Source organism: Mycobacterium sp. GA-0227b (assembly GCF_001499855.1).
Taxonomy (GTDB): Bacteria; Actinomycetota; Actinomycetes; order Mycobacteriales; family Mycobacteriaceae; genus Mycobacterium.
The window spans coordinates 170,812-228,482 of sequence record NZ_LQIK01000002.1 but is presented as its reverse complement, the minus strand read 5'-3'; the positions used below and the strand labels follow the sequence as shown (position 1 = coordinate 228,482).

50 protein-coding genes and 1 pseudogene (2 of these 51 only partly in view) are annotated in these 57,671 nt (G+C 68.0%); 22 read left to right on the top strand and 29 right to left on the bottom strand.

What is annotated here, in order from left to right:
- On the bottom strand, positions 1–1,416 hold the 5' end (the start) of the coding sequence (locus tag AU185_RS03750; RefSeq protein ID WP_059099338.1) for an acyl-CoA synthetase. It extends 1,548 nt beyond the left edge of the window; 1,416 of the gene's 2,964 nt are visible here — the first part of the coding sequence; it begins with the start codon at positions 1,414–1,416; the stop codon falls past the left edge of the window.
- Positions 1,417–1,516: 100 nt separating this feature from the next.
- Between AU185_RS03750 and AU185_RS03745 the strand changes: the two genes are divergently transcribed.
- On the top strand, positions 1,517–3,274 hold the full coding sequence (locus tag AU185_RS03745) for an ABC-F family ATP-binding cassette domain-containing protein (RefSeq protein WP_059099339.1): 1,758 nt from the start codon (positions 1,517–1,519) through the stop codon (positions 3,272–3,274).
- Between the two features lie 29 nt (positions 3,275–3,303).
- Positions 3,304–3,753, top strand: coding sequence for a TIGR03618 family F420-dependent PPOX class oxidoreductase (locus AU185_RS03740; protein WP_059099391.1), 450 nt, complete (start codon positions 3,304–3,306; stop codon positions 3,751–3,753).
- Position 3,754: 1 nt separating this feature from the next.
- On the opposite strand, the gene argH is transcribed toward AU185_RS03740, so the two are convergent.
- The 11 genes from argH to AU185_RS03685 all read right to left on the bottom strand — a co-directional run bounded on the left by argH (position 3,755) and on the right by AU185_RS03685 (position 16,826).
- Positions 3,755–5,167 (bottom strand): argininosuccinate lyase, encoded by a 1,413-nt coding sequence (gene argH, locus AU185_RS03735; RefSeq protein WP_059099340.1) that lies wholly within the window; start codon positions 5,165–5,167, stop codon positions 3,755–3,757.
- A gap of 91 nt (positions 5,168–5,258) precedes the next feature.
- Positions 5,259–6,458, bottom strand: a complete 1,200-nt coding sequence (locus AU185_RS03730) for an argininosuccinate synthase (protein WP_059099341.1) — start codon at positions 6,456–6,458, stop codon at positions 5,259–5,261.
- Positions 6,458–6,952, bottom strand: coding sequence for an arginine repressor (locus AU185_RS03725; RefSeq protein WP_059099342.1), 495 nt, complete (start codon positions 6,950–6,952; stop codon positions 6,458–6,460). The genes AU185_RS03730 and AU185_RS03725 overlap by 1 nt, the downstream gene beginning before the upstream one ends.
- Entirely contained in the window at positions 6,949–7,887 is a 939-nt protein-coding gene (gene argF, locus AU185_RS03720) for an ornithine carbamoyltransferase (protein ID WP_059099343.1), read from the bottom strand. Before argF ends, AU185_RS03725 begins: the two co-directional genes overlap by 4 nt.
- The gene (locus AU185_RS03715; protein ID WP_059099392.1) at positions 7,884–9,026 is read right to left on the bottom strand and encodes an acetylornithine transaminase; all 1,143 of its coding nucleotides are present in this window, start codon (positions 9,024–9,026) and stop codon (positions 7,884–7,886) included. Before AU185_RS03715 ends, argF begins: the two co-directional genes overlap by 4 nt.
- 26 nt (positions 9,027–9,052) lie before the next feature.
- A complete protein-coding gene (gene argB, locus AU185_RS03710) occupies positions 9,053–9,955 on the bottom strand; it encodes an acetylglutamate kinase (protein WP_059099344.1) in 903 nt (300 codons plus the stop codon).
- Positions 9,952–11,187, bottom strand: coding sequence for a bifunctional glutamate N-acetyltransferase/amino-acid acetyltransferase ArgJ (argJ, locus tag AU185_RS03705; protein WP_059099345.1), 1,236 nt, complete (start codon positions 11,185–11,187; stop codon positions 9,952–9,954). The genes argB and argJ overlap by 4 nt, the downstream gene beginning before the upstream one ends.
- Positions 11,184–12,218, bottom strand: a complete 1,035-nt coding sequence (gene argC / locus AU185_RS03700) for an N-acetyl-gamma-glutamyl-phosphate reductase (protein WP_059099346.1) — start codon at positions 12,216–12,218, stop codon at positions 11,184–11,186. The genes argJ and argC overlap by 4 nt, the downstream gene beginning before the upstream one ends.
- Positions 12,219–12,342: 124 nt before the next feature.
- Positions 12,343–14,841: a phenylalanine--tRNA ligase subunit beta gene (pheT, locus tag AU185_RS03695; protein ID WP_059099347.1), complete on the bottom strand. Its 2,499-nt coding sequence runs from the start codon at positions 14,839–14,841 to the stop codon at positions 12,343–12,345.
- Entirely contained in the window at positions 14,841–15,884 is a 1,044-nt protein-coding gene (gene pheS / locus AU185_RS03690; RefSeq protein ID WP_059099348.1) for a phenylalanine--tRNA ligase subunit alpha, read from the bottom strand. The genes pheT and pheS overlap by 1 nt, the downstream gene beginning before the upstream one ends.
- A 27-nt stretch (positions 15,885–15,911) precedes the next feature.
- Positions 15,912–16,826, bottom strand: a complete 915-nt coding sequence (locus tag AU185_RS03685) for an adenylate/guanylate cyclase domain-containing protein (protein ID WP_059099349.1) — start codon at positions 16,824–16,826, stop codon at positions 15,912–15,914.
- Between the two features lie 248 nt (positions 16,827–17,074).
- Between AU185_RS03685 and AU185_RS03680 the strand changes: the two genes are divergently transcribed.
- Positions 17,075–18,121: an oxygenase MpaB family protein gene (locus tag AU185_RS03680; protein WP_059099350.1), complete on the top strand. Its 1,047-nt coding sequence runs from the start codon at positions 17,075–17,077 to the stop codon at positions 18,119–18,121.
- A 5-nt stretch (positions 18,122–18,126) separates the two neighbouring features.
- Entirely contained in the window at positions 18,127–19,353 is a 1,227-nt protein-coding gene (locus AU185_RS03675; RefSeq protein WP_059099351.1) for an acyl-CoA dehydrogenase family protein, read from the top strand.
- Here the strand turns inward: AU185_RS03675 and AU185_RS03670 are convergent.
- From AU185_RS03670 to infC, 4 genes are all read right to left on the bottom strand, one after another.
- Entirely contained in the window at positions 19,350–20,126 is a 777-nt protein-coding gene (locus AU185_RS03670; protein WP_172800200.1) for a TrmH family RNA methyltransferase, read from the bottom strand. The genes AU185_RS03675 and AU185_RS03670 overlap by 4 nt on opposite strands.
- Positions 20,123–20,512: a 50S ribosomal protein L20 gene (gene rplT, locus AU185_RS03665; protein ID WP_059099353.1), complete on the bottom strand. Its 390-nt coding sequence runs from the start codon at positions 20,510–20,512 to the stop codon at positions 20,123–20,125. The genes AU185_RS03670 and rplT overlap by 4 nt, the downstream gene beginning before the upstream one ends.
- A 63-nt stretch (positions 20,513–20,575) precedes the next feature.
- Positions 20,576–20,770: a 50S ribosomal protein L35 gene (rpmI, locus tag AU185_RS03660; RefSeq protein WP_059099354.1), complete on the bottom strand. Its 195-nt coding sequence runs from the start codon at positions 20,768–20,770 to the stop codon at positions 20,576–20,578.
- A 20-nt stretch (positions 20,771–20,790) separates the two neighbouring features.
- The gene (infC, locus tag AU185_RS03655) at positions 20,791–21,378 is read right to left on the bottom strand and encodes a translation initiation factor IF-3 (RefSeq protein WP_082683722.1); all 588 of its coding nucleotides are present in this window, start codon (positions 21,376–21,378) and stop codon (positions 20,791–20,793) included.
- A gap of 228 nt (positions 21,379–21,606) precedes the next feature.
- Here infC and AU185_RS03650 point away from each other — a divergent pair, with 228 nt between their 5' ends.
- Genes AU185_RS03650 through AU185_RS03640 form a run of 3 tightly spaced genes read left to right on the top strand, consistent with a single transcriptional unit; the run spans position 21,607 to position 25,650 of the window.
- The gene (locus AU185_RS03650; protein WP_059099356.1) at positions 21,607–21,969 is read left to right on the top strand and encodes a DUF1844 domain-containing protein; all 363 of its coding nucleotides are present in this window, start codon (positions 21,607–21,609) and stop codon (positions 21,967–21,969) included.
- Positions 21,970–22,012: 43 nt separating this feature from the next.
- On the top strand, positions 22,013–25,321 hold the full coding sequence (lysX, locus tag AU185_RS03645; protein ID WP_059099357.1) for a bifunctional lysylphosphatidylglycerol synthetase/lysine--tRNA ligase LysX: 3,309 nt from the start codon (positions 22,013–22,015) through the stop codon (positions 25,319–25,321).
- A gap of 17 nt (positions 25,322–25,338) precedes the next feature.
- Entirely contained in the window at positions 25,339–25,650 is a 312-nt protein-coding gene (locus tag AU185_RS03640; RefSeq protein WP_059099358.1) for a hypothetical protein, read from the top strand.
- On the opposite strand, the gene AU185_RS03635 is transcribed toward AU185_RS03640, so the two are convergent.
- Both AU185_RS03635 and AU185_RS03630 read right to left on the bottom strand, forming a co-directional pair.
- Positions 25,644–26,723 (bottom strand): hypothetical protein, encoded by a 1,080-nt coding sequence (locus AU185_RS03635; protein WP_059099359.1) that lies wholly within the window; start codon positions 26,721–26,723, stop codon positions 25,644–25,646. The two genes, AU185_RS03640 and AU185_RS03635, sit on opposite strands and share 7 nt — an antisense overlap.
- On the bottom strand, positions 26,720–28,018 hold the full coding sequence (locus tag AU185_RS03630) for a hypothetical protein (RefSeq protein ID WP_059099393.1): 1,299 nt from the start codon (positions 28,016–28,018) through the stop codon (positions 26,720–26,722). The genes AU185_RS03635 and AU185_RS03630 overlap by 4 nt, the downstream gene beginning before the upstream one ends.
- An 83-nt stretch (positions 28,019–28,101) precedes the next feature.
- On the opposite strand from AU185_RS03630, the gene AU185_RS03625 reads away from it, so the two are divergent.
- Positions 28,102–28,512 carry a hypothetical protein gene (locus AU185_RS03625; protein ID WP_197413437.1) on the top strand — a complete coding sequence of 137 codons (411 nt, stop codon included), beginning with the start codon at positions 28,102–28,104 and terminating at the stop codon, positions 28,510–28,512.
- Here the strand turns inward: AU185_RS03625 and AU185_RS03620 are convergent, their stop codons facing one another.
- The 3 genes from AU185_RS03620 to AU185_RS03610 form a co-directional block, all read right to left on the bottom strand.
- Positions 28,513–29,721, bottom strand: a complete 1,209-nt coding sequence (locus AU185_RS03620) for a CHAT domain-containing protein (RefSeq protein WP_059099360.1) — start codon at positions 29,719–29,721, stop codon at positions 28,513–28,515. It lies immediately after the preceding gene.
- Positions 29,703–31,277, bottom strand: a complete 1,575-nt coding sequence (locus AU185_RS03615) for an NACHT domain-containing protein (RefSeq protein ID WP_059099394.1) — start codon at positions 31,275–31,277, stop codon at positions 29,703–29,705. Before AU185_RS03615 ends, AU185_RS03620 begins: the two co-directional genes overlap by 19 nt.
- Before the next feature lie 62 nt (positions 31,278–31,339).
- A complete protein-coding gene (locus AU185_RS03610) occupies positions 31,340–31,822 on the bottom strand; it encodes a lipoprotein LpqH (protein WP_059099361.1) in 483 nt (160 codons plus the stop codon).
- Positions 31,823–31,940: 118 nt separating this feature from the next.
- On the opposite strand from AU185_RS03610, the gene AU185_RS03605 reads away from it, so the two are divergent.
- Both AU185_RS03605 and AU185_RS03600 read left to right on the top strand, forming a co-directional pair.
- Positions 31,941–33,122: a winged helix DNA-binding domain-containing protein gene (locus AU185_RS03605; RefSeq protein WP_059099362.1), complete on the top strand. Its 1,182-nt coding sequence runs from the start codon at positions 31,941–31,943 to the stop codon at positions 33,120–33,122.
- Between the two features lie 58 nt (positions 33,123–33,180).
- The gene (locus AU185_RS03600) at positions 33,181–34,041 is read left to right on the top strand and encodes a GNAT family N-acetyltransferase (RefSeq protein WP_059099395.1); all 861 of its coding nucleotides are present in this window, start codon (positions 33,181–33,183) and stop codon (positions 34,039–34,041) included.
- A 9-nt stretch (positions 34,042–34,050) separates the two neighbouring features.
- Here AU185_RS03600 and uvrA read toward each other — a convergent pair whose 3' ends face one another.
- Positions 34,051–36,954: an excinuclease ABC subunit UvrA gene (gene uvrA, locus AU185_RS03595; RefSeq protein WP_059099363.1), complete on the bottom strand. Its 2,904-nt coding sequence runs from the start codon at positions 36,952–36,954 to the stop codon at positions 34,051–34,053.
- A gap of 86 nt (positions 36,955–37,040) precedes the next feature.
- Between uvrA and AU185_RS03590 the strand changes: the two genes are divergently transcribed.
- The 4 genes and pseudogenes from AU185_RS03590 to lnt all read left to right on the top strand — a co-directional run.
- Positions 37,041–37,712 (top strand): MBL fold metallo-hydrolase, encoded by a 672-nt coding sequence (locus AU185_RS03590; RefSeq protein WP_059099396.1) that lies wholly within the window; start codon positions 37,041–37,043, stop codon positions 37,710–37,712.
- Positions 37,713–37,748: 36 nt separating this feature from the next.
- Complete coding sequence (locus tag AU185_RS03585; protein WP_059099364.1) at positions 37,749–38,102, top strand: DoxX family protein; 354 nt, start codon at positions 37,749–37,751, stop codon at positions 38,100–38,102.
- Positions 38,103–38,164: 62 nt separating this feature from the next.
- A complete protein-coding gene (locus AU185_RS03580; RefSeq protein WP_059099365.1) occupies positions 38,165–39,046 on the top strand; it encodes a fructose bisphosphate aldolase in 882 nt (293 codons plus the stop codon).
- 14 nt (positions 39,047–39,060) lie between these two features.
- Positions 39,061–40,503 (top strand): annotated as a pseudogene (gene lnt / locus AU185_RS03575) (apolipoprotein N-acyltransferase); the annotation flags it as partial.
- Here the strand turns inward: lnt and AU185_RS25500 are convergent.
- Positions 40,469–40,909, bottom strand: coding sequence for a universal stress protein (locus AU185_RS25500; RefSeq protein WP_059156942.1), 441 nt, complete (start codon positions 40,907–40,909; stop codon positions 40,469–40,471). The pseudogene lnt and the gene AU185_RS25500 overlap by 35 nt on opposite strands.
- Before the next feature lie 351 nt (positions 40,910–41,260).
- On the opposite strand from AU185_RS25500, the gene AU185_RS03565 reads away from it, so the two are divergent.
- Positions 41,261–42,805, top strand: coding sequence for a glycosyltransferase family 39 protein (locus AU185_RS03565; protein WP_231740307.1), 1,545 nt, complete (start codon positions 41,261–41,263; stop codon positions 42,803–42,805).
- Positions 42,806–42,840: 35 nt separating this feature from the next.
- Complete coding sequence (locus tag AU185_RS03560) at positions 42,841–43,512, top strand: UdgX family uracil-DNA binding protein (protein WP_059099366.1); 672 nt, start codon at positions 42,841–42,843, stop codon at positions 43,510–43,512.
- Positions 43,513–43,522: 10 nt separating this feature from the next.
- Here AU185_RS03560 and AU185_RS03555 read toward each other — a convergent pair whose 3' ends face one another.
- The 3 genes from AU185_RS03555 to uvrB all read right to left on the bottom strand — a co-directional run bounded on the left by AU185_RS03555 (position 43,523) and on the right by uvrB (position 47,501).
- The gene (locus AU185_RS03555; RefSeq protein ID WP_059099367.1) at positions 43,523–43,798 is read right to left on the bottom strand and encodes a hypothetical protein; all 276 of its coding nucleotides are present in this window, start codon (positions 43,796–43,798) and stop codon (positions 43,523–43,525) included.
- A 76-nt stretch (positions 43,799–43,874) separates the two neighbouring features.
- Positions 43,875–45,302, bottom strand: coding sequence for an MFS transporter (locus tag AU185_RS03550; protein ID WP_059099368.1), 1,428 nt, complete (start codon positions 45,300–45,302; stop codon positions 43,875–43,877).
- Positions 45,303–45,350: 48 nt separating this feature from the next.
- Complete coding sequence (uvrB, locus tag AU185_RS03545) at positions 45,351–47,501, bottom strand: excinuclease ABC subunit UvrB (protein ID WP_059099369.1); 2,151 nt, start codon at positions 47,499–47,501, stop codon at positions 45,351–45,353.
- Positions 47,502–47,657: 156 nt separating this feature from the next.
- On the opposite strand from uvrB, the gene AU185_RS03540 reads away from it, so the two are divergent.
- Together AU185_RS03540 and AU185_RS03535 are read left to right on the top strand one after the other, a co-directional pair.
- Positions 47,658–48,092 carry a ribonuclease FAU-1 family protein gene (locus tag AU185_RS03540; RefSeq protein ID WP_059099370.1) on the top strand — a complete coding sequence of 145 codons (435 nt, stop codon included), beginning with the start codon at positions 47,658–47,660 and terminating at the stop codon, positions 48,090–48,092.
- A gap of 2 nt (positions 48,093–48,094) precedes the next feature.
- Entirely contained in the window at positions 48,095–48,658 is a 564-nt protein-coding gene (locus AU185_RS03535; protein ID WP_502687745.1) for a hypothetical protein, read from the top strand.
- A 13-nt stretch (positions 48,659–48,671) separates the two neighbouring features.
- On the opposite strand, the gene coaE is transcribed toward AU185_RS03535, so the two are convergent.
- Together coaE and rpsA are read right to left on the bottom strand one after the other, a co-directional pair.
- On the bottom strand, positions 48,672–49,895 hold the full coding sequence (gene coaE, locus AU185_RS03530; RefSeq protein ID WP_059099371.1) for a dephospho-CoA kinase: 1,224 nt from the start codon (positions 49,893–49,895) through the stop codon (positions 48,672–48,674).
- 29 nt (positions 49,896–49,924) lie between these two features.
- Positions 49,925–51,370 (bottom strand): 30S ribosomal protein S1, encoded by a 1,446-nt coding sequence (gene rpsA / locus AU185_RS03525; protein ID WP_059099372.1) that lies wholly within the window; start codon positions 51,368–51,370, stop codon positions 49,925–49,927.
- Between the two features lie 171 nt (positions 51,371–51,541).
- On the opposite strand from rpsA, the gene AU185_RS03520 reads away from it, so the two are divergent.
- Positions 51,542–52,705 carry a PrsW family intramembrane metalloprotease gene (locus AU185_RS03520; RefSeq protein WP_059099373.1) on the top strand — a complete coding sequence of 388 codons (1,164 nt, stop codon included), beginning with the start codon at positions 51,542–51,544 and terminating at the stop codon, positions 52,703–52,705.
- Position 52,706: 1 nt separating this feature from the next.
- Here the strand turns inward: AU185_RS03520 and polA are convergent, their stop codons facing one another.
- A complete protein-coding gene (gene polA, locus AU185_RS03515) occupies positions 52,707–55,367 on the bottom strand; it encodes a DNA polymerase I (protein WP_082683731.1) in 2,661 nt (886 codons plus the stop codon).
- A 189-nt stretch (positions 55,368–55,556) separates the two neighbouring features.
- Between polA and AU185_RS03510 the strand changes: the two genes are divergently transcribed.
- The 3 genes in view from AU185_RS03510 to AU185_RS03500 are tightly spaced (each overlapping or abutting the next) and all read left to right on the top strand, a layout consistent with a single transcriptional unit that may run on beyond the window.
- Positions 55,557–55,994, top strand: coding sequence for a Zn-ribbon domain-containing OB-fold protein (locus tag AU185_RS03510; protein ID WP_059099375.1), 438 nt, complete (start codon positions 55,557–55,559; stop codon positions 55,992–55,994).
- Positions 55,991–57,199: a lipid-transfer protein gene (locus AU185_RS03505; protein ID WP_059099399.1), complete on the top strand. Its 1,209-nt coding sequence runs from the start codon at positions 55,991–55,993 to the stop codon at positions 57,197–57,199. The genes AU185_RS03510 and AU185_RS03505 overlap by 4 nt, the downstream gene beginning before the upstream one ends.
- On the top strand, positions 57,189–57,671 hold the 5' portion of the coding sequence (locus AU185_RS03500; RefSeq protein ID WP_059099400.1) for a YwaF family protein. 204 nt of this gene lie beyond the right edge of the window; the window shows 483 of its 687 coding nt (coding positions 1–483); the start codon lies at positions 57,189–57,191; the stop codon falls past the right edge of the window. The genes AU185_RS03505 and AU185_RS03500 overlap by 11 nt, the downstream gene beginning before the upstream one ends.

Here is a 57,671-nt window from a genome sequence, read left to right as displayed (position 1 = left end):
GGTGTGGACTCGGCCGTCGAACAGCAGGCAGTCGCCGCCAGGAAGGTCACGGGCCTGCTCTGACAGGATCCGGCCGAACGAGATGCGGGTGTGCTCGTTGATCTGGCCGAGCCGGGCCAGACGCGGCAGTGTCCGGGCCGTCTCGACGGCCAACGCCCGGGCGGACTTGTTGGCGGTCACGACCGCATCGGCCGCCGAACGGGCGAGGCTCCATGCCATCTCGGTGGCAGCAGCGGTGCTGTGCGCGACCCGCGAGCTGAACGACACACCCGTCTCGTTGGGTTCGGCCTGCTGCAGGGCCATCGGGTTGACGCCCTCGGGCTGGTCGCCGGCGCCGTCGAGCCACTTGACCCACTGCGCGACGGTCGGCCATGTCTGGCTGGCCGCCTTCGACCCGACGACGAGCCCGAAATGTCCTGAGCGGATGAGGTATTCGTAAACATCGGCCCTGGGGGCGGCGCGTTTGATGCCGCGCACCGAGGCGGGCTGGCCGATGTCGTCGACCTCGCCGATCACCGCCAGCACGGGGCAGTCGATGTCGGAGAGCGTGACCAGGTCACCGTGAATGGAGAAGCCGCCGCTCATCATCCGGTTGTGCGCGATGAATTGTTTGAGCAGTTCTGCGATTGCGGGACCGGACCACGCGATCCAGCCTTCGGAGGCCAGGAAGCGACGCTGCTGCTCCCGCGGCAGCAACGCCTCGCGGTCGTGCAGCTGGCGCAGGAAGTCGATGCGCGACTGCGCGGTCTTGATCGGGTCGAGCATCTGAAAGCCGGTGCGCGCGAGCCACCCCGGGATGTCGATCCGGCTGAACACGTGATCGGCCATGAAGTCCGCGGCCGCGGGCGCGATGCTGGCCGGCATGTTCATCGGCAGCGCGGCCAGGGTGTCGACCGGCGAGCCGAACGCGATGATGCTCGCGAGGTCCTTCGACCTGCGGTAGGCCGCGACCTGGTAGGCGAACATGCCGCCCTGCGAGTAGCCGGCGAGGTGGACGTCGCGGCCCGCCACCTCTTTGACGGTGTCGATGGCCTCGCTGAGCGCGACCACGTGGTCGGCGAGCGTGCGCTCCATGCCGCCCTCGACCTTGTCGGGTGCGCCGAAGTCGATGACCCACGGGTCGATGCCCCCCTTGTGCAGGATGCCCACCGCGCCGTCCTCGCGGGTGACGTCCCACATGTCGGCCGACATCATCATCGGATGGACCATCAGCACGGGTGGTCCGGGCGGTTTGGCGCCCGGCCTGCTGTCGGGCGGGAAGTAGCGCCGCAGCCGGTACATCGGGACGCTCTGGATGATCTGGAACGGCGAGGGCACGGCACCGGTTTCCAGGCCGCCGTAGCGCAGCACTTCCAGCCCGTTCTGGGCGGTGGCCACCAACCGCCCGACCGGCCTGGTTATCGCCGACAGATCCACACCGCACGCTCCCCTTCAAGCCGACGCCGCTACCCCCGATTGCCGACGTCATCATGGCACAGCGCCCGGTCTCGGAGGGCCGACCTATCATCGGCGGCTGATGGCGAATCTGATCAACGTCGAGCGCGCGACGGTGAGCTACGGCACGCGGACGCTTCTCGATGCGGTCAGCCTGGGAATCGACGACGGCGACGCGATCGGCGTCGTCGGGCGCAACGGCGACGGTAAGACCACGCTGCTGCAGATCTTGACGCTCGCCCGCGCGCCGGATTCCGGCCGGGTCACTCACACGTCCGGGTTGTCGGTGGGCTACCTGCGGCAGAGCGACGACTTCGCCGCCGACGCCACCGTGCGCGACGTGATCGTCGGCGGCAGGGCCGACCACGTCTGGGCCGCCGAACCCGACACCCGCGACGTCGTTTCCCACCTGTTGGCCGACGTTGCGCTCGACACAGTGGTCGGTCGGCTGTCCGGCGGTGAGCGGCGCCGGGTGGCATTGTCGGCGGTGCTGATCGCCGGGCACGACGTGCTCGTACTCGACGAGCCGACCAACCACCTCGACGTCGAGGTGATCGGCTGGCTGGCCGAGCACCTGAATCGACGCGGAGCCAAGGCGCTCGTCGTGGTGAGTCACGACCGCTGGTTCCTCGACGCGGTGTGCACCCGGACGTGGGAGGTGCACGACGGCACCCTCGACGGGTACGACGGCGGTTATGCGGCCTACGTGCTGGCCCGCGCCGAGCGGATGCGGCTGGCGGCCGGCGCCGAGGCGCGCCGGCAGAATCTGATGCGTAAGGAACTGGCGTGGCTGCGCCGCGGTCCGCCCGCGCGGACATCGAAACCGAAGTTTCGGATCCAGGCCGCCAACGATCTGATCGCCAACGAACCGCCTCCGCGTGATTCCCTTGTGTTGCAACGCTTTGCGACAACACGTCTGGGAAAGGACGTTTTCGACCTCCACCGCGTCCGCCTCCAGGCGGGCGACAAGGTGATCCTCGACAAGGTCGACTGGTCGATCGGGCCCGGCGCACGCATCGGTCTGGTCGGGGTCAACGGCACGGGCAAGACGACGGTGTTGCGGTTGTTGGCCGGTGAGGTAGCGCCGACCGCGGGAACCCTGAAGCGGGGCGCCACGCTCAAGATCGGCTATCTCAGCCAGGCGCTGGCCGAAGTCGACGGCTCCGACCGTGTACTCGACGCCGTGGAGAACCGCAGGCGCATCACGGAATTGGCGGGCGGCGCGGAGGTGAGCGCCGACACGCTGTTACGCGATTTCGGATTCACCGGTGACAAGCTGACCGCACGGGTGGCGGAGCTGTCCGGTGGCGAACGGCGCCGGCTGCAGTTCCTGCGGCTGCTGCTCGACGAGCCGAACGTGTTGCTGCTCGACGAGCCGACCAACGATCTGGACATCGACACGTTGACCGTCATCGAGGACTACCTGGACGGCTGGCCGGGCACGCTGATCGTCGTCACCCACGACCGCTACTTCCTCGAACGGGTCTCCGATGTGACGTATGCACTGACCGGCGACGGCCGCTGCGACCTGTTGCCCGGCGGGATCGAGCAGTACCTGGCAGACCGTGCCGCCGCGGCATCTCCGTCGTCGGCCTCCGGACGTGCCGAAGCGCCGCAAGGCGAGACCGCGTCGGCGCGGGAGCGGCGCACCGGCAAGGAGATGGCCCGCATCGAGGGTCAGTTGGAGAAGCTGGAGTCGCGGATCGCAGCGTTGCACGAGGCGATGGCCGAGGCGGCCGCCGACCACGTCCGCGTCGGCGAGCTCAATGCCGAACTGCAGGAGTTGCAGGCACGCAAGGATTCTCTCGAAGAAGCCTGGCTGGCCGCGGCGGAAGGGTGATTGACTGGCTCGGTGGGAAGGAGCCCGTCATGGCCGATGTCTCCGCCTTTTCCGACCTGGTTGCCGCCGATCACGGACTGTGTGTGCTGAGCACGCTGCGTCGCGACGGCAGTATCCAGTCGTCGGTTGTCAACGCCGGAGTCCTGCCGCACCCGGTCACCGGCGATCCGGTGGTGGGGGCGGTCGCCGTCGGCGGCTCCCGCAAATTGGACAATCTGCGCGCCGACCCGCGCGCCACGATCGTGGCCCGCGCCGGTTGGCAGTGGGCGACCGTCGAGGGTGAGGCCGAGCTCATCGGTCCTGACGACCCGCATCCGAACGTCGACGAGGCGGGGCTGAAAACCTTGTTGCGCAATGTCTTCAAGGCGGCCGGTGGAACACACGACGATTGGGACACCTACGACAGGGTGATGGCCGAGGAACGTCGCGCCGCGGTGCTCATCAGGCCCGGGCGGATCTACACCAACCCTGCCGGCTAGGTCATCGGCTCAAACGTAGCCGCAGCCGGTCTGCCGTCTCGCGGACGACGCCGAGTTGCTTGGCTACCTGGATCGGCGCCGTGCCGCCGCGGGCGTCGCGTGAGTTCACCGAGCCTTCGATGGTGAGCACCTCACGCACCTGCGGTGTCAGTTCAGGGTGGATCGAGGCGAGTTCGGCGTCCTCGAGGTCTTCCAGGCCGATACCGCGGGCCTCCGCCGCGCGGACCGCTGCGCCTGCGGCTTCATGCGCGACGCGAAACGGCACTCCCCTGCGAACCAGCCACTCGGCGACGTCTGTCGCCAATGTGTAGCCCAGCGGGGCGAGTTCGGTCATCCGGTCGACGTCGAAGCGCAACGTCGCCACCAAGCCGGCCATTGCCGGCAGCAGCAGCTCCAGCTGGGCGGCGGAGTCGAACACTGGCTCCTTGTCCTCCTGCAGGTCCCGGTTGTAAGCCAGCGGCTGCGCCTTCAGCGTGGCCAGCAGCCCGGTGAGGTTGCCGATCAGGCGACCGGACTTGCCGCGAGCCAGCTCGGCGATGTCGGGATTCTTCTTCTGCGGCATGATCGAGCTGCCGGTCGACCAGGAGTCATCCAGCGTGACGTAGCCGAATTCCGTTGTACTCCAGAGGACGATGTCCTCCGCGAGACGGGACAGGTCGACCGCGATCATCGAGAAGACGAATGCGGCCTCGGCCGCGAAGTCGCGGGATGCCGTCGCATCGACCGAATTGTCGGCAGCGGTGTCGAAGCCCAGGTCCGCGGCGATCGCATCGGGGTCCAGGCCCAGCGAGGAGCCCGCCAGTGCGCCGGAACCGTAGGGCGACACCGCCGCTCGCTTGTCGAAGTCGGCCAGCCGGTCGACGTCGCGCAACAGCGGGTGCGCGTGCGCGAGCAAGTGGTGCGCGAGCAATATCGGCTGCGCGGATTGCAGGTGCGTCTTGCCGGGCATCATCGCGGTCGGGTGGGCTGCAGCCTGTGTCGCCAGCGCATCGACGACTTCGAGCGCACCGGCCGCGACGCGCCTGATCGCGTCGCGCAACCACATCCGAAACAGCGTGGCCACCTGGTCGTTCCGCGACCGGCCGGCCCTGAGGCGGCCGCCGAGTTCCGGGCCGACCCGGTCGATCAGCCCCCGTTCCAGCGCGCCGTGCACATCTTCGTCGGTCGGCAGCGGTGCGAAGCTGCCGTCGGCGACATCGGAGGCCAGACTGTCGAGGCCGGCGATCAGGCCGTCGCGCTGCTCATCGGTCAGCAGGCCGGCGTTGAACAGCACCTGGGCGTGCGCTTTCGACGCCCGGATGTCGTAGGGCGCGAGCACCCAGTCGAAGTGTGTCGACTTGGACAGCGCTGCGAGCGCGTCCGACGGGCCGCCGGAAAACCGTCCGCCCCACAGCGACCCTTCGTTGGTGCTCATATCAGGTCGCTCACTTCGGCGCGAATGACCACGTTTGTACGTCCGAATCCGGCGTGTCGAGGGGCAAACACGGTCACTCGCGGTGGGGCTTTCATGTGGAGAGGTCCCGTCGCGCGGAGATGCTCGACGACAGGCCGTGGATCTGCACGAAACCCCGCGCGGCGGTCTGGTCGAACGTGTCGCCTTCGTCATAGGTGGCGAGATTGAAGTCGTACAGCGACTCGGGGCTGCGCCGGCCGTTGACCGAGATGTGCCCGCCGTGCAACAGCATCCGGATCTCGCCGGTCACGTGTTCCTGGGTCGTGGCGACGAACGACTCCAGCGCGGTTTTCAGCGGCGAGTACCACAGCCCGTCATAGACCAACTCGCCCCACTTCTGGTCGGTGTGGCGCTTGAACCGGCCGAGTTCACGCTCGAGCGTGACGTGCTCGAGTTCGGTGTGCGCGGTGATCAACACCATCGCGCCCGGCGCCTCGTAGATCTCGCGACTCTTGATCCCGACCAACCGGTCCTCGACGACGTCGAGCCTGCCGACGCCCTGCTCGCCGGCGCGGCGGTTGAGCTCCTCGATAGCCTGTAGCACGCTCACCGGCCGGCCGTCGATCGAAACCGGAACGCCGCGTTCGAAACCGACGATCACCTCGTCGGGGGTGCTCCAGTTGAGCGTCGGGTCCTCGGTGTAGTCGTAGACGTCCTTGGTGGGCGCGTTCCACAGGTGTTCGAGGAAGCCGGTCTCCACGGCACGGCCCCAGACGTTCTGGTCGATCGAGAACGGTGAACGCTTGGTGACGTTGATCGGGATCGCGTTCTCCTCGGCGAACGCGATCGCCTTCTCCCGCGTCCACGCGTAGTCGCGCACCGGTGCCAGCACCTCGAGATCTGGTGCCAGCGAAGCGAATCCGACCTCGAAGCGGACCTGGTCGTTACCCTTGCCGGTGCACCCGTGCGCGACGATACCGCCGCCGTACTTACGTGCCGCGGTCACCAGGTGCTTGACGATCAGCGGTCGGCTCAGCGCCGAGACCAGCGGATAGCGGTCCATGTACAGGGCGTTGGACTGGATTGCGGGCAGGCAGTATTCGTCGGCGAACTCGTCCTTGGCGTCGACGACCACGGCCTCCACGGCGCCGCAGTCGAGCGCCCGCTGCCGGATGACCTCCATGTCTTCGCCGCCCTGCCCGAGGTCGATCGCAACGGCGACCACCTCGCGCCCGGTCTCCTTGCCGATCCAGCTGATCGCCACCGAGGTGTCCAGGCCGCCGGAATACGCCAGGATGACGCGTTCGGACATCAGCAAGTCTCCTTCGTTCGAATGCTCTCGAGTTTGGTTGCCAGCTCGGCGCCGGTCATCGGCTCACGTGCGATCACCAGGATGGTGTCATCGCCGGCGACGGTGCCGACGACGAACGGCAGTGCCGCGCGGTCCATCGCGCTGGCCAGATAGTGCGCCGCGCCCGGCGGGGTGCGCAGGATCGCCAGGTTGCCGCTGGCGTCGGTCGACACCAGCAGTTCGGCCAGTAGCCGCGACATCCGTTCCGTTCCACCGGAAACAGCGCGTACCGGGCTGCCGTCCTCGGGGACGACGTACACGCCGACGCCGCCGTCGGCACCGCGAAGTTTCACCGCGCCGAGTTCCTCGAGGTCCCGCGACAGCGTGGCCTGGGTGACCTCGATGCCCTCCTCGGCCAGCAAGGTGGCCAGCTCGGTCTGGCTGTGTACCGACTGCGACGACAGGATCGCCACGATGCGAGCCTGCCTGCCGGCTCTGGTGGCCGCGGAAGTCATTGCTCGACTCCCGTTCGCTCCAAGAGCCACACCAGCAACGCCTTCTGCGCATGCAGCCGGTTCTCGGCCTCGTCCCACACCGCGCTGTGCGGGCCGTCGATCACGTCATCGGTGATCTCTTCACCACGGTGCGCCGGAAGGCAGTGCAGCACAACGGCGTTGGCCTCGGCGCGGGCCAGCAGCTCGTCGTTCACCTGGAACGGCCGGAACGGCCCCACCCGGTCCAGGCCGTCGTTTTCCTGACCCATCGACGTCCAGGTGTCGGTGACGAGCACGTCGGCGCCCTCGGCCGCCCCGTTCGGGTCCGCCGTGATTGTGACCGTCGCACCGGTTTCCGAAGCGCGTTTCTGCGCGGCGTCGACGAAGTCTGGATGCGGTTGGAAGCCGGGCGGTGCCGCGACCGTGACGTGCACACCCGCCGTCACGCCGCCCAGCATCAGCGAGTGCGCCATGTTGTTGGCGCCGTCGCCGAAGTAGGACATCCGCAGGCCGGCCAGCGTGCCCTTGCGCTCGGCGAGCGTCTGCAGGTCCGCGAGCACCTGGCACGGATGGAACTCGTCGGACAGGGCGTTGATGATCGGCACGCTCGCTCCTGCCGCCATCGCGGTAAGGCGGTCCTGGGCGAACGTGCGCCACACGACCGCCTTGACGTAACGCGAGAGCACCCGCCCGGTGTCCTCCAACGTCTCATCCCTGCCGAGTTGAGTGCTGCGACCGTCGACGACGACGGCGTGGCCGCCGAGTTGGGCGATGCCGATCTCGAAGGAGAACCGGGTGCGGGTGGAGTTCTTGTCGAAGATGACGGCCACCCCGCTCGGGCCGTCCAGCGGGCGGCGGCTGAACGGCTGCGCCTTGAGTTCGGCCGCGAGCGCGAGCACCTCGGCCTGCTCGTCTGGGCTCAGGTCGTCGTCACGCAGGAAATGCCTCACGGTCATGATGCGGCGCCCTTGTCGAGCACGGCGGGCAGCGCGGTGAGGAAGCTGTCGATCTGAGCCTCGGTGATGATCAGCGGCGGAGCCAGCCGGATCACGTTCGGCGCTGCGGCGTTGACCAGGAACCCGGAGTCGCGGGCCGCCGCCTCCACGGCCTTGGCGGCTTCCGCGGTCAGCACGACACCGAGCAGCAGCCCGCGGCCGCGGACATGGTCGATCAGCGGATGGCCGAGCGCGTCGATGCCTGCCGACAGAGTCTTGCCGAGCACCTCGGCGCGGCCGATCAGGTCCTCGTCGGCGAGCACCCGCAGGACCGCCAGCGCGGCAGCGGTGCAGACGGGGTTGCCACCGAAGGTGCTGCCGTGCAGCCCCGGAGTCAGCAGGCCGGCGGTGGTGCCGGTCGCGATGCACGCGCCGATCGGGAGTCCGCCGCCCAGCCCCTTGGCCAGGGTCACGACGTCGGGGGTGATGCCGTCGTGCTGATGGGCGAAAAACGCACCGGTGCGGCCCATTCCGGTTTGCACCTCGTCAAGCACCAGCAGCGCGCCGTGCTGCGCGGTGATCTCCCGCGCAGCCACGAGGTAGCCGGCGGGCGGGACCACGACACCGCCCTCGCCCATGATCGGTTCGAGGAACACCGCGGCGGTGCCCTGATCGACGGCGCGCCCAAGTTCGTCGATGTCGCCGTATGGCACGTGGGTGACCTCGCCGGGCAGCGGCGCGAACGGCTCCTGTTTCGACGGCTGTCCGGTCAAGGCGAGCGAACCCATCGTGCGGCCGTGGAAAGCTCCCTGCGCCGCAACGAGTTTCGTGCGGCCGGTGAGCCGGGTGATCTTGAAGGCGATTTCGTTCGCCTCGGTGCCCGAATTGCAGAAGAACACTCTGGCGCCCTCGGCGCCGAGCAGCCCGACCAGGGCTTCGGCCAGCGCGATGCCGGGTTCGGTGGCATACAGGTTGGACGTGTGTCCGAGCGTGTTGAGCTGCCGGGTGACCGCCTCGATCACCGCCGGGTGCCGGTGACCGAGGATGTTGACCGCGATGCCGCCGAGCAGGTCCAGATAGGACTTGCCGTCGGCGTCGGTCACCACCGCGCCCTCACCGCTGGCCAACGCCAGCGGCGGGGTGCCGTAGTTGTTCATCATCACGGCCTGCCATCTCTCCAGGAGAGTCACGCTTGTCCTTTCCTGTCCGAGTTCGTCGCCGGACGCACCACTTTCGTGCCCGTCCCCTCGTCGGTGAACAGTTCGACCAGCACACAGTGTTCGACCCGGCCGTCGATCACGTGTGCGCTCGGCACCCCGCCCGTGACGGCCCGCAGGCAGGCTTCCATCTTGGGCACCATGCCGGTTTCCAACGTGGGCAACAGTTGAGTCAGTGCCGCGGAGTCGATTTCGCTGACCAGCGAGTCGCGGTCCGGCCAATTGGTGTACAGGCCCTCGACGTCGGTCAGCATGATCAGCTTTTCCGCGCCGAGCCCCTCGGCCAGCGCGGCGGCAGCCGTGTCGGCGTTGATGTTGTGCACGACGCCGTCGTTGTCGGGGGCGATCGTCGAGACGACCGGGATGCGGCCCGCCCCGATCAGGTCGATCAATGCAGTCGGATCGACGCGTTCGACGTCGCCGACCAGGCCGATATCGGTGGCCACGCCGTCGACCATGACGTCGCGCCGCACGGCGGTGAACAACTGAGCGTCCTCACCTGTGACGCCGACGGCGTAGGGCCCGTGCGCGTTGATCAGGTTCACCAGTTCGCGGCCGACCTGACCGAACAGCACCATCCTCGCGACATCGAGCACTTCCGGCGTCGTCACGCGGAACCCGCCCTTGAAGTCGCCCTGGATACCGAGCCTTGTGAGCATCGCGCTGATCTGCGGTCCCCCACCGTGCACGACGACGGGGTGGATGCCGCAATTGCGCAGGAACACCATGTCGGCGGCGAACGCGGTCTTGAGCACGTCGTCGGTCATCGCGTTGCCGCCGTACTTGATCACGACGATCTTGTTGTGCATCTGCTTGAGCCACGGCAGCGCTGCTGCCAGAACCTGTGCCTTGAGCGGGGTTTCGACGCTCATGAGCTGTAGGCCGAGTTCTCTTCGACGTATCCGTGCGACAGGTCGGTGGTGCGGATCGAGGCTTGTCCGGAACCGTCCCCGAGGGCGATGGTGACGGTGATGTCCTCTCCGGACAGGTCGACTTCACGCGCGCCCGCTCGCGGGGCGCCGTCCTGCCATACCGGAATCGCGTTGAACGCCACGGTCATCCGCTCCGGATCCACCGTGAACGGAGCCATGCCGATGGCTGCGAGCACCCGGCCCCAGTTGGGGTCGGAACCGAACAGCGCGGTCTTCACCAGACTGTCGCGCGCGACGAGCCGGGCACCGAGCAGCGCGTCGTCATCAGACGCTGCGCCCGTCACCGTGACGACGATGCGCTTGGTCACGCCCTCGGCGTCGGCCTGCAGTTGCTGGCAGAGGTCATCGCACACGCGCAGCACCGCATCGTCGAGTTCGCTCTGGCTGGGCTTGATCGCGCTCGCGCCGGAGGCCAGCAGGAGCACCGAGTCGTTGGTCGAGCAACTGCCGTCGACGTCGAGGCGGTCGAAGGTGCGCGCGGCCGCCTTGCGCAACGCCTGGTCCAGCGCGACGGAGTCGGCTACCGCGTCGGTGGTGATGACACACAGCATCGTGGCCAGCGACGGAGCGATCATGCCCGCGCCCTTGGCCATTCCGCCGACGGTCCAGTTGCCGGCGTGGTGCAGCGCAACCTGTTTGGGCACGGTGTCGGTGGTCATGATGGCCCGCGCGGCTTCCTCACCGCCGGTGAGCCTGCCGGCCAGTTCGTGGACGACTTCCTCCACGCCCGACAGCACCTTGTCCATCGGTAGCCGGTCGCCGATCAACCCCGTCGAGCAGACCGCGACCTCGATCGCGCCCGTCTCGGTGCCCCAGTCGCTCAGCGCTTCGGCGACGGCCTCGGCGGTGGCATGGGTGTCCCGGAAGCCCTGGGGGCCGGTGCAGGCATTGGCGCCGCCGGAGTTCAGGATCACCGCGCGGAGACGGCCGGTGGTGAGCACCTGCTGACTCCACAGCACTGGCGCCGCCTTGACCTGGTTGCGGGTGAACGCGCCCGCGGCGGCATAGTCCGGCCCCTCGTTGAAGACCAGCGCCAGGTCCAACGCCCCGGACGCCTTGATGCCTGCGGCGATACCGGTCGCGCGGAAGCCCTCGGGCGCGGTCACCCCTTGGCTGCGGATGAGCCTGCTCTCCGTCGCCGCAGCATGGCCGGCGACATCGGAGCCCGTCACGGCGCCACTCCCACGATCGAAAGCCCTTCGGTCTCCTGCCAGCCGAGCGCCAGGTTCATCGACTGCACCGCGGCGCCGCCTGTGCCCTTGACCAGGTTGTCGATTGCGGCGATGCCGATGAACGTCTGCGCGTCTTCGTCCACGGCGACGGCCAGCTGAGCGGCGTTGCTTCCGAGCACCGAACCGGTCTTCGGCAGCTGTCCCTCCGGCAGCAGATGAACGAAAGGCTCGGCGTCGTAAGCCTTTTCGTAGGCGGCACGAATCTCTGACAGCGGCGCGGCGGTGCGGGCGGTGCAGGTGGCCAGGATGCCGCGCGAGGTCGGGATCAGCACAGGGGTGAACGACACCGTCACGTCCTTGTCCGTCACCGCACGCAGCCCCTGCGCGATCTCCGGCGTGTGCCTGTGCCTGCCGCCGACGTTGTAGGGCCGCGCCGAGCCGATCACCTCGGCGCCGAGCAGATCGGCTTTGACGGCTCGGCCGGCGCCCGAGGCGCCGCTGACCGAGACCACCGTCACGGCGGGCTCGATGAGGTCCTCGGCGATCGCCGGCCACAGCGCCAACAGCGCCGCGGTCGGATAGCAGCCGGGCACCGCGACCCGCTTCGCGCCGCGCAACCGGTCGCGGGCGCCCGGCAGCTCCGGCAGACCGTACGGCCAGCTGCCTGCGTGCGCCGACCCGTAGAACCGCTCCCACGCCGCGGCGTCGGCGAGTCGGAAGTCGGCGCCGCAGTCGACGATCAGCGTGTCGGCGCCGAGTTGATCGGCCAGCTCCGCCGAATGCCCGTGCGGGAGTCCCAGGAAGACCACGTCATGGCCGCTCAACACGTCCTTGTCGGTGGCCTCCAACACCCGGCCGGCCAGCGGCAACAGATGCGGATGGTGCTCGGCCAGCGGCGTGCCCGCGCTCGCCGCGGCGGTCAGCGCCCCGATCGTCAGCCGCCCGTCGGCGTACGCGGGATGGCCGAGCAGGAGTCGAAGAATCTCGCCGCCGGCATACCCGCTGGCGCCGGCCACCGCCACTGAAACCATACAGGCGATTCTGCATGGTTATGCAACCTATTGCAAGTTCATTAGAATAGGCCCGCCGAGCAGACGTAAACTGCGCCCGCACGGCCGTGAAGAGGGGCACTTTGCGCCTGCTCGCGGGAAGAGGTTATCGGCGCTGCTCGGCGCCGACCCGGTCCGCCGCGGCCTCCACGGCCGCTTCGCGGGCGGCGCTGGCCTCATCTTCGGTGAGCGTGCGATCCGTGGCACGGAACCGCAGCGCGAACGTGAGCGACTTGCGGCCCTCGCCGATTTGCGGGCCGGTATAGACGTCGAACAACCGCACGTCCTCGAGCAGCGGTCCCGCGCCCGCGCGGACGGCGTCGACCACGCTGGCCGCCGCGACGTCCTCCTCGACGACGAGGCTGATGTCCTGGAACACGGCGGGAAACGGCGACACCGACGGGGCGGGCAGCCTCTCGACGATCGGAACGGCGTCCAGATCCAGTTCGACGGCGCAGGTCCGCTTCGGCAGCCCCGAGCGCTCGACGACCGCGGGGTGCATTTCACCGGCGTGCCCGACGATGATCCCGGTCTCCGGCTCGCCCAGCACCACCTCGGCGCAGCGACCCGGGTGCCACGGCAGGTGCTGCGCCGGCCGCAGGCGCAGATCGACACCGGCGGCGCGGGCGATGATCTGAACCGCCTCGAAGGCATCACTGGCGTCCACCTGACGGCCGGGCCCCCAGGGTCCGGCGGGCTCACGCTGCCCCGCCAGCACGACCCCGACGTGCTGAGGCTGTCTGGGCAGCGACGCGTCGAGCATCGCGATCTCGTCGTCGCTGGGCCGCCGGTCGGTCGGGATCCGGTCGACGGCGCGGTTCTCCGGCGTGGGCTCGACGACCTGCTGGATCGCGTACAGCGCCACGTCATGAGTACCGCGAGACACGTTGCGGTTCAGGGCTTCCAACAGCCCGGGTAGAAGCGTGGTGGCCAGTTGCGGCCGGTCGGACTCCAGCGGGTTGAGCACATCGGTCGTCGCCCTACGCGGATCGTCGGCCGGCAGGTTCCAGTCGTCGAAAACGCCCACGGGCAGGAACGGCGTGGGCAGGATCTCCACATAGCCGTTGAGTCCCAACGATTTCCCGATCGCGCGGCGGCGCTTCTGCAGCGGAGTCAGGCCGCGTCCGGCCGGCGCCTTCGGCAATACCGAGGGGATGACCTCCAGGTCTTCCAGGCGCAGCACCTCTTCGACGAGGTCGGCGGGCTGACGCAGGTCGGGCCGCCAACTCGGTGGGGTCGCGGCCAGTTGTCCATTGGTGACAGTGACGTGTGCGCCGATCTGGGTGAGCCGCCGTTCGGCGGTGCCCGCGGGGTAACCGACGCCGGCGGTACGGTCGGGCAGGTCGATCGCCATGCTCACCGACGGGAGTGACCAGTCTTCCCGCGGCGGCTCGCCGCGCCAGTCCGTCAATGTGGGCTCGACTGTGCCACCGGCGATTTCGGCCAGCAGCGCCGCGCAGCGGTCCAGCGCGGGGACCGAGATCGCCGGGTCGACGGCGCGTTCGTATCGCCGACCCGCCTCGCTGTAGAGGTGCAGCCGCCGTTGGGTGCGCGACACCGCGGCCGGGTCCCAGACCGCGGCCTCGAGCAACACATCGGTGGTGCTGTCCCGCACCTCGGTGGTGCCTGCACCCATCACGCCGCCGATCGCGGCGGTGGCGAAGTCGTCGACGATCAGCACATCGGCGGGGTCGAGACGGCGTTCGACGTCGTCGAGGGTGACCACCGTCTCCCCCGCTTCGGCGAACCGCACCCGGAAGCCGCCCGAGACAAGCGCGCGGTCGTGGGCGTGCATCGGGTGGCCGAGTTCGAGCATCACGTAGTTGGTGACGTCCACCGCGGGCGAAATGGCCCGGATGCCGGACAGCAGCAGCCGTCGTTGCAGCCACCACGGCGACACCGCGGCCGGATCGACACCGGTCACGGGTCGCAGCCCGAAGCGCAGCACGCCGGTGCCCGGTTCGACGGCGAGCGGCAGCGCCTCCCCCTCGGCCGGCAGGGGCGCGACGTCGGCGGGGTCGACGAAGTCGAGATCGTAGGCGGCGGCGATCTCGCGGGCCATGCCGCGCACCGACAGGCAGTAGCCGCGGTCCGGTGTGATCGCCAGGTGGAACACGACGTCGTCGAGACCGAGCAGGTCGGCGGCCGGTGTGCCCGGTTCGGCGGTACCCGGCGGCAGCACCAGGATGCCGGAATGGTCGGTGCCCAAATTCATCTCGGCCGTCGAGCAGATCATGCCGTCCGAGGTCCGGCCGTAGGTCTTGCGGCTGGCGATCCTGAAGTCGCCCGGGAGCACCGCGCCGGGCAGCGCCACCACGACCAGATCGCCGACGACGAAATTGGTTGCGCCGCAGACAATGTCGCGCAGTTCCGCCTCACCGACATCCACCTTGACCGCGCGGATCGGCTTCTTGAACTCGGTCAGCTCCTCGATCTCGGCGACCCGGCCGACGGTCAGCGGACCGGTGATCGGCCCGACCGGGATGACCTCCTCGACCTCGTGGCCGATGCGGATCAACGTCTGCTCGAGTTCGTCGGGCGCCACGTCCCAATCCGGAGCACCGGCCCGAACGACCTCACGCAGCCAGCTGTACGGCAGCCGCATCAGGCGCCGACCCCGAACGGCAACGAGAACCGGACGTCGCCTTCGACCATGTCCCGCATGTCCGGAATGCCGTTGCGGAACTGAAGCGTGCGCTCCAAGCCCATGCCGAACGCGAAACCGGAGTACACGTCCGGATCGATTCCGCAGGCGCGCAACACGTTCGGATGGACCATGCCGCAGCCGCCCCATTCCACCCAGCCGGGACCGCCCTTCTTGTTCTCGAACCAGATGTCGACCTCGGCCGACGGCTCGGTGAACGGGAAGAAGTGCGGCCGGAACCGGGTGCGGCCCTGCGGGCCGAACTCCGAGCGGGCGAACGCGTCCAGCGTGCCGCGCAGGTGCGCCATCGTCAGACCTTTGTCCACCGCCAAGCCCTCGACCTGGTGGAACACCGGCGTGTGCGTGGCGTCGAGTTCGTCGGTCCGGAACGTGCGTCCGATCGAGATGATGTACACCGGCGGTTCGCGCTCCAGCAGCGTGCGGATCTGCACCGGTGAGGTATGCGTGCGCAGCACCTGCCGCGAGCCCTCAGGGGCGATGTGGAACGTGTCCTGCTCGCTGCGCGCGGGGTGGTCGGGCGCGAAGTTCAGCGCATCGAAGTTGAACTGTTCGGTCTCGACCTCCGGACCTTCGGCCAGTTCCCACCCCATCGCGATGAACGTGTCGGCGATGCGCTCGGCGAGGATCGTGATCGGGTGGCGGGCGCCGATCGGTTGGCGCGTCGACGGCAGGGTCACGTCGATGCGCTCGGCCACCAGCACCGCGGCGTCTCGCTCTGCCCGCAGCGTCGCCAACCGCTCGTCGTAGGCGCGCTGCGCCTCCGCGCGGGCGACGTTCACCCGCTTGCCCGCATCGGCCCGGTCCGCCTTGGCCAGCGCGCCGAGCGACTGGCGCGCCAAGGCGATCGGCGACCGGTCACCGAGATGCTCGGTCTTCGCCCGTGCGAGCGCATCCAGATCGTTCGCCAACTCGAACGCATGCCGAGCCGCGCTGACGGCCTTGGTCAGCGCTTCTTCGGACAGGTCTACGGGCTGGTCAGCCACCCGGCGATCATAGCGATGCTTCGAACGCTATTCCCCTGCGGTGTCTTCGGACTCGTCGCCGCCCGCTGGCGTCTGACGGCGGGTTTTCAGTCGGTACATGACGAAGTCGGCGGGCACACCGTCCTGCTTGGGTCCGAACACCTGCTTGCGGAGGCGTTTGGCGACCACGCCGAGTGAGTCGAACTCCTCGGCGGGAATGCGCTTGAGGGTGTCCTGCGAGACCACCAGCTCACCTCGGGTGGCGCGTTCCATGACCCGTGCCGCGATGTTGACGTCGACGCCCAGCCAGTCCGATCCGATCCGTTGCGGATGACCGGTGTGCACGCCGACCCGCATCCGCGGGGTGTAGCCGTCGACGTCGACGGCCTTCACCGCCTCGCGCGCGGCGAGCACGGCGCGCACCGCCGTCGCCGGGTCGGAGAAGACCGCCATCAGCCCGTCGCCCATGCGCTTGACGATGTGTCCACCGGCTTCGAGCAGCGGGGGCTCCACGGCCTGAGAGACTCGGCGCAGTAGCCGCAGCGTGGCCTCGTCGCCGGCGTTCAGCGACCACGTCGAGAACCCGACGAGATCGGTGAAGACCAACGTCGCCTCGCGGTTGGCGGGCTTACCGGACACGCGCTCGGTGAGGGCCTGCCACACCTGCAGCGCGCCGAGGCTCACCTCACGCGACGCGGCATCCCGCTCCAAGATCCGGTCGGCGGCCCTGGCCGCCGCGCTGGGACCGCCGACGCCGGACACCGACAAGGGGTCGCCGAACTCGGGATCACCGGGAAGGGCTCGTCGCGCGCGGCGCAAAAGCGCGATGACAGACGGGCTGTGGTTGGTGTCCTTCAGCCACGCCATCGGTGCCAGCGACCGTCCCGACCGCTGGGCGCGATCCGGTCCCTGTTCGATTTCGCCGACGCCGCCGGATCGTTCATCGAACGACTCGACTTCCACAGGGCGAGCCTACGCGGACGCCGAGTCGCGAAGTCACATCCGGGCCGGCCACGCCGGCCGACTCCTCGTGCGCTGTGCACCTATGCGCGGGTTCCGAACGGAAGTTGCTGGTTACGACGCTGTGGCTGGTCGATGGAGCGTCGATAACACTGCGGCGCCACACCCTCCCAGATCGTAGACAACATACGTTGTCAACATTATCGTGGTCATCGTCCGGTGGACACCAAAAGCCAGACAGCGAGGATCCGATGACGGTCGAATCGACATCCAGTGAGGCAGGCGATCCGGGTTCCGATTGCCCCTATCCCCTCGGTCCGGACTCGCTGACGTGGAAGTACTTCGGGGATCTACGCACCGGCCTGCTCGGCGTCTGGATCGGCGCGGTCCAGAACATGTACCCGCAGTTGGGCGCGGGTGTGGAGGACCACTCGATCCTGCTGCGCGAGCCGCTGCAGCGCGTCGCCCGCTCGGTGTACCCGATCATGGGCGTGGTCTACGACGGCGAGCGTGCCATGACGACCGGCGAGCAGATCAGGAGCTACCACACCACGATCACGGGCGTCGACTCCGAAGGCCGGCGCTACCACGCGCTCAACCCCGAGACGTTCTACTGGGCGCACGCCACCTTCTTCATGCTGATCATCAAGACCGCCGAATACTTCTGCGGCGGGCTGACCGAAGCCGAGAAGCGCCAACTGTTCGACGAGCACGTGCAGTGGTACCGGATGTACGGCATGAGCATGCGGCCGGTCCCCGACAGCTGGGAGGAGTTCTGCGAGTACTGGGATCGCAAGTGCCGCGAGGAACTCGAGATCAATCGCGCCACGCTCGACATCTTCTCCATTCGCATCCCCAAGCCCTGGTTCGTGTTGATGCCCACCGGTGTGTGGGACCAGATCTTCAAGCCGATGGTCGGCGCGCAACGCTGGATTGCCGCGGGGTTGTTCGACGAAGCCTTGCGCGAGAAGGCGAACATGCGGTGGACGCCCGGCGACGAGGTCCTGCTGCGCCTGTTCGGGAAGCTGGTCGAGTTCGCGTTCGTCGCGGTTCCGGACGAAATCCGTTTGCACCCAAGGGCTTTGACTGCCTACCGCCGTGCAGAGGGTCGGCTCCCCGCCGACGCTCCGCTGGTCGAGGCGCCCGCGTTCATGGCGCCGCCGAGCGACCGCCGCGACCTGCCGATGCACTACGTCCCGCCTCGACGGTCGCTGCTCGACCGGGCCGGCTCTCTGGTGCACACCACGTTCTCTTTGGCGGGCCTGCGTCCGGCCCGCGGACGTCATAAGGCAGCCTGAGGGGCATGCTCGAATGGTCTGATGTCGATCTCGCCGTGCGCGACGCCGTACGCGAGTTCGTCGACAAGGAAATCCGCCCGCACGTCGACGCGCTGGAAAGCGGCGAGATGGAGCCCTACCCCATCGTCCGCAAGCTGTTCGCGACGTTCGGCATCACCGAGATGGCCCGCGAGTCGCTGAACAAGCGGCTGGCCCGGTTGCGCGACGGCGGCGAGTCGTCGAACAAACCGTCGAGCGGCGGCATGTTCGGAGACGGAGCCGGTGGCATGGGCTTCGTCGTCGTCAGCGAATTGTGCCGGGTAGCGATGGGCGTCGTCACCGGGATGGGTGTCAGCCTCGGCCTGACGGTGCCGACGATCATGAGCCGTGGCACGCTGGCTCAGCAGGAGCGCTGGCTGCCCGACCTGGTCACCTACGACAAGGTGGGCGCATGGGCGATCACCGAACCGGATTCGGGCTCGGACGCGTTCGGCGGGATGAAGTCCTACGTCGTGCGCGACGGTGAGGACTACATCCTCAACGGCCAGAAGACGTTCATCACCAACGGGCCCGACGCCGACGTCGTGGTCGTGTACGCCAAGCTCGACGAACCCGGTGTCGAGAAGCGCGATCGCAAAGTGCTGACCTTCGTGCTGGACCGCGGCATGGAGGGCTTCGTGCAGTCGAAGCCGTTCCGCAAGATGGGGATTCACAGTTCGCGCACCGGGGAGTTGTTCTTCAACAACGTCCGGCTGGGTCGCGATCGGCTGCTCGGCGAAACGGAGGACGCCGCCGGCGACGGACGCGCCAGCGCACGGTCGAACTTCTCCGCCGAGCGCATCGGGGTCGCCGCGATGTCGCTGGGCGTCATCGAGGAGTGCCTGCGCTTGTCGGTCGACTATGCGAAGAGCCGAACGCTGTGGGGCCAGGAGATCGCCCAGTTCCAGTTGATCCAGCTCAAGCTGGCCAACATGGAAGTTGCTCGAATGAACGTGCGCAACATCCTGTTCCGGGTCATCGAGGCGGCACAGACGGGCACCGCGATCTCGCTGCCGGAGGCTTCGGCGATCAAGTGGTACTGCTCGCAGGCCGCCACGGACGTCGCGATGGAGGCCGTGCAGTTGTTCGGCGGCAACGGTTACATGACCGAGTACCGCGTCGAGCAGTTAGCCCGCGACGCCAAGTCGCTGATGATCTACGCCGGCAGCAACGAGGTGCAGATCACCCACGTGGCACGGGGATTGCTGAGTTAGGGCCGGGCCTGCGCGCTCTGGTACAGGCAGATCGCCGCGGCCGAGGCCACGTTGAGGCTCTCGGCGCGACCCGGCATCGGGATGTGCACCCGGTGGTCGGCCGTGATGGCCAATTCGGTTGACAGGCCGTGCGCTTCGGGCCCGAACAACCACGCCGTCGGCGCGGTGAGGTCCACGTCTTCCAACGACACCTCGCCGTCGACGGTGGTGGCCAGCACCTGCAGCCCGGCCTCGCCCAACGCGGCGACGACCCCGCCGGCATCGGCGGCCTCACCCCCGTCGACCACCGGGATCGAGAAGATGCTGCCCGCCGACGCTCTCAGGCACTTGCCGTTGTACGGGTCGACACTGTGGCCGGCGAGCACGACGGCGTCGGCGCCCATCGCGTCGGCGATGCGGATCAGCGTGCCGGCGTTGCCCGGTTCGGAAATGTCCACCGCGACCGCCACCAGCCGCGGAGAACCGGCCAGCACGTCAGGCAGCGATGTCTCCGGTGTCGAACACACCGCGACCAGACCGACTGGAGTCACGGTTTCCGACAACGCTTTTGCCGCCCGTTCGGTGACCAGGTGCACGGGCGCGTCGGCCAGCATCGGACCGAACCGGTCCAGCGCGGCTTCGGTGACGAACACCTCGGATACGAGTCCGCGCCGCAGCGCCGCCTCGACGAGGTTGGGCCCCTCGGCGAGGAAGCGGGCGGCGCGGCGTCGTCCGACGTGGCGGTGCAGCTTGACCGCTGCGACCACCCGGGCGGAGCGTTCAGTGAGCGTCAGGCAGCCTCGCCCGAGGGCGCGTTCACATCACTGGGCAGCGCACCCTTGGCGACCTCCACCAACGCGGTGAACGCGCCCGGATCACTGACGGCGATCTCGGCGAGGTTCTTGCGGTCCACCTCGACCCCGGCGGCCTTCAGGCCCTGGATCAGCCGGTTGTAGGTGATGTCGTTGGCCCGGGCCGCGGCGTTGATGCGAGAGATCCACAGTTTGCGGAACTCACCCTTGCGGGCGCGGCGGTCGCGGTAGGCGTAGTTGAGCGAATGCAGCTGCTGCTCTTTGGCCTTGCGGTACAGCCGCGACCGCTGGCCCCGATAGCCCTTGGATGCCTTGAGTATGGTGCGCCGCTTCTTTTGGGCGTTGACTGCGCGCTTGACGCGTGCCATGGGAGTGTTCCTTCGTTCAGGTCGTACGAGACGTCATACGAGATGACTACGAGACAAATACGGTCAGCCGTTGAGCATCTTCTTGACGCGGGCGGTGTCGTTGGCCGACACGCCGGTGCGGCCTTCGAGACGCCGGGTCCTGGTGCTCGGCTTGTGCTCGAGCAAGTGGCGACGGTTGGCCTTCTGGCGCACGATCTTGCCGGTCCCGGTGCGCCGGAACCGCTTGGAAGCGCCGCTGTGGGTCTTCGCCTTGGGCATATGTCCTCTGCTCTGTCGTTCTAACTGGTTCTGTCGGGTGCTGGGGCCGGCTCTGCGGAGCCTTCGGCCTGCTGGGCCGCCTTGGCGCGAGTCTTCGCGCCGCGGTGCGGTGCCAGCACCATCGTCATGTTGCGGCCGTCCTGCTTGGCGGACGTCTCGACGAAGCCGTAGTCGGCGACGTCGGCGCCCAGTCGCTGCAGGAGGCGGAAGCCCAACTCGGGCCGCGACTGCTCGCGCCCGCGGAACATGATCGTCACCTTGACCTTCGACCCCGCCTCGAGGAAGCGGATCACGTGACCCTTTTTGGTCTCGTAGTCGTGCGGGTCGATCTTGGGACGGAGCTTCTGTTCCTTGACGACGGTCTGCTGCTGGTTCTTGCGAGACTCGCGTGCCTTCTGAGCCGTCTCGTATTTGAACTTTCCGTAGTCCATGATCTTGCAGACCGGCGGTTTCGCATCCGGTGCTACTTCGACGAGATCGAGATCGGCATCCGCGGCGACGCGGAGTGCATCTTCGATGCGCACAATGCCTACCTGCTCACCGCCCGGTCCGATCAGACGGACTTCAGGTACGCGGATGCGCTCGTTGACGCGGGTCTCAGTGCTGATGGGGCCTCCTACTGTTGTCCTCTAGGAGTCCACTTCCGTCAGCACTCTGCTCAACCGAACAGAAAAGCCCTGCTCACAGCAGGGCCCACAGCCGACCAGGACAGGCATAAATGCCTGTGACCGGACCGCTGAGCCTTCGGAAGGTTCCTGTGGCCAGCGGTGGGAGAGGGACTCCACTTGCTGTCCCTGGCGTTTGCCGGGACGGTCGCGCATGCCAGTCTAACAGGCGTGACCGATGACTCGAACCCACGCGACCTGGACGGCTCGGCCGTGCGCGACCTGGCCGACATCCCCGCCGTCGAGGTGATCACCCGGTCAGCGGTCATGCTGATGAGCGCCGCCGCGGAGAAGCTGGGCTTGTCGGCCGAGAACCCCGACGACAGTCCGCACCGCGATCTCGACGAGGCGCGCCGGCTGATCACCGCGCTGGCCGGATTGGTCACCGCGTCCGCCGAGTATCTCGGACCGCACGCCGGACCGGTCCGCGACGGGCTGAAGACGCTGCAGTTGGCGTTCCGCGAAGCCAGCGCTTCGCCGGATGAGCCCGGGCACGGTCCCGGCGAGAAATACACCGGTCCCGTGTGGTCGTGAGTCACCGCCCATTTCGCGTCACAACCGAATAATGTCGCGGCGTATGACCGTCGCCAGCCTGCCCAGCACCCGCCGCAGGTCCGGGTATTGGTGGGTGCCCGCGGCGGCCGGCTGGACCGTCGGCGTCATCGCCACGCTGTCGTTGTTGGCGAGCGTCTCGCCGTTCGTGCGATCGGTCATCAAAGTGCCGCGCGAGTTCGTCAACGACTACATCTTCAACTTCCCCGACACGAGCTTCGCGTGGGCGTTCGTGCTGGCGCTGCTGGCCGCCGCCCTGGCGGCGCGCAAGAGCATCGCGTGGTGGCTTTTGCTCGGCTACATGGTGGCCGCGATCGGTTGGAACATCGCGGACCTGATCACCGGCGACGAATCGGCGATGCAGGAGATCGGCGAGGTGATCGGGCTGATCTTCCATGTCGCCGCGATCCTTTTACTGCTCTTGGCCCGGCGCGAGTTCTGGGCGAAAGTGCGCCGCGGCGCGCTGCTCAAGGCGGCGGCCGTGCTGGTCGCGGGTTTGGCGATCGGTACGGCGATCGGGTGGGGGCTGCTCGAATTGTTCCCCGGCTCGCTGGCTCGCGATGACCGATTCTGGTACGCGCTGAACCGGGTCGGCGCGTTCGCGGGGGCGGACTCGTCCAACTTCTCCGGACATCCGCATGTACTCGTCAACGCGCTGCTCGGGCTGTTCGGCGCGGTGGCCCTGATGGTCGCGGCAGTCGTGCTGTTTCAGTCCCAGCGGGCCGACAATGCCCTCACCGGCGAGGACGAATCAGCGCTGCGCGGGCTGCTGGAGTTGTTCGGTAAGAACGACTCGCTCGGCTATTTCGCGACGCGCCGCGACAAGGCGGTGGTGTTCGCCCCGACCGGGCGGGCCGCCATCACCTACCGCGTCGAGGTCGGTGTCTGCCTGGCCAGCGGGGACCCCGTCGGCGACCCGAAAGCATGGCCCGCGGCAATCGATGCGTGGTTGGCGCTGTGTCAGACCTACGGCTGGGCGCCCGGTGTGATGGGCGCAAGCTCCGCCGGCGCGGAGGCGTTTCGCGCGGCGGGCCTCAACGCGTTGCAGCTCGGCGACGAAGCCATCCTCCATCCCGACACATTCCGACTCTCCGGACCGGACATGCGCGCCGTCCGGCAGGCGGTGACACGCGCCCGTCGCGCGGGCGTCAGCGTGCGCATTCGCAGGCACCGCGATCTGGGCTCCGAGGAGATGGCCGAGGTCATCGCCCGGGCGGACGCCTGGCGCGACACCGACGACGAGCGGGGTTTCTCGATGGCACTGGGCAGGCTCGGTGACCCCGCCGACGGTGACTGCCTGCTGGTGGAGGCCGTGCAGCATGATGACGTTGTCGCGATGCTCTCGCTGGTGCCATGGGGCGCCACCGGCGTCTCGCTGGATTTGATGCGCCGTTCACCCCAATCCCCCAACGGCACCATCGAGCTGATGGTCAGCGAACTGTGTATGCAGGCCGAAGACATTGGCGTCACGAGGGTTTCGCTGAACTTCGCGATGTTCCGCTCGGCTTTCGAGCAGGGCGCGCAGCTGGGCGCCGGGCCGGTCGCACGGCTGTGGCGCGGGCTTCTGGTGTTCTTCTCGCGGTGGTGGCAACTCGAGACGCTGTACCGGTCGAACATGAAATATCAACCGGAATGGGTGCCGCGCTACGCCTGTTACGAAGACGCCCGGCTGGTGCCGCGGGTCGGGGTGGCATCGGTGATCGCCGAAGGTTTTCTCGTCCTGCCGTTCTCGCGGCGCCATGAGCAGCCGCACACCGGACACCACACCGCGGTGCCGAGGAATCTGATGGCGACGGGACTGCTGCACCACGACGGCACGGCCCCGGACGTCAGCGGCCTGGCGGTGGACCTGCCCGACGGCGACGAGCCACGGCTGCCCGAACAGGTCCGGGTACGGATGGCCAAGCTCAAAGCGTTGCAGGACAACGGGATCGATGCCTACCCCGTCGGCAGGGAGCCGTCACACACCGTCGCGGCGGCCTTGGGAACCGAAGCCGCCGATGGCGAAATGATCTCGGTCGCGGGCCGGGTGCTGCGCAGCCGCGACTACGGCGGCGTGCTGTTCGCCCAGCTGCGCGACTGGTCCGGCGAAATTCAACTGCTGCTGGACAATTCGTTGCTCGAGTCGGGGGCGACCGCCGACTTCACCCACGCCATCGACCTGGGCGACCTGATCGAGGTCTCCGGCACGATGGGCTACAGCAAGAAGGGCACCCGCTCGTTGCTGGTGCACGACTGGCGGCTGATCGGCAAGTGCCTGCGTCCATTGCCCGACAAGTGGAAAGGGTTGACCGATCAGGAGGCTCGGGTCCGCGCCCGCTACGTCGACCTGGCGATCAACACCGATGCCCGCGACCTGATCCGCGCGCGAAGTGGTGTGCTGCACGCGATCCGGGAGACGTTGGTCGGCAAGGGATTCCTCGAGGTCGAGACACCGATCCTGCAGCAGGTCCACGGAGGCGCGAACGCCCGCCCGTTTTTGACCCACATCAACGCCTACGACCTCGACCTCTACCTGCGCATCGCCCCCGAGCTCTACCTCAAGCGGCTGTGCGTCGGCGGGGTGGAGCGGGTCTTCGAGCTGGGCCGAGCGTTCCGCAACGAGGGCGTGGACTTCAGCCACAATCCCGAATTCACGCTGCTGGAGGCCTATCAGGCCCACGCGGACTACAACGTGTGGATCGAAGGTTGCCGCGAGTTGATCCAGAACGCGGCCGAGGCCGCCAACGGCTCACAGGTGTTCTACCGAGCGCGTGACGACGGCACGCCCGAACCCGTCGACATCTCGGGGCAGTGGAGGGTCAAGACCGTGCACGGCGCGGTGTCGGAGGCGCTCGGCGAGCAGATCTGCCCCGACACCGACCTGGCGACGCTGCGCAAGCTGTGCGACGCCGCCGACATCCCTTACCTGACGCACTGGGACGCCGGCGCGGTGGTGCTGGAACTCTACGAGCGACTCGTCGAGGACCGCACCGAAGAGCCGACCTTCTACAAGGACTTCCCGACGTCGGTGTCACCGCTGACCCGGCCGCACCGCAGCATTCCCGGTGTCGCCGAACGCTGGGACCTTGTCGCGTGGGGCGTCGAACTCGGCACCGCCTACAGCGAACTCACCGATCCGGTCGAGCAGCGAAGGCGGTTGCAGGAGCAGTCGCTGCTGGCCGCGGGCGGCGATCCCGAGGCGATGGAACTCGACGAGGATTTCCTGCAGGCCATGGAGTACGCGATGCCACCGACGGGTGGACTCGGCATGGGCGTGGACCGCGTCGTCATGCTGATCACCGGCCGCAGCATCCGAGAGACGCTCCCGTTCCCGTTGGCCAAGCCGCGCTGACGGGTACCGTGAGCGATATGCCGGACGAACCGCCTCCCGACCCGGAACCCGCGGTCGACGCCGAGATCGTCGAGCCCAAACCCGAGGCCACCACCCCCGTCGAACCGGTCGACAGCGGATACACCCCGGGCGGCGTCCCGACGTACGAATCCGTGCGAGAGAAGATCGAAACCCGGTACGGCACCGCGATCGGCGCGTCTGAACTCGCCGCGGAGACACCGGAGGGCCGCAGCGTCGCCGAGCAGTACGAGGAGCGACAGCGAGCGGCCGCCGAGCGGCTCGATCGAATCCGCGAGCAGATGAACAAGCAGTCCGACGACTCTCAGTAATCCGATTCGGCGGCCAGGATCTCGGCCAGAAACGCGTCGGCGACCGGTTGCCGCAACCGAAACCGGGCGAACGCCCGCACCCTCTCGCGCGTCTGCACCGACTCGGCGACATCGACACCGACAATCACCGTGGTGTCCCGCCAATCGTGGTTCCAGGCAGCGGGTTCGGTGATCGGCCGCCGCTGCGGATCGACAAGCGGGACCGCGGCACGCCCGTCCGCCCCGAGCGCGCCCGCTCCGCCGACAGTGCCCGACTGCAACCGCACCGCGATGCCATGCGGTGAGCCCAGACCCGTCAACTCCGCGCCGATCATCCCGTTGACCACGTCGCCGTCCAACTCGACGGTCCAGTCGACGGCGCCCTCCGCAGCATCGAAGATGCCCGGCGGTACGGCGCCCCAGTTGATCGAGGCGGTGCCGCCGGCGATGACGCCCGCACCTCGACCGCCCGCCTCCGCCCCGGCCGCGAGCGCGTAATCGTCACGCCGCTTTGTCACCGGTTCCGCGTCCAACGCGACGCCGATGTCGTCGGCGACGTTTCGGCACCTCTCGACGAGCGCACCGATCCGCGGATCACCTTCCAGCACAGCAGCATTCAACGCCGCCGCGTGCGGGGCCAGCAGATGGGTGAGCTCCGAATCGAAGGTGTCGTCGCCGAAGTAGTCCTGCGCGGCGGCGGTCAGCAGCGCGACTTCGGCATCCAGGATCGCGCTGTCGAGCACCGGGATCGCATCGCGCTGGCTGGCCGGCCACCAACGTCGCAGCCAATGCCCGAGCGCCAGCCTGCGCAGCGGCTCCAGCGCCCCCGGCAGTAGGTTCACGTCCACCACCTCGACGCTGTCGACGGCGCTGCGGCCGGTCAGCATGGACGCCACGGCGGAATGACCGGACTCGCCGACCACCCGCCACAGCCAGTCGGCGCGCGCGACATCGGTGAACGTGATCTGCGACTCGGTGACATCGTCGACCGTCCACGACAGCACCGCACCGCTGACCTCCAGCACCGCCAGAAGGGGGCTCGGCGTCGTGAGCGGCCCCGTGGTCCAGAGCCCCGAATCTGCCACCAGTCTCATCCCGCCACCTGCAGCTCCAGCATCGACTTGATCCGCTGCCGGTGGTCGAGGCTCACCGATCTCGCCACCCCTTCCAACACCGAGCGGACCTCGTCGACGTCGTCGCACGGTTCCTGCCACACGTCGCGTCCGTGCAGCCGCGCCCACAGCCGACTCAGGTACGGCCGCGCGAACGCCGCGAGGTCGTCGATCACCTGCTGTTGACGCGGATGGATCGGCCCGCCCTCGGCGAGGTAGCGGCGGGCGTGCATCACGTAGGCCTCCTTGCGCAGCCGGGCCTGGATCTGGCGGGCCAACTCGTAGCGCGGCGAGCAGTCCACCAGCGGCGCCAGCTCTACCGCGACCTCGATACCGGCGACCAGGGTGGCCTGCTTGTCCTCGGCGAGCAGGCCCCACGGCGCGCAGGCGCGGTCGACCTCTTCGGCGCACAGCGTCGGCACGTCGGGTAGTTCGTCGCGGTCCATGGCTCGCCGCAGCGTCGCACGCACCCGGTCGACCACACAGCGGTTCAGCGGACGGTCGCTGTCCGAACCACCGGTGATGGCCGGCGGTTGCTGCGGCTCAACAGAACTGAGGCCGAGGTCGACGATCGACCACGGCAGCTCCGTGCCGTTACGCGCCTTGGCTCCCAAGTTGTAAGGTGCCGCGTCGGCGATCAGCGCGTGCCAAACCCGTTGCCTGGCGGCGGTTGCGGCGTGGCTGTCGGCGGGTCCGAGCACCGTGGTCAGCCCCGCCATGAACGGGCCGGTGATCTCGCCACCGGCGTGCACGTCGTGCCAACTGCGGCGGAGTTGCCTCGACAGTTCGGCGATCACCTTCTCGTCGGAGACGAACCGGTTGAGCACCTCGATGGCGGTGCGGTCGCGATCGGCGTGGATCTGCCGCAGCACTTCCTCGGCACCGCAGTCCTGTTGAGCCGGCATGCCTTTGGTGACGGCCAGCTCGAAGCAGACCGGAAAGTACAGTTCCTGGGCATTGCCGGTGGTGATCCGCAGTCGGCGCCGCTCGCGCTTGAGTACCTCGAACCACGCTGCGGCGGCACGTAATTGGTCGCGATGTCCGACGATGACGTGATGCATCGCGTCGGCCACCTCGGGCGCCACGAACGGCGCCGAATACTGGGTGTTCGATCGGAGCCGCAGCACCAGCGGGTCGATGATCCGCTTCACGGTTCGCCGCAGTGGACCACCGTCGTCGCCGCTGAGCACCTCGACGCCGGGACCGAGCGCGCGCCACGCCCGGTCGATCACCGCCCTGCGCGGATGCGCGACGGCCACGGCCGTCTCGGTGCTCATCAGGACAGGATAGAAGTTGTGTCCGCCGGTTGACAGCCGCAAAGTTGGGTTCGGTAGCGCTGCGGCCGCCGGACCCTGAAGACATGTTCACTGCGCTGTTCGCGTTCTTCAGGCGTATCCCGCGGTTGGTGTCCGACGAGGCAGACGAGCGGCTGGCCACGGCGCACGACATTCTGGCCGCGCGCGCCGAATTCGACCGGATGATGGTCCGCAAGGGGCTGCTCACCAGCCACCGACTCGAGTTGATCCGCCACGGCATCCGATCCCGCGCGGTCGTGACTGCGATCCGCCCGACCGGGCAGACGCTCGAGGACTACCGCGAGGTCGAACTCGATGTGATGGTCAAAAAGCCTGAGGGCGGACAGTTTCCCGTCCGCGAGACGGCGCTGGTGCCCGCGTCGGCGCTGCCGAAAATCTTCCCCGGCAGCGTCATCGACACGTACTACCGGTCCGGCGACGAGTCCGCCGTCGCGATATGTGTATCCCCGACATGATCAACGTGCGCCGTCGACTGCGAAGCTGACCAGCGCCGCCCAGTACAGCGGGCTGGCGGTCGGATCGCCGGCACTCCAATCCCGCATCCGTTGCCGCTGCCAGCGGTTCACCGCGCAGCCCGCATCGTCGGCTTCGTGGGCGCGGTCGACGGCGACGATCGCTTCGCTCATCGGGTCGGCGTCCGGCTCGGCGAACCGGCGGTACCCCGCCGTTGTCGGCAATGACCACAGCGTCGCGGTGACGAGTTGCGCCCCACCGAGAATCGTCGCCGCCACCAGCCCACTGGCCTCGTCGAACTGGTAATCACCGCCGGATGCACACGCCAGCAGCGCGACCCGCGGCGGGAACGGCAACCGCGATGACATCAGTTCACCCGCGGTGAGCGGGCGGTCTTCGGCAAGGTGCAGCGCGGCTCGGTCCGCGTGACCGACGTCGCCGTCGGCGGCGGTGGCGTGGCCGACGTACAACATCCGGCTGGGTTGTCGGGCGAGCAGGCCGGCGAGCCACCGCCGGTCGGCGTCGGTGCGCCGGAACAAGTCGACAGGGGCCGGCGCGTGCGGCAGCAGCGGGCGACGCGTCGCGAGGTCGGCGAAGTGGCGGGACAGCACCGTATCCGGCGCCGGGCGACCGAGGACGGAACCCAGCGCCGAGTCGGGTCGCTGTCCGGGCACCCGCGGGTCGAGAACCAGCAAGGCCGGGTTGTCGCGCCGGCTGGCCCACCCCGCGGGGGTACGCGGGGCGTTCACGATGTTCGGCGGCGGGGCCAGCAGCACCTCGACGAGCTCCATCAGCCGGTGGCCCTCGTCGGAGGGCATTGCCAACAGGCCCCACGGCATCCTTGCCAGTCGCGCGCTTGGCGACACGAACAGAGTGGCGCGCGGCGACGACGCATGGTCGAGGAGCAGCTGCCAGGCCGCAGGTGCGATCAACTGCGTGCCCAGTGTGCGTGCAAGCTCGAATTCGCTTGTCGGCGAGGAAAATGCACCCTCGTTGATCGCACGATCGAGCGCGTCGAGACGGCTTTCCGCGTCGACCGGGTCGGGCAGGGCGCCGCCCAGACGGTCTTCCGCGGCGACGACGCCAGATTGCTCGACCACCCAGGTGACCGTCTTCGCCGGGTCGCCGACGACCCGCAGGCTGGCATAGGTCGCGACGCCGACATCGGCGAACCGCAGTACGAGTGTGCCGGTCACGGCCACGTGGACCATGCCGGCTCGTCCGCGGTGACGTCGCGACCGTACCGCTCGGCGGCGAGCGCGCGGTAACGACCGATGATCGGCGTGCCGGTCGGATCCATCACCAGCGGCGGTAGCGGTCCGAGCCTGGTCAGCGACGCGCCACCGACGACCGCCGGACCGGCGGCGACGAGGGCATACTCCTCGACGGACTCCACCGGTACCGCCGCGGTGGCCGTGTCGGCCCACGCCAGAGTGTCGGCGGACACGGGTTCGGAGCTGAACGTGCCACGCGCGCTGTGATATTCGATGAGTTCGCTGACGAGCCCGGTGTCACCCCACTCCCATGCGACGGCGAAGGCGCCCGCGAGAATCGGTGCGGAGACGTATGTCGCCCAGCGCATCCGGGCGTCGGCATCGGGTATCGCGTGCCGGACCGAGTCGACGGCCAGCGCCGCGGGCAGTTTGAGTTCGGCGGCCTGCTCCAGCTTCTGTGCGGCGTTGGCCGGGTCGGCTTGCGCGTCGGCGCGCCAGATGTTGCCGAGCTGGTCGTCCAGCCGCGCGTACTGGAGCCAGCTGTGTCGGGGCCAGGAGTCGAGTAGTTCGCGCGCCTCGGCCACGCGCTCGATTGCCGCCGCGAAATCGCCGCGGAAGATGTCGACCCAACTGCGCTGCAACAGGATCCGGTGGATGTGCAGCGGCTTCTCGATCTCCCGCCAGTGCCGCTCGGCGTGGCCCAGCCGCTCGTCGGCGTCGTCGAGCGCCTGCACCGAGATGCTGATCAGCCCGAAGTACAGCCAGCACCGCGAGACGTCGTGTGCACGCGCGTGTTCGGCGATCGCTGGGTACGCCTCGTGGACCAGCGTTTGCGCCAGCGCCCGGTCCCCCGCGGACCACGCCGCCGTGGCACGTTCGAGCTGCGTTCGCGACACGGCGAGCTTCCATTCCCGCGCCGCCGCACGGGCTCCCGCTCGCCGCAGCCAGGGTTCCGCCTCCGACAGCCGACCGGTCTCGACGCAGAACCGTCCGTAGCCGGTGGCCCCGAGGACGAGCAGGTGGTCGTGATACACACTGCCGTCACCGGGGCGTTCGATGACGTCGATCACCCGCTGCCACAGCGGAATCGACTTCACATGCAGATCGTCGTCGCAGAGTGCGACCGCGCACAGGATCTCTGCGTAGGTGATCAGGAACCGGTGTTCGTCGGCGAGTCCGGGGACGGGCTCGTCGTCGGCCAGCGCGACGAGCGCGACCTCGGCGGTTTCGTGGTCGCCGTGCGCGGCGGCCAGCCCGATCTGCAGGAACTGCGCCCGCTGCGAGTACCGGCGCGCAATTCGCTCGATCTCGGGGGTCGACATCGTCAGCCGGGCCAGGCAGTCGTGGATGCGGTGCAGGCACTCCTCGGTCCCGTTGTATGCCGTGCGGACGAGATAGATCTCGCCGAGCAGTGCGTAGACCTCCAGCATCCAGTCGTCGCGGCCGGCCTGTTCGATCTGCGGGGTCAACGACAACAGCAGGTCCTTGGCCGCCTCTTCGTTGGCGGCGAACGCCAGGTGACGGGCGCGCTCGAGGTCCGCGGGGATCGCCACCGCTGAATCATAGAAAGCGGCGGGCGTGCCAGGCACGCCCGCCGCTTCGGGAGGTGGATCGCTCAACTGCAGTCGACCGTGACGGTGAACGGCTTGGTGATCGATCCTGCCATCGGGTTCGAGATGTCGGCGCCCGTGGCTTCACCGGTGATGGTGTACGTGCTGCCGTCGACCTTCACCTCGGCGGAGCCGACCTTGGCGCCCATGGTGTTGGTCACCGCGAGCGCATTGCCGTCGACGACCATGCCCAGCGACTCGACCGTCGGCGTGGCCTCGTCGGTCATCACGATGCCCAGACCCTGCTGGCCGCCGATCGCGCCGCTGGCGACGTTGATCTTGCCGCCCTGTTTGACGCACGTGACCGAGTTCAGATCCAGGCCTTCGAGGTCCTTGCCGTCGACCTTGACCGCGGTGCTGCCGCCGCTGCTCACCTCGGCGTTTCCCGCGGCCGCGGCCGAGGGAGCGCCGCCCTTGTCGTCCGAGCACCCCACCAGCACGGCGGCGCCGGCGACCAGTCCGATCACACCTGCGACAACTCGATTCATCGATCTTCCCTTCGTTCGGACGTCGCCCCGATGGCGCCCGTCATGGGGCAAGTCAAAGCCGCGCGGGTGGCTACCGATCCCAAACTTTGTCGGCGGCCGAAGGTACGGTTCGCAGGCGATGCGCAGATTCACTGTCGAGGAACGACGTGCCCGGCTCGCCCGTCGGCACTTCCTGTGCGAGCCGGCGGATTCGGTTCGCGACGTCGCGGGCAGCGTCGTGGGGCTGCACACGACCGATCCGGCGACGCCCTACCTGTCGCTGTGGGCGCGGGTGCCGGGCTTCACCGTGGCCGACCTCGACGTGCTGCTCTACGAGCGGCGCACGCTGGTCAAACACCTCGCCATGCGCAGGACGCTGTGGACGGTGCGCTCCGAAGACCTGCCGCTGATTCAGGCCGCGGCGAGCGACCGGGTCGCCGACAACGAGCGGCGCCGCCTCATCGCCGATGCCCAGAAGGCCGGGGTCTGCGCCGACGGCGACGCGTGGCTCGACACGGCGGGCGCGGCGGTGCTACGCCACCTCGCCGCCAACGGGCCGACGAGCGCGAAGGACCTGAGGGCGGCGCTGCCCGAACTGGCCGGCAGCTTCGACCCCGCGCCGGGTAAGCGTTGGGGTGGTGAAACACCGCTGGCTCCAAGGGTTTTGACGGTGCTGGCGGTGCGCGGCGATATTGTGCGCGGACCGAACGACGGCAGGTGGACCACGTCGCGGCCGCAGTGGGTTTCGGCGGCCGACTGGCTGGCGCCGGCCGATGCGGTCACCCCGGAGACGGCCCGCGCTGAGATGGTGCGCCGGTGGTTGGCCGCGTTCGGCCCGGCGACTCTGACAGACGTCAAGTGGTGGTTCGGCAACACGTTGACGTGGGCGCGGCAGGCGTTGCGCGACATCGGCGCCGTGGAAGTGGATCTCGACGGCGCACCGGGCTTCGCACTACCCGACGACCTCGATGTCGAACCCGAGCCAGAGCCCTGGTGCGCGTTGTTGCCCAGTCTCGACGTCACCACGATGGGCTGGTTCGATCGGGACTGGTATCTGGGGCCGCACCGCAGCCAGTTGTTCGACAGGAACGGCAACGGCGGTCCGACCGCCTGGTCCGACGGCAGGATCGTCGGGGCCTGGGGGCAGGACGACGACGGCCGCGTCGAGGTGCGGCTGCTCGAGGACATCGGTCGTCCGGCGCAGAAGGAGCTGCGGAAGCGCGCCGACGAACTCACCGAATGGCTGGACGGGGTGCGGGTCAGCCCGCGGTTCCCGTCGCCCCTGACGAAATCCCCAGCTGCGCGTGGGCCCAGCGGGTGAGATCGCGGAATCGCGAAAAATCGCGATCGGTGTGCAGTCTCGGCGCGACGATTGGGCGATGACCGAAGTACACCTGCGCGTGGCCGCCGTCGAGGACGCCGCCGCGTGCGCACGCGTCATGTGGAATGCCTTCGAGTCGCTTGCCACCGCGCACAATTTTCCGGTCGAGCCGGCCAGCCCCGAGTTCACGGCCGTGCTGATGCAGGGGATGCTGTCGACCGAGGGCACGTTCGGTTTGGTGGCCGAATGCGGCAATGAGATCGTCGGCAGCGCGTTACAGGACGAGCGCGCCGCCATCGTCGGGGTCGGACCCGTCAGCGTCAGCCCGACGCAGCAGCAGGGTCGTGTCGGCCACGCCTTGATGGAGGCGCTGCTGCAACGATCGCGAGACCGTGACGTTGCGGGTGTCCGGCTGGTGCAGACCGCCTACAACTACCGGTCGCTGTCGCTGTACGCGAAACTCGGGTTCGCGGTGCGCGAGCCGCTGTCGGTCTTTCAGCGGCCGCTCGACGCCGTCGTGGTGCCGTCGACCATGGTGCGACCGGCGACGCTCGACGACGTCGACGAGTGCGACCACCTCTGCCGTCGAATACACGGTCACGACCGTCATCCTGAGCTGCGGAGTTCAATCGAACGCGGTATGGCGAGCGTGGTGCAGCGCCGAGACGGAATCACCGCGTACACAACGGGATTGGGCTATATCGGTCACACAGTCGGCGAGACGGATGACGATATCATCGCTCTACTCGGCGCCGCCGAGGAGTTCGTCGGCCTCGGCGTCCTCGTGCCGTCGCGCAATCCGCGGCTGATGACGTGGTGCCTGCACAGCGGCCTGCGCCTCGTCCAACAATCGACGCTCATGACGATCGGACTCTACAACGAACCACAGGGCGCCTGGCTGCCGTCGATCGGCTACTAGGACGCTGGATCAGGCGCTGACCTTGCGGCCGTTGCGGCGCTTGGGGGTTGGGCGGGCGACACCGAGAGCCTCGGCGAGGAAATGGCCGGTGTAGCTGTCGGGATTGACCGCGACGTCTTCCGGTGTTCCGGTCGCGACGAGCGTGCCACCGCCGGCCCCACCTTCGGGACCCATGTCGACGATCCAGTCCGACGTCTTGATCACGTCGAGATTGTGCTCGATGACGATCACCGTATTGCCTTTGTCCACAAGGCCGTTGATCACTTTGAGCAGCTTGCGGATGTCCTCGAAGTGCAGACCGGTGGTCGGCTCGTCGAGGATGTACACGGTGCGGCCCGTCGACCGCTTCTGCAGTTCCGATGCGAGCTTGACGCGCTGCGCCTCGCCACCGGACAGCGTCGGCGCCGGTTGCCCGAGCCGCACGTAGCCCAGGCCCACGTCGACGAGCGTCTTCAGATACCGGTGGATCGAGGTGATCGGCGCGAAGAACTCGGCGGCCTCCTCGATCGACATGTCGAGGACCTCGGCGATGGTCTTGCCCTTGTAGTGCACCTCCAGCGTCTCGCGGTTGTACCGGGCGCCCTGGCACACCTCGCACGGCACGTACACGTCGGGCAGGAAGTTCATCTCGATCTTGATGGTGCCGTCGCCCGAACACGCCTCGCAGCGACCGCCCTTGACGTTGAACGAGAACCGACCCGGTTGATAGCCGCGGACCTTCGCTTCGGTGGTGGCCGCGAACAACGTGCGAATCTTGTCGAACACCCCGGTATACGTCGCCGGGTTGGAGCGCGGCGTCCGGCCGATCGGCGACTGGTCGACCCGGACCAACTTGTCGAGCTTGTCCAGACCCGTCACCCGGGTGTGCCGGCCCGGCACCTGGCGCGCACCGTTGAGCTTGTTGGCCAGCACCGACGCCAGAATGTCGTTCACGAGTGTGGACTTACCCGACCCCGACACCCCGGTGACCGCCGTCAGCACCCCCAGCGGGAACGTCACGTCGATCTCGCGCAGGTTGTGCTCGCGGGCGCCGACGACCGTCAGCTGCCGCTTCTTGTCGACGGGCCGCCGGATCGCCGGCACCTCGATTTCTTCTTTGCCCGAAAGATAGGCTCCGGTAAGCGATTCGGGGTTCTTCAGCAGATCCTCGTAGGGTCCGCTGTGCACGATCTGGCCGCCGTGTTCACCGGCCGCGGGCCCGATGTCGACGACCCAGTCGGCATGGGCGATGGTGTCGAGATCATGCTCGACGACGATCAGTGTGTTGCCCAGGTCCCGTAGCCGGACCAGCGTGTCGATCAGCCGGCGGTTGTCGCGCTGGTGCAGCCCGATCGACGGTTCGTCGAGCACGTACAGCACCCCGACCAGTCCGGAGCCGATCTGCGTGGCCAGCCGGATCCGTTGTGCCTCACCGCCGGACAGCGTGGCGGCGGCGCGTGACAGCGACAGATAGTCCAGGCCGACGTCAAGCAGGAAGCCCAGCCGCGACTGGATCTCCTTGAGCACCTGCCCGGCGATCGCCTGTTCGCGTGCACCGAGCGTCAACGCGTTGAGGAACTCCGAGCAGTCCGCGATCGACAGTTCGGCGACCTCGGCGATCGACTTCGCGCCGAAGTCCCCCGCCGTCAGCGTTACCGCCAGGATCTCGGGCTTCAGCCGCGTGCCCTCGCACTCGGGGCACGGCACATCGCGCATGAAGCCCTCGTAGCGCTCCTTCATCTGTTCGGAGTCGGTCTGCTCCATGCGGCGCTGCAGGAACGCCATCACACCTTCGAAATCGGCGTAATACGAACGGGTTCGGCCGTAGCGGTTCTTGTACCGCACGTGCACCTGCTCGTCGCACCCCTCGAGGATCGCCTTGCGCGCCTTGGCGGGAAGCTTCTTCCACGGCGTGTCGACGTCGAACCCGAGCGCGTCGCCCAGCCCGGACAGCATCCGGGTGAAGTAGTCGGCGGTCTGGCCCATCGACCACGGCGCGATCGCGCCCTCGGCCAGCGTGAGGTCCGGGTCCGGGACGACGAGTTCGGGGTCGACCTCCTTGCGAATGCCCAGGCCCAGACACTCGGGGCAGGCACCGTAGGGCGAGTTGAACGAGAACGACCGCGGCTCGAGGTCATCGACGGCCAACGGATGGCCGTTGGGACAGGCCAGCTTCTCCGAGAAGCGCTGCTCGCGGTGCGGATGATCGTCCTCGCGATCGACGAACTCGAGCACCACGATGCCGTCGGCAAGGTTCAGCGCCGTCTCCACCGAGTCGGTCAGCCGCTGCTTGGCGGTGGCCTTCACGGTGAGCCGGTCGACGACGACCTCGATGTCGTGCTTCTCCTGCTTCTTGAGCTTGGGCGGATCGGTGAGCGGATACACGACTCCGTCGACGCGCACGCGGCTGTAGCCCTGGCTGTTGAGCTTGTCGAACAGGTCGGCGAACTCCCCCTTGCGGGTGCGCACCACCGGTGCGAGCACCTGGAACCGCAGGCCCTCGTCCATTGCGAGCACCTGGTCGACGATCTGCTGGGGCGTCTGGCGGGCGATGCGTTCACCGCAGACCGGGCAGTGCGGGGTCCCGGCGCGCGCGTACAGCAGGCGCAGGTAGTCGTAGACCTCGGTGATGGTGCCGACGGTCGAGCGGGGGTTGCGGTTGGTCGACTTCTGGTCGATGGACACCGCAGGCGACAGGCCCTCGATGAAGTCGACGTCGGGTTTGTCCATCTGCCCGAGGAACTGACGCGCATATGCCGACAGCGACTCGACGTAGCGGCGCTGACCCTCGGCGAAGATCGTGTCGAACGCCAGCGACGACTTGCCCGACCCCGACAAACCGGTGAAGACGATCAGTGCGTCGCGGGGCAGATCAAGATCAACACTGCGCAGGTTGTGCTCGCGCGCACCCTTCACAACAAGGCGGTCAGCCAACTGAGTCCTTCCGCATCCGCTCCCGCACGACAGAGTTGATGCCCATGCTATGTGTCGGCACCGACAAGCCCGATACCGTGAGGACCATGACCGTCGTCGACGACAACTACACCGGCCACGTCGAGCCCGGAACGGCCGCTCGGCGAACCCTCCCCGGGGCATCGATCGTCAAGGTTTCGGTGGGCCCGATGGACAACAACGTTTACCTGGTCACCTGTTCCCGAACCGGCGAGACGCTACTCATCGACGCCGCCAACGACGCGCCGGTCCTGCTCGAACTGATCGAGAAGCACGCGCCGCGGCTGTCGCTGATCGTCACGAGCCATCAGCACTTCGACCACGTGCAGGCATTGGCCGATGTGGCGAAGGCGACCGGAGCACCGACCGCCGCGCACCAGCTCGACGCCGACGCCCTTCCGGTCAAGCCGGATCGCCTGCTGGCCCATGGTGACACCGTCGAGGTCGGCGATCTGTCGTTCGACGTCATCCACCTGCAGGGCCACACCCCCGGCTCGGTGGCCCTCGCGCTTGACGGGGCCGACGAGGCGACCCACCTGTTCACCGGCGACTGCCTGTTCCCGGGCGGCGTCGGCAAGACATGGGAGGACGGTGCGTTCGACCAGCTGCTCGGCGACGTGACCCGCCGGGTCTTCGACGTGTACGGCGATTCGACGGTGATCTATCCCGGTCACGGCGACGACACCACGCTCGGTACCGAGCGTCCGCACCTGGCCGAGTGGAAAGAACGCGGCTGGTAGTTCCGCCTACCGGTGCGCCGCTCCTACGCTGGGGGCATGAGCAACAACTCCCCGAAACTGCTGGCGCTGCTGGCGGCCGCCCAGGCTGCCGACGCCGCGATCTGCGTGCAACCCGTCCCGTATGTCGCGAAATGCCTCGACGACGTCAAGTACCCGCAGCAGAATCGCTGGGTCTTCCCCGTTGTCAAGGCCGCCTCGGCGGTGGGACTGCTCGCCGGCACCCGCATGCCGTGGCTGGCCAGGCTGACATTGGTGATGTTGACCGTCTACTTCTCACTCGCGGTGGGTGCGCACATTCGCGCACGAGATTTCGGCCTCAACGCCGCGGCGGCGTCCTCGCTGCTGGCCCTCTACGGTGCGCTCGCCGCGAGGGAAGTCGCCCAACGCTGATCCGGTGGTCTCCGAACAGCATTCGGCGGTGACGTACCATGCGTTCGTCTGAGGAGGCACGGATGAATGACGACCAGCTAAAGAAGGCGCAGAGCGGCGCAGGCTTCATCGCAGCGCTCGACCAGAGCGGCGGGAGCACGCCCAAGGCGCTGAAGCTCTACGGGATCGCCGAAGATCAGTACTCCGGCGATGAGCAGATGTTCGACCTGGTGCACGAGATGCGGACCCGCATCATCACCAGCCCGGCCTTCGACGGCGACCGCATCATGGGCGCGATCCTGTTCGAGATGACGATGGACCGCGAGATCGAGGGCCGCCCCACCGCCGACTACCTGTGGAACGTCAAGAACGTCGTGCCGTTCCTCAAGATCGACAAGGGACTGGCCGAGGAGAAGGACGGCGCTCAGACGATGAAGCCGATGCCCGGCCTCGACGACCTGCTCGACCGCGCAGTCGCCAAGGGCATCTTCGGCACCAAGGAACGCTCGGTCATCAAGCTGCCCGGCGCGGGCCTGGACGCCGTCGTGACGCAGCAGTTCGAGGTCGCGCAGCAGGTGCTGGCCAAGGGCCTGGTGCCGATCATCGAGCCCGAGGTCGACATCAAGAGTCCGAAGAAGGCCGAGGCGGAGGATCAGCTCAAGGCCGCCCTGCTCGAGGGGGTCAACAACCTCGGCGATCAGAAGGTCATGCTGAAGCTGACGCTGCCCGACACCGACAACCTGTACAAGGAGCTGGTCGATCATCCGAACGTGCTGCGCGTCGTGGCGCTTTCGGGCGGCTATAGCCGCGACGAGGCCAACGAGAAGCTGTCGCGCAACACCGGTGTCATCGCCAGCTTCTCGCGCGCGCTGACCGAGGGCCTCACCGCCCAGCAGAGCGATGAGGAGTTCAACTCCACGCTCGACCAGGCGATCGCGAGCATCGCCAAAGCTTCTGCCACCTGAGGCCACCTGATCTAGTGCTCGGCTACGCGTCGGCGGTGTTCGCCGGCGCGTTGCCTGCGCTCGCCTTCCCGGCGCCCGCGTGGTGGTGGGTGGCCTGGGCCGGGCTGGTTCCGCTGCTGTTCGTCGTTCGAGCCGCGCCGACGGCCGGGCGCGGCGCCGTTCGGGCCTGGTTCGGGATGGCGACGTTCATCTGCGTCACCCAGTACTGGCTGTGGCCGAGCGCCGGTCCCCTGCTGTTGTTGCTCGGGGCCGGTCTGGGCGCGTTGTGGTTGCCGTTCGGTTGGGCGGCGCACCGCCTGCTCGCCGGTGAGCTCACCGGTCGCGGTTTGCTTGCGGCCGTGACCGTACTCCCGTCGCTGTGGATCCTCGCCGAAGCGGTGCGGTCGTGGGACCGGCTCGGCGGTCCGTGGGCCCTGCTCGGCGCGTCGCAGTGGAACCAACCGGCGACGCTGGCGTCGGCGACGCTGGGCGGCGTCTGGCTCGTCAGCTTCCTCGTGGTGGCGGTCAACACCGCCGCCGTCGGCGCCGTTCTGCTGCGCAGGCCCTGGAGTATCGCGCTTCCGGTCGTGCTGCTCGCGATCGGTCCTGCGTGGTTTTGGCTTTCACCGCCGCCCGTGCCCGGCCCGTCGATGCGCGTGGCGCTGGTGCAGCCGGGCGACATCGACGACGCGACCGCCCGCCAAGCCGCCAGTGAGCGGCTGACCGACGGCCTGCGCGGTCAGCGGGTCGACCTGGTGGTGTGGGGTGAGAGCAGCGTCGCGGTGGACCTGACCGCACACCCCGACGTCGCCGCCCGGCTGGCCGACCTGTCTCGGCACGTGGGCGCCGACCTGCTGGTCAACGTCGACGCCCGTGCCCCTTCCGGCGGCATCTACAAGACGTCGGTGCTCATCGGGCCGGACGGGGTGCGCGGCTCATATGCGAAGACCCGCCTCGTGCCGTTCGGCGAGTACGTGCCGCTACGCGGGCTGCTCGACTGGGCCACCTCCGGGACGGGCGCCGCGGGCGAGGATCGTCGCCGCGGCGACGGGCCGGTCGTGCTGCACACCGACCTGCACTCCAACAGCGTCGCGGTGGGGCCGCTGATCAGCTTCGAGACGCTGTTCTCGGACCTGGCCCGGCGCGAGGTGGAGCTCGGCGCTGATCTACTCGCCTACCAGAGCGCGACCTCGTCGTACCAGGGCAGTTGGGCGCAACCGCAGCTGGCGAGCATGCCCGCCGTCCACGCCGTCGAAACAGGTCGTCCCGCTGTGCATGCCGCGCTGTCGGGGGTGAGCTCGGCGTTCGATGCGCAGGGCCGACGGCTGGCGTGGTCACCCGCTTCGGAGCGCGGCACCACCGTGGTCGACGTCCCGCTCGGGGCGCGCTCCACCGCCTACGTCGGCTGGGGCGGCTGGGTGATCGGTGTGGCGCTGGTGGTGGTTACGGCGTGGTGTGCACGATCAGCACGTCGGTCTTGGACCGGCGCGCGACGTTGGCAGGCACCGAACCGAGGAGGCGGCCCGCGATGGTGGACAACCCGACGTTGCCGACCACCAGAAGGTCGGCCTTGATCTCCTCGGCCAACTCCACCAGGGCGTCGACGGGCGCACCGACGATGGCCTTCTCCTCGACGTTCTGAGCGCCGGCCTGATGGGCCCGCTCCTTGGCCTCGCGCAGGATCGCGTAGATCGGTGCGTTGCCGGCCATCTTGTAGCCCTCGTCCTTGAGCACGTCGGCTGCGCGCTGGTCCTCGGCCTGGGGGAAGTACGCCGTCGCGATGACCAGCTTGGCGTCACCGGCGATCTGACCAGCCTTCTCCACCGCGCGCAGCGACGAGTCCGATCCGTCCGTGCCAACCAAGACGGTCTGATAGGCGCTCATCCATGTCCTCCCGGGGTCGATTCCAACGCCATTCGGAACAGTAGCCCTTCCAGTGGCGTTTGCCTGCTATTTCGTCCTACTTGGCAGGCAACGTCACCCCGCGCGGGGCGCCGTGACGTCGCCTACACCGGTTGCGCCAGGCGACGTCCGGCGACATCCGGGCCACGTCGACGTCAATTTGCGGCGGGCACCGGCAATTCCGCGATCGCCTGGCGAATCAACCAGTGCGGCAACGAAAGTCGCCAGCCGACTGGGGTTCGATGCCGCGTTCGATGCCTATTCGACGCGCGCGCCGGGTTCGCGCACGCTAGCGTTTTCCCGTTCACCGGACGGGTACGGAGCCGAGCAGACGTGGAACTTTCCCTGGGAGCGCAGCGTCTCGCGCGCCTCGAGCGGTCGGAATCCGTGCGGACCGGCCGGGTCGATGCCGCGCTGGTGGCGGTGTTCGCCGTGGCGGTATCGGCGGCCGGCGCCGCACGGCCGTCGCTGTGGTTCGACGAGGCGGCGACGATCTCGGCCTCGACTCGGTCCATCCCCGAGCTGTGGCGACTGCTGCACAACATCGACGCCGTACACGGCCTGTACTACCTGCTCATGCACGGGTGGTTCACGGTGTTCCCGGTCACCGAGTTCTACTCCCGGCTGTCGAGTTGTCTGGCCGTCGGTGTCGCGGCGGCCGGCGTCGTCGTCCTGGCGCGCCAGTTCTCGTCTCGCATGCTCGCCGCGTGTGCGGGGATCATGTTCGCGATCCTTCCCCGCATCACGTGGGCCGGCATCGAGGCCCGGTCGTATGCGCTGACCGCCGCGGCAGCCGTCTGGGTGACCGTGCTGCTGGTGGTCGCCGTTCGCCGCAACTCGACGCGGCTGTGGGCCTGCTACGGGCTTGCCCTGGTGGCTTCCTCGCTGCTCAACGTGTTCGCAGTGCTGCTTGTGCTCGTTCACGCCGTCGCGCTGGTGGCCGTGTCGGCCAGTCGGGCGGTGGTGCACCGGTGGATCGCGACGGTGGCCGTGGCGATCACCGCCGTTGTGCCGTTTCTCGTGTTCAGCAGGACGCAGATCGCGCAGGTGCGGTGGATCTCGGCGCCGGGGTGGGACACCGTCGCGGAGGTGGTGCACGAGCAGTATTTCGACCACAGCGTGGCGTTCGCCGTCGTCGCTGCGGTGGTGCTGATCCTGCCCCTGGTGCGGCGCCGATTCCGGCCCACCGATGCCGGCGTCCGATCACTGGTGCTCATCAGCCTGGGCTGGATCGCGGTCCCGACCGCGGTGCTGCTGCTCTATTCGGTGTGGCTGGAACCGGTGTACTACCCGCGCTACCTCAGCTACACCTCACCCGCCATGGCGCTGCTCCTGGCGGTCGGCATCACGGCGATCGCCAGGACACGCGAGACCGTCGCGGCGGCGCTGACGGTTTTCGCGGTGGCGGCCACGCCGAATTATCTGCTCGAACAGCGGGGCCCGTACGCGAAGGAAGGCATGGACTTCAGCCAGGTCGCCGACGTCCTCACCGCGCACGCCTCCCCCGGCGACTGTCTGGTCCTGGACAACACCACCAATTGGGCGCCCGGCCCGATTCGTCCGCTCACCGCCGCGCGTCCACAGGCCTATGCGCACCTCTTCGACCCCGGCCGCGGCCCGCGTGCGGCGGACCGAAACCGCTTGTGGGACGCGCATCTCGGCATCTGGGGGGTCGCCGACCAGCTTCGGCGCTGCACCGTGCTGTGGACCATCTCCCAACGCGACACCAGCGTCGCTGATCGCGAGAGCGGGACCGCGCTGGACCCGGGGCCGCGCCTTCGCCGTGCGCCCGCATATCGGGTGCCGCAGGCAATGGGTTTCCGTGTCGTGGAGCGCTGGCAGTTCAGCTTCGCCCAGGTGGTCAAGTCGACGCGGTAGCGCGTGATCGTGGCGGAACCGGGTAATCGCTGTGCATGCCCGCACGGCCCACGCACACCGCCGCGGAGTTCGTTCCGGACAGCCGCGATCTCGACGACCTCGCCGACGCAGCGAACAGCTGCAAGGGGTGCGACCTCTATCTCGACGCCACGCAGACCGTGTTCGGCGGCGGCTCCGCGGACGCCCAGATGATGTTGGTCGGGGAACAGCCCGGCGATCAGGAGGACAGGGCGGGCGCACCGTTCGTCGGCCCCGCGGGCAAGCTGTTGGACAAGGCGCTGGTGCAAGCCGGGATCGACCGCGAACGGGTCTACGTGACCAATGCGGTCAAGCATTTCAAGTTCACGCTGCCCGAACGTGGCAAGCGCCGTATCCACAAGACACCGGGCCGCACCGAGGTGGTGGCCTGCCGGCCATGGCTGCTCGCCGAACTGGACGCGATTCGACCCGAAGTGCTGGTGCTGATGGGCGCGACCGCCGCTCAGTCGATGATGGGCAGCTCGTTCCGGCTGACCGCACACCGCGGCGAGGCCCTACGGCTCCCCGAGATCGACGAGATCACTGACCTCGACGTCGACCCCGCCGTGGCGGTCACCGTGCACCCGTCGTCGGTGCTTCGGGGCCGGCCCGAAGACCGCGAAGAGGCGTTTGGAGCCCTGGTGGCCGATCTGCGGTTCGCCGCCGGCCTGTGTTCGGCCAAGACCTGATCAGCGTTGGCTAACAGGCAGCGGGCGGTACCCACATCGACACGGCGGGCGGTACCCACGCGCACGGTCCGCCGTAATGCGGGCCGTTCCAGTAACGCGGCTCCTCCCAGCGCGGCCCACGCCAACCCCGGTCGTCCCAGTCGTCCCATTTGTCGAGCTTCCACGTCATACCCGGTGTATTCGGTACCGGTTGCTCGGCGTTGGCCACACCCGAACCGACACCCAAGGCGGTGACGGCCAGCGCGCCGATGAGCGCAGCATGCATCCCGATCCTCTTCACAACCACAACGAAACTCCTACTACTGCAGCAAATTCATCGATTCCGACCCGGGGACATTCTATCCTCTCGCGCGGGGGAGCGTTCAATGCCGTTGGGGTGTCGCGGTATTGGCGAGTTGTGGCAAACGCCCACTCCTCGTCGACGCCACCAACCCGAACGCGGCCAAGACCGCGAAGCCCGCCAATAACCACCGAGCGGGCGTCGCGGTACCCGTCTCGGTCAGGTTCACGACGACACCGGCCAGCCCGGCGCCGAACGCACCGCAAATCAACTGGACGGTGTTGATAGCGGCGGCCGCCGTCGGCCCCTCCGCCGGGTCGTCGACCCGGCTCATCGCCCATGCCGACAGGTGCGGCCACGCGATGCCGACCCCGGCGCCCGTCACGACCAGCGCCAGCGCCCAGACCGCAACCACGGCGGGTGGGGCGTCGTCGCGCATGGTCGCCGCCGCGAGGGCGAGACCAGCGGCCATCACGGCCGGTGCGACCGCGACCGTCCTCCTGATCATCCGTTCGTTGCCCATCGAGGCGCTGCCGATCTCGCCGACGGTCCAACCCAGCGCCAACCCGGCGCCGAGGAAGCCGGCTGCCACGGGCGTCAAGCCGGCCAGGCGCTGCCCGAACAGCGGCACGTACATGTCCGCCATCGTCGCGGCCATCAGTACGCCGAGGGTCAGGTAGATCCATTTCAGCGGCCCGCGGCCAAACGTGCTGGGCGGCAACACCGCCGCGGGTAGCCGCCGGTCGACGAACAGAAACGCCGCCACCAGAGCGGCACCAAAGCCGAGCAGCGCAGCGGTGACCCGCGCATCCCGCGGCACGCCGGCCGCGCTGACCGCCAGCGCCGCGGCACCCAACAGGATCAGCGACGGCACGGGGATCGGCGTGATCGGGACGTCGGCGGCGGCGACACGCCGCGCGGGTAAGGCCAACGGCACCAGCACGCCGATCGCCGCGGTCAGGATCGCGAGGACTCCGAACGCCCAACGCCACGAACCGAATTGGGAGAAGATGCCGCCGGCGGCCGGACCGAGCAGGGTGCCCACGCCCCACATCGCCGACACCAGCGCCGACGCCTTGGTCCACAACCGTTGGGGCAGTGCGGTGTTGATCACTGCATAGCCCAACCCGGCCAACAGCCCGCCGGCCAGCCCTTGCACCGTGCGGCCGACCAGCAGGGCCGACATGGTGGGCGCCGCAGCGCAGGCCACGCTGCCGGCGCCGAACACGCTGAGTGCCAGCAGATACGAGGACCGAGGCCCGAGGCGCATCAGCGTCGCGTGCACGGTGGTCGCCGCGACCACGGAGGCGACCAGGTACACCGTCGTCACCCAGGCATACAACCGGTGCCCACCGATGTCGGCGACCGCGCTGGGCATCAGGCTGATGGTCAGGAACTCGTTGGTGGCGTACAGCGCGACCCCGCCGGCGAGCACGGTGCTGGCGCCGAGGTACTTCGGCCCCAGCAGGTCACGCCACCGGCCCGTGGTGGTCGTCGCTGTCTCGGTCACCCGCTCACGCTATGAGCTGAACCGCACTTGAGGTCAAGCCGCCTGGGATCACTTCAGGCCCGCGGCGTCCATGCCGCGCAGTTCCTTCTTCAGATCGGCGATTTCGTCACGAATCCGCGCGGCCAACTCGAACTGCAGGTCGCGGGCCGCGGACATCATCTGTTCGGTGAGATCCCTGATGAGGTCGGCCAATTCGGCGCGCGGCATGTTCGACGTGTCGCGTCCCTCGATGATCCCGGCGCTGACGGCGCGGCCTGGCTCGCCCTGTGCGCGGCGCCCGCGGGAGGCGTTGCGACCGGAGCCGCCGACCTCAACGTCGTCGGCCTCGCGGTACACCTGATCGAGGATGTCGGCGATCTTCTTGCGCAACGGCTTCGGGTCGATGCCATGCTCGGTGTTGTAGGCGATCTGCTTGGCACGACGCCGCTCGGTCTCGTCGATGGCTTCCTTCATCGAATCGGTGATCTTGTCCGCGTACATGTGCACCTCACCGGACACATTGCGTGCGGCGCGGCCGATGGTCTGGATCAAGCTGCGCGGAGACCGCAGGAAGCCTTCCTTGTCGGCGTCGAGGATCGCGACCAGCGACACCTCGGGCAGGTCCAACCCCTCGCGCAGCAGGTTGATCCCGACCAGCACGTCGTACTCACCGAGGCGCAACTGCCGGAGCAACTCGACACGGCGCAGCGTGTCCACCTCGGAGTGCAGGTACCGCACCCGGATGCCCATCTCGAGCAGGTAGTCGGTGAGGTCTTCGGCCATCTTCTTGGTCAACGTGGTGACCAGGACGCGCTCGTCGCGCTCCGTACGCTTGCGGATCTCCCCGATCAGGTCGTCGATCTGGCCCTTCGTCGGCTTGACCAACACCTGGGGATCGACCAGGCCGGTAGGACGGATGACCTGCTCGACGAATTCACCGCCGGTCTGACTCATCTCATAGGGCCCGGGCGTCGCCGACAGGTACACCGTCTGACCGATCCGGTCGGCGAACTCCTCCCAGGTCAGCGGGCGGTTGTCCACTGCCGAAGGCAGCCGGAAACCGAAGTCGACGAGGTTGCGCTTGCGGGACATGTCCCCCTCATACATCCCGCCGATCTGCGGCACCGTCACGTGCGACTCGTCGATGACGAGCAGGAAGTCCTCGGGGAAGTAGTCCAGGAGCGTCGCGGGCGCGGATCCGGCCGGCCTGCCGTCGATGTGACGCGAGTAGTTCTCGATGCCCGAGCAGAAGCCGACCTGGCGCATCATCTCGACGTCGTAATTCGTTCGCATCCGCAGCCGCTGGGCCTCCAACAGCTTGCCCTGGCCCTCCAACTCGGCCAGCCGCTCCTCGAGTTCCTGCTCGATGGTCGAGATCGCGTGAGCCATCCGCTCCGGCCCCGCGACGTAGTGCGTCGCCGGAAAGATCCGCAGCGAGTCGACCTTGCGCACCACGTCACCGGTCAGCGGATGCAGGTAGTACAGCTCCTCGATCTCGTCCCCGAAGAACTCGATGCGGACGGCCAACTCCTCATACGACGGAATGATCTCCACGGTGTCCCCGCGCACCCGGAACGACCCGCGGGTGAACGCCATGTCGTTGCGGGTGTACTGGACGTCGACCAGCAGGCGCAGCAGCGCGTCGCGCGGCACCTCCTGGCCGACCCGCAGCTCCACCGACCGGTCCAGGTAGGACTGTGGGGTGCCCAGACCGTAGATGCACGACACCGACGCGACCACGACCACGTCGCGGCGCGATAACAGGCTCGACGTCGCGGAGTGCCGCAACCGCTCGACGTCGTCGTTGATCGAGCTGTCCTTCTCGATGTAGGTGTCGGTCTGGGCGATGTAGGCCTCGGGCTGGTAGTAGTCGTAGTACGACACGAAGTACTCGACTGCGTTGTGCGGCAACATCTCCCGCAACTCGTTGGCCATCTGCGCGGCGAGCGTCTTGTTGGGCTCCATCACCAGAGTCGGCCGCTGAACCCGCTCGATGAGCCACGCTGTCGTGGCGGATTTGCCGGTGCCGGTGGCGCCCAGCAGCACCACATCGTGCTCGGCCGCCTTGATCCGGCGCTCCAACTCGTCGATTGCGGCGGGCTGGTCCCCAGCGGGCGCATACGGGCTGACCACCTCGAAGCGGCCGCCGGTGCGCACAATCGAGTCGACGGGGCGGTACTCCGAGTGCGCGAGCACGGGGTGTTCAGTAGCGAAGGCCATAATGCACCAGGTTAAGCGTGCGGACCGACAACTTCATGCCCCGCGGCGGCGGCCGCCCCACCGACGGCCCGGTGGCCCTATCCTTGACCCATCCACGCTCCCAAGCACGAGACGTTCGACCTGCGCGCCCACACCAACACCGACCCGAAGGGCATCGTGCGGGCCGTCGAGATCTACACGGTCCGGCCCTGGGGCCTCTACATGGCTCGCCCGGCTCCTGGCCGTGCCCAGTTCCACTACCTCGAATCGTGGCTGCTGCCGTCGCTGCGGCTCCGTGCGACGGTGTTCCACTTCAACCCGGGCCACGAACTGGACCAGGACTACTACCTCGACGTCGGGCGTTACACGCCCGGGCGGGACGTCTGGCATTCCGAGGACCACTACCTCGACCTGGTGGTCCGCACCGGTGAGGGGGCCGAGCTCTGCGACGTGGACGAACTGCTCACCGCGGTGCGGCACAACCTGCTGACCCCGGAAACCGGCGAGCAGGCGGTACAGGCCGCGGTGTCAGCGATCGACGGGCTGTCGCGGCACGGCTACGACCTGAACCGGTGGCTGGCCAGTCAAGGCATGCCGCTGACGTGGAAATGATCATGAATTTGTCCGCACCGCGACGAACGGTAGTCTCTGATCACGTGAATCTCATCGAACGCACGTCTTTCGCCGCCTCGCTCGCTGCGGGAGCCGTGCTGGTGGGCGCCCTGGTGGCCCCCGCGGTCGCCTCGGGTCAGCCGGTCGGTTCCGGCACCGAGGTGGCGCCGCCCGGCCAGCCCAAAATCCTGCACAACGTCATATACCGCGCGCGGGCCGACGGCACCTCCCGCGGCGCGGTCGTCGCGTACAAGATGGACGACCAGAACGTCAACAGTGCGCAGCCCACGCTGCTGCCCGGTCAGACCTTCGAGGTCAACGCGGTGCTGGCGGACCCCAAGCTGGCCGGCATGGAGATTTCCATCGAATGGCCGTACGGGTCGAACCTGCACTGCGAGATCCTCGTCGACGACCAGATCGTCGCCAAGGCCGATCAGTTCATCGCGCCGCGGTTGCTCCGGCCGAAGGACGATCCGATGTACGGAGTGCTGCAATGCGGTGCGCCGCTGAATCTTCCGGTGGACGGCGCGCCGGACACCGATGTGAGCGCGCCGCCGCAGGCATAAGCTCCGGCGACCGTCAGGGCCGCCACCCGGTGGCGTCGGCCCACTCCCATGCCCGTCGATATGCGTCGAGGAACCACGGCTCTTTCGCGTCGGCGTAGGCACCGGTCTGGGTGTGCCCCTTCGCGGCGACCTGCCGCTTCAACGTGAGGTAGTCGGCCTGGACACCCGGATTGGCGCGTAACCAGTCGACGAAGAGCAGCGCGAACTGCTGGCCCGGCCAGCCGTCGACCCGCAGATGGACGTTCGTCGGTCGACCGGGATCGGCCGAACAGTGAAATCGCTTGCGCCACAGCGCTTCGTCGTCGGTGTGGTCGAACTCGGTGGCCGTGCTGCGGGCGTCCGGCTTGCCGACGTCGGCGGTGATCGGCCTGCAGACATACCCGGCCGTCGTCAACGCCTCGCGCAGTTCGTCGGCGACCTCGAGCGAGCCGACCGTCACCTGCACGTCGATCACGTCCTTGGCGTCCAGTCCGGGTACCGCCGTGGAACCGATGTGGTCGATGCGCGCGGCGCGGTGCCCGCAGGCCGTGTCGAGCCGAGCCAGGATGCGCCGTGCCTGCTCAGGCCATGTCGGATCGTAGGGCACCAGAACCGGTTCCGCGTGTGCGGGCCGATTCTCGTGCACGTTGTGCGCGAACGGCAGGATCCGTTCCTGCCACAGCGCTCGCGCCGCGCCGACCAGCTGTGCTGTGGTGCCCGAGTTGTCCAGCCACACGTCGGCAACGGCACGGCGCTGTTCCTCGGTGGCTTGCGCGGCGATCCGGGCCCGGGCGTCCTCTTCGGTGAACCCTCGGTGCTCGATCAACCGTTTCACCCGCAGATCCTCGTCCGCGTGCACGATCACCACCAACGGAAACATCGGTGCCATACCGGATTCGACGAGCAGCGGGATGTCCTCGACGATCACGGCGTCTTCGGCGGCGGCCGCGATCAACTTCGATCGGCGGTGCGCTATCAGCGGATGGACGATCCCGTTGAGGGTCTTGCGCTTCTCCTCGTCGCTGAACGCGATGGCGGCGAGGGCCGGGCGGTTCAACGCCCCGGCCGACGGTCCGTCGCCGTACAGGATCTGCTCGCCGAACGCGTCGACCAGCTTGGCCAGCCCCTCAGTCCCGGGCTCGACGACCTCGCGGGCGATCACGTCGCCGTCGACGACGACTCCCCCGAGTTCACTGAACGTCGCGGACACGGTCGATTTCCCGGCGCCGATACCGCCGGAGAGCCCAATGCGCAGCACCGCCCCAGTCTGTCAGGGTGCCGAACGCGTTATGCGTTGCCTGCGAGCTTCTCCCGCAGCGCCGCGAGTTGGGCGTCGCTGGCCAGCGATCCACCCGACGACTGCTCCTCGCCACGCGACGTGCCGTTCGACGATGAGGACGCCTCCGCTGCGTCTGCTTCAGCAGCGGCGAACTTCTCCATCTGCGCGGTGTGCATCTTGTGCCGGCGCTCGGCCTCCGCGTAGCGGGACTCCCACTCCTCACGCTGCTTCTCGAAACCCTCGAGCCACTCGTTGGTCTCGGAGTCGAAGCCCTCCGGGAAGATGTAGTTGCCCTGCTCGTCGTAGCTGTCGGCCATGCCGTACTTCGACGGGTCGAACTCCTCGGTGTAGTCCTCGTTGGCCTGCTTGAGGCTCAGCGAGATGCGGCGCCGCTCCAAATCGATGTCGATGACCTTGACCATCGCGTCGTCGCCGACCTGCACCACCTGGTCCGGGACCTCGACGTGGCGCTCGGAGAGCTCGGAAATGTGGACCAGGCCCTCGATGCCCTCCTCGACGCGGACGAACGCGCCGAACGGCACCAGCTTGGTGACCTTGCCCGGCACGATCTGGCCGATCGCGTGGGTGCGGGCGAAGTGCCGCCACGGGTCTTCCTGGGTCGCCTTGAGCGACAACGAAACCCGCTCGCGGTCCATGTCGACGTCGAGCACCTCGACGGTGACCTCGTCGCCCACCTGGACCACCTCGGACGGGTGGTCGATGTGCTTCCAGGACAGCTCGGAGACGTGCACCAGGCCGTCGACACCGCCGAGGTCGACGAACGCGCCGAAGTTGACGATGCTGCTGACCACGCCCTTGCGGATGGCGCCCTTCTGCAGCTGGTTGAGGAACTCGCTGCGCACCTCGGACTGGGTCTGCTCCAGCCAGGCGCGGCGGGAGAGCACCACGTTGTTGCGGTTCTTGTCCAGCTCGATGATCTTCGCCTCGATCTCCTTGCCGATGTACGGCTGCAGATCGCGGACGCGGCGCATCTCGACCAGCGACGCGGGCAGGAAGCCGCGTAGGCCGATGTCGAGGATCAGGCCGCCCTTTACGACCTCGATGACGGTGCCCTTGACGGCCTCGTCCTTCTCTTTGAGCTCCTCGATGGTGCCCCAGGCGCGCTCGTACTGGGCGCGCTTCTTGGACAGGATCAGGCGGCCTTCCTTGTCCTCCTTGGTGAGGACCAGAGCCTCGACCTCATCGCCCACGGAAACGACCTCGTTGGGGTCGACGTCGTGCTTGATGGAGAGCTCACGGGACGGGATGACGCCTTCGGTCTTGTAACCGATGTCGAGCAGGACTTCGTCACGGTCAACCTTGACGATCGTCCCTTCGACGATGTCGCCATCGTTGAAGTACTTGATGGTCTTGTCGATGGCGGCGAGAAAGTCCTCGCTCGAGCCGATGTCGTTGACGGCTACTTGCGGCGAGGTGACGGAGGGACTTGGCATGTGGTGGGTTGCTCCGGACAGGTTTGATCGTAGGGACAGTTGTTTATTGGTGTTACCCGCCGCAGAAGAATGCAAAAACCACAGACAGGTACCGGTAGAGGTTACTCGACTGGGCACATGCTGGACAAACCCGGTCCCCCGCCTGTTGCGCGCTCGCTACCCTGACTTCTCGTGTCCTACGCCGGTGCGCCCCAGCCCTGGCCGATCCAGCCGCCGTTCGAGCGCAAGGTGCGAAAGGTCGGGGCGCCGCTGGCCGTCCTCATCCTGCTCGGCACCGTGGCCGGGCTGATCGTCGTCGGGCTGACCGCCCTGAACCCGGTCGGCGCCGGTATCGGGCTGGTGCTGTCGAGCCTGACCATGGTGGTCGTGCTGCTGGCCTACGTGTGGCTGGACCGCTTCGAGCCGGAGCCGCCGAGGCTGCTGATCTTCGCGTTCTTGTGGGGCGCCTCGGTTGCCGTGGTGCTGTCGGTGCTTCTCGGGCTCTTCTTCGAGTCTCTGATCGTGACCGGCGAGACCGACGACGTCAGTTGGGTGTCGGTGGCCGTCATCGCGCCGGTGATCGAGGAAGCGGCGAAGGGCACCTTTCTGCTGTTCATGATGACCGGCCGGCGCCGCAACGAACTCAACTCGCTGACCGACTGCCTGGTCTATGCCGGGCTGGTCGGCGCCGGTTTCGCCTGGTTGGAGGACATCCTCTACATCGCCAGCGGCGAATCGCTCGGCGATTCGCTGCTCACCGCGGCATTGCGACTGGTCATGGCGCCGTTCGCGCATTCGCTGTTCACCACGTTCATCGGCATCGGCGTGTATTTCGCGCTGCACCACCGCAACGCGCTGACCCGCGCGGGCTACATCGGTTTGGGGTACCTGGCCGCGGTCGTCATGCACGGGCTGTGGAACGGCTCGTCGCTGCTGGGCATCGGGTGGTATTTCGCGGTCTACCTGTTCTGGATGGTCCCGATCTTCGCGTTGGTGATCGTGCTCGGCGTGCAGGGCCGCCGCCGCGAGCAGACCATTGTCGCGGCCAAGCTGCCCGGCATGGTGGCCGCGGGCCTGGTGACGCCGAACGAGGCCACCTGGCTGGGGTCGTTGCGGCACCGCAAGCAGGCTGTCGCGCTGGCCACCCGCCAAGGCGGACGACCCGCGGGCAAGGCGGTCAAGCGGTTCGCCGCCCAGGTCGTCGAGCTGGCGTTCGTCCGGGACAGAATTGACCGCGGCTTCGGCGACCAGCGCGTCTATACCCTGCAGGCCGAGGAGGCCTACGCAGTACACGCGGCACGAGCGGCCGCTCCGATGCTGCAGTGGCTGACCGCTTACCGCGCCCCGAGCCGCTGACTCAGTGTGCGGCCGCGTCCCAGCTGCGGCCGTAGCCGACCGACACCTCCAGCGGCACATCCAGCGGGTAGGCGTTGCCCATCTGCTCGCGTACCAGCTTCTCCACGGCGTCGCGCTCGCCCTCGGCGACCTCGAAGAGCAGTTCGTCGTGCACCTGCAGCAGCATCCGCGACGCCAGACCGGAGTCCTTCAGCGCCTTGTCGACATTGATCATCGCCACCTTGATGATGTCGGCGGCGCTGCCCTGAATCGGTGCGTTGAGCGCGGCCCGCTCGGCGGCCTCGCGCACGTTGCGGTTGCTGCTGTCCAGTTCGGGTAGGTAGCGCCGCCTGCCGAACACCGTCGAGGTGTATCCGTCCTTGCGGGCCTGGTCGACGACGTTGTGCAGGTAATCGCGCACCCCGCCGAACCGGTCGAAGTACTGCTCCATCTGCACTTTGGCTTCCTCGGTGGAGATCTTGAGCTGCGCCGCGAGCCCGTAGGCGCTCAGCCCGTACGCCAATCCGTAGGACATCGCCTTGACGCGGCGCCGCAGCTCCGCGGTGACCTCGTCGATCGGCACCGAGAACGCCCGCGACGCGACGAACGAGTGCAGATCTTCACCGGTGTTGAACGCTTCGATCAGCCCCTCATCCTTCGACAGATGCGCCATGATGCGCATTTCGATCTGGCTGTAGTCGGCCGTCATCAGCTCCGTATAGCCCTTGCCCACGACGAATGCGTCGCGGATGCGCCGGCCCGCGTCGGTGCGGATGGGGATGTTCTGCAGGTTCGGCTCGGTCGACGACAGGCGCCCCGTCGCGGCGATGGTCTGGTTGAACGTGGTGTGGATGCGGCCATCGGAGGCCACGGAGGCCAGCAGCCCGTCGACGGTCACCTTCAACCGCGTCGCGTCGCGGTGGGTGAGCAGATGCTGCAGAAACGGATGGCCGGTCTTGTCGAACAGGGACTGCAGCGCGTCGGCGTCCGTGGTGTAGCCGGTCTTGGTGCGCTTGGTCTTGGGCATCTCCAGTTCGTCGAACAGCACCACCTGCAGCTGCTTCGGTGAACCGAGGTTGATCTGCTTGCCGATCACCGCGTAGGCCGCCTCGGCGGCGTCGCGAATCTGGTCGGCGAACTCGCTCTGCAACTGGCCGAGTTGCTCGAGGTCGACAGCGATGCCCGCGGTCTCCATCTCGGCCAGCACCCGCTGCACCGGCAACTCCATGTTGTTCAGCAGCGCCAGGGAGTCGATACGGGCGAGCTCCTCGTCGAGCGCGTCGGCGAGATCCATTACCGCGCTGGCCCGCAGGATCACGGTCTGCACGGCCTGGCCGTCGACGCCATCATTGTCATCTAACAGCGAAAGCTGTTGCTGCTCAGGTGTTTCCGCACGAAGTTCGCGCTTCAGGTAGCGCAGCGAGAGATCGTCGAGCGCAAAGCTGCGCTGCCCAGGACGGACGAGGTACGCGGCGAGTGCGGTGTCCGAGGTGACGCCGGCGAGCTTCCAGCCGCGGCCTTGCAGATCGTGCATCGCCAGCTTGGCTTCGTGTAGCGCCTTCGGCGGTCCGGGGTCGGCCAGCCAGGACGCCAGCGCGGCCTCGTCATCGGCGCTCAGCGTGGCGGTGTCGATGTAGCGCCCGTCGCCGTCCGCGGCGACGATGGCCAGTGCGGTCGCGTCGGCGTCGAAGGCCAGGTGCGTGCCCACCACCGCCATCCCGAACCTCTTACCCGAGCTGTGTTCGGCCAGCCACGCCGCGAGCTCTCCCGGCTCCAGCGCCCGCCCTCGCACGTCGAAACCCTGGTCCACCTCGGGGTCCGCCGACGCCAGCGTCTCGAACAGCCGGTCGCGCAGTACCCGGAACTCCAGGTCGTCGAAGAGCCGGTGGATCTGGTCGCGGTCCCACGGCTGCATCCGCAGGGTGTCCGGGGTCTGCGGGAGCGCCACGTCGCGCACCAGGTCGGTCAGTTCCCGGTTGAGCACGACGCTCGACAGGTTCGCCCGCAACGCATCGCCCACCTTGCCCTTCACGGAGTCGACGTTGTCGACCAGCGCCTGCAGCGAGCCGAATTCGGCGATCCACTTCGTCGCCGTCTTCTCCCCGACGCCGGGGATACCCGGCAGGTTGTCGCTGGGGTCTCCGCGCAGGGCCGCGAAGTCCGGATACTGCTGCGGGGTCAGGCCGTACTTCTCCAGCACCGCCTCCGGGGTGAACCGGGTCAGCTCGCTGACGCCCTTGCGCGGATACAGCACCGTGACGTCGTCGCTGACCAGTTGCAGCGAGTCGCGGTCGCCGCTGACCACCAGTACGCGATAGCCGCCCAGCTCGGCCTGGGTGGCCAGCGTGGCGATGATGTCGTCGGCCTCGAAGCCCGGTTCGGCGAGCACGGTGATTCCCAGCGCACCGAGCACCTCTTTGGTGATGTCGATCTGGCCGCGGAACTCGTCGGGGGTCGTGGACCGGCCGGCCTTGTACTCGGGGTACTTGTCGACGCGGAACGTCTGGCGCGACACGTCGAACGCGGCCGCAATGTGGCTGGGCTGCTCGTCACGCAACAGATTGATCAGCATCGCCGTGAAGCCGTACACAGCGTTGGTGGTGAGCCCGCCCTGCGTCTTGAAGTTCTCGGCAGGCAGCGCGTAGAACGCCCGGTACGCCAGCGAATTGCCGTCGAGCAACATCAGTGTCGGCTTCTGTTCCGTGTGCTCGGACGCCGTCTTCTTGCCGGTGGCGGTGCTGGCTGGGCTCACGGCCCTACTCTATGCATCGGCGGTGACAACGGAGCCACCGTGGCGCTCGCACCTGCCGCCGCGTCCCACTCAACTGGAACACGTTTCAGTTTCGCCGGGCGACTCGGTACGCTGACCCGCGTGTCAGCTTCCACTCAACCCGCGATCGAAGGTTGGTTCGCCACCGATGGATCCGGTGAGGCCTATCTGATCGGCGGCAAGTGCCATCAGTGCGGCACCTACGTGTTTCCGCCCCGTGCCAACAACTGTCCGAACCCGGGGTGTGACGGCGACGAGCTGGCCCAGGTGCCACTGTCGCGGCGCGGAACGCTGTGGAGCTACACCGAGAACCGGTACGCTCCCCCGCCGCCTTATCCGACCCCGGATCCCTTCGAGCCCTTCGCCGTTGCCGCGGTGGAACTGGCCGAGGAGGGGCTCATCGTGCTGGGCAAGGTCGTCGAGGGAACGTTGGCCGCGGACCTGAAGGTCGGCATGGAGATGGAGCTGACCACGATGCCGTTGTTCGTCGACGACGACGGCGTCGAGCGCGTCGTTCACGCATGGAAGGTGGCGGAATGAGTACTGAAACTCCGGCACCGCTGTACATCCTGGGCGCCGGCATGCACCCGTGGGGCAAGTGGGGGCGCGACTTCACCGAATACGGCGTCGTCGCGGCGCGGGCCGCGTTGGCCGAGGCGGGTTTGGACTGGCGCCAGATCCAGCTGGTCGCGGGCGCCGACACGATCCGCAACGGCTATCCGGGCTTCGTGGCGGGTGCGACGTTCGCGCAGAAACTGGGCTGGAATGGCGTACCCGTGTCGTCGAGTTACGCGGCGTGCGCCAGCGGTTCACAGGCGTTGCAGAGCGCACGCGCTCAGATCCTCGCGGGCTTCTGCGATGTGGCGCTGGTGATCGGTGCGGATACCACCCCGAAGGGGTTCTTCGCTCCGGTCGGCGGCGAGCGTCGCAACGATCCCGACTGGCAGCGCTTCCACCTCATCGGCGCCACCAACACGGTGTACTTCGCGCTGCTGGCGCGCCGCCGCATGGACCTCTACGGCGCCACTCTCGAAGACTTCGCCGCGGTGAAGGTCAAGAACGCCAAGCACGGGTTGGACAACCCGAACGCGCGCTACCGCAAGGAAGCCACGATCGACGACGTGCTGGCCAGCCCCGTGGTGTCCGATCCGCTTCGGCTGCTTGACATCTGCGCGACGTCGGACGGCGCGGCCGCGCTGGTGGTGGCGAGCAAGTCGTTCGCGGAAAAGCATCTCGGCTCGCTCGACGGCGTCCCGTCGGTGCGAGCGATCAGCACCGTGACGCCGCAGTACCCGCAGCATCTACCCGAACTGCCCGACATCGCAACGGATTCCACCGCGGTGGTGAATGCGCCGGAGCGTGTGTTCAAAGACCAGATTCTCGACGCCGCCTACTCCGAAGCCGGCATCGGTCCCGAGGACCTGAGCCTGGCCGAGGTCTATGACCTGTCCACGGCGCTGGAACTCGACTGGTATGAGCATCTCGGCCTGTGCGCCAAAGGCGAGGCGGAGCAACTGCTGCGCAGCGGTGCGACGGCGATCGGCGGAAAGATCCCGGTCAACCCGTCCGGCGGACTGGCCTGCTTCGGCGAAGCCATTCCGGCACAGGCGATCGCGCAGGTCTGCGAGCTGACCTGGCAGCTCAAGGGCCAGGCGACCGGTCGGCAGGTCGAGGGTGCCAAGGTGGGGGTCACCGCCAACCAGGGGCTGTTCGGCCACGGCTCCTCGGTGATTGTTGCTCGCTAGGCAGTTCGAGCCGTACGGCCCCTCCTACTGGGGCGCCATCGCGGTGTTCGTCATCGGCGCCGTGCTGCTGGTGTGGTCGGGCCGCCGCCAGACCGAACGGCGGGCAAGACACCTGGGCCGCATCCTCGGTGGGGTCACCGCCGCGATCTACGCCGCGATCCTGGTCTACAACTTGACCCCGCCGACGCTCGCGGGTTCGGTGCCGCTGCAACTCACCGACCTGGCAACCGTCGTCGCCGCGTATGCGCTGTGGACGCAACGGCATTGGGCGTACGCCCTGACCTACTACTGGGGACTGGTGCTGAGCGTGCAGGCGCTGATCTCCCCCGTGCTGCGTGGACCCGACTTTCCGCACTATCGGTTTCTGGCGTTCTACGCGATTCATCTGCTGGTGGTGTGGGCCGCCATCTACCTCACATGGGGCCGCGGCATGCGACCCGATTGGCGAAGCCTGCGATTCGCGATTCTGGTC

Excerpts from the sequence above, each read along its gene's own strand:
- AU185_RS03745 (WP_059099339.1), top strand. The coding sequence starts at position 1,517 with ATGGCGAATCTGATCAACGTCGAGCGCGCGACGGTGAGCTACGGCACG.
- pheT (WP_059099347.1), bottom strand. The coding sequence starts at position 14,841 with ATGCGGCTGCCGTACAGCTGGCTGCGTGAGGTCGTTCGGGCCGGTGCT.
- AU185_RS03740 (WP_059099391.1), top strand. The coding sequence starts at position 3,304 with ATGGCCGATGTCTCCGCCTTTTCCGACCTGGTTGCCGCCGATCACGGA.
- AU185_RS03590 (WP_059099396.1), top strand. The coding sequence starts at position 37,041 with ATGACCGTCGTCGACGACAACTACACCGGCCACGTCGAGCCCGGAACG.
- argF (WP_059099343.1), bottom strand. The coding sequence starts at position 7,887 with ATGACCGTGAGGCATTTCCTGCGTGACGACGACCTGAGCCCAGACGAG.
- rpmI (WP_059099354.1), bottom strand. The coding sequence starts at position 20,770 with ATGCCCAAGGCGAAGACCCACAGCGGCGCTTCCAAGCGGTTCCGGCGC.
- uvrB (WP_059099369.1), bottom strand. The coding sequence starts at position 47,501 with ATGGCCTTCGCTACTGAACACCCCGTGCTCGCGCACTCGGAGTACCGC.
- AU185_RS03680 (WP_059099350.1), top strand. The coding sequence starts at position 17,075 with ATGACGGTCGAATCGACATCCAGTGAGGCAGGCGATCCGGGTTCCGAT.
- lysX (WP_059099357.1), top strand. The coding sequence starts at position 22,013 with ATGACCGTCGCCAGCCTGCCCAGCACCCGCCGCAGGTCCGGGTATTGG.
- AU185_RS03625 (WP_197413437.1), top strand. The coding sequence starts at position 28,102 with ATGTTCACTGCGCTGTTCGCGTTCTTCAGGCGTATCCCGCGGTTGGTG.
- AU185_RS03715 (WP_059099392.1), bottom strand. The coding sequence starts at position 9,026 with ATGATGAACAACTACGGCACCCCGCCGCTGGCGTTGGCCAGCGGTGAG.
- rpsA (WP_059099372.1), bottom strand. The coding sequence starts at position 51,370 with ATGCCAAGTCCCTCCGTCACCTCGCCGCAAGTAGCCGTCAACGACATC.
- AU185_RS03535 (WP_502687745.1), top strand. The coding sequence starts at position 48,095 with ATGAATTTGTCCGCACCGCGACGAACGGTAGTCTCTGATCACGTGAAT.
- argH (WP_059099340.1), bottom strand. The coding sequence starts at position 5,167 with ATGAGCACCAACGAAGGGTCGCTGTGGGGCGGACGGTTTTCCGGCGGC.
- AU185_RS03635 (WP_059099359.1), bottom strand. The coding sequence starts at position 26,723 with ATGAGACTGGTGGCAGATTCGGGGCTCTGGACCACGGGGCCGCTCACG.
- AU185_RS03585 (WP_059099364.1), top strand. The coding sequence starts at position 37,749 with ATGAGCAACAACTCCCCGAAACTGCTGGCGCTGCTGGCGGCCGCCCAG.
- AU185_RS03610 (WP_059099361.1), bottom strand. The coding sequence starts at position 31,822 with ATGAATCGAGTTGTCGCAGGTGTGATCGGACTGGTCGCCGGCGCCGCC.
- AU185_RS03600 (WP_059099395.1), top strand. The coding sequence starts at position 33,181 with ATGACCGAAGTACACCTGCGCGTGGCCGCCGTCGAGGACGCCGCCGCG.
- argB (WP_059099344.1), bottom strand. The coding sequence starts at position 9,955 with ATGAGCGTCGAAACCCCGCTCAAGGCACAGGTTCTGGCAGCAGCGCTG.
- rplT (WP_059099353.1), bottom strand. The coding sequence starts at position 20,512 with ATGGCACGCGTCAAGCGCGCAGTCAACGCCCAAAAGAAGCGGCGCACC.
- AU185_RS03730 (WP_059099341.1), bottom strand. The coding sequence starts at position 6,458 with ATGTCCGAACGCGTCATCCTGGCGTATTCCGGCGGCCTGGACACCTCG.
- AU185_RS03505 (WP_059099399.1), top strand. The coding sequence starts at position 55,991 with ATGAGTACTGAAACTCCGGCACCGCTGTACATCCTGGGCGCCGGCATG.
- AU185_RS03630 (WP_059099393.1), bottom strand. The coding sequence starts at position 28,018 with ATGAGCACCGAGACGGCCGTGGCCGTCGCGCATCCGCGCAGGGCGGTG.
- AU185_RS03560 (WP_059099366.1), top strand. The coding sequence starts at position 42,841 with ATGCCCGCACGGCCCACGCACACCGCCGCGGAGTTCGTTCCGGACAGC.
- AU185_RS03640 (WP_059099358.1), top strand. The coding sequence starts at position 25,339 with ATGCCGGACGAACCGCCTCCCGACCCGGAACCCGCGGTCGACGCCGAG.
- AU185_RS25500 (WP_059156942.1), bottom strand. The coding sequence starts at position 40,909 with ATGAGCGCCTATCAGACCGTCTTGGTTGGCACGGACGGATCGGACTCG.
- argC (WP_059099346.1), bottom strand. The coding sequence starts at position 12,218 with ATGGTTTCAGTGGCGGTGGCCGGCGCCAGCGGGTATGCCGGCGGCGAG.
- AU185_RS03675 (WP_059099351.1), top strand. The coding sequence starts at position 18,127 with ATGCTCGAATGGTCTGATGTCGATCTCGCCGTGCGCGACGCCGTACGC.
- AU185_RS03605 (WP_059099362.1), top strand. The coding sequence starts at position 31,941 with ATGCGCAGATTCACTGTCGAGGAACGACGTGCCCGGCTCGCCCGTCGG.
- AU185_RS03725 (WP_059099342.1), bottom strand. The coding sequence starts at position 6,952 with ATGACTTCCGCGGCCACCAGAGCCGGCAGGCAGGCTCGCATCGTGGCG.
- AU185_RS03620 (WP_059099360.1), bottom strand. The coding sequence starts at position 29,721 with ATGGTCCACGTGGCCGTGACCGGCACACTCGTACTGCGGTTCGCCGAT.
- polA (WP_082683731.1), bottom strand. The coding sequence starts at position 55,367 with ATGTTGCTCGACGGCAATTCGCTGGCGTACCGGGCGTTCTACGCGCTG.
- AU185_RS03580 (WP_059099365.1), top strand. The coding sequence starts at position 38,165 with ATGAATGACGACCAGCTAAAGAAGGCGCAGAGCGGCGCAGGCTTCATC.